This window comes from Pseudarthrobacter sp. NPDC055928 (assembly GCF_042270935.1).
Taxonomy (GTDB): Bacteria; Actinomycetota; Actinomycetes; order Actinomycetales; family Micrococcaceae; genus Arthrobacter.
In genome coordinates, this window is the sequence record NZ_JBHJZH010000006.1 from 32,046 (window position 1) to 89,344 (window position 57,299).

Annotated in this window: 54 protein-coding genes and 1 pseudogene; 25 read left to right on the forward strand and 30 right to left on the reverse strand. The window is 61.0% G+C overall.

Annotated elements, in window-relative coordinates; genetic code table 11:
- Window positions 1–234 precede the first annotated feature (234 nt).
- From ACFC25_RS09680 to ACFC25_RS09705, 6 genes are all read right to left on the reverse strand, one after another.
- Window positions 235–657 carry a RidA family protein gene (locus tag ACFC25_RS09680; protein ID WP_376044938.1) on the reverse strand — a complete coding sequence of 141 codons (423 nt, stop codon included), beginning with the start codon at window positions 655–657 and terminating at the stop codon, window positions 235–237.
- Window positions 657–1,838, reverse strand: coding sequence for an N-methyl-L-tryptophan oxidase (gene solA, locus ACFC25_RS09685; RefSeq protein WP_376044939.1), 1,182 nt, complete (start codon window positions 1,836–1,838; stop codon window positions 657–659). The genes ACFC25_RS09680 and solA overlap by 1 nt, the downstream gene beginning before the upstream one ends.
- Window positions 1,835–3,544, reverse strand: a complete 1,710-nt coding sequence (locus ACFC25_RS09690; RefSeq protein WP_376044940.1) for an ABC transporter permease subunit — start codon at window positions 3,542–3,544, stop codon at window positions 1,835–1,837. Before ACFC25_RS09690 ends, solA begins: the two co-directional genes overlap by 4 nt.
- Before the next feature lie 17 nt (window positions 3,545–3,561).
- Window positions 3,562–4,494, reverse strand: coding sequence for an ABC transporter substrate-binding protein (locus ACFC25_RS09695; protein WP_376044941.1), 933 nt, complete (start codon window positions 4,492–4,494; stop codon window positions 3,562–3,564).
- Window positions 4,495–4,692: 198 nt separating this feature from the next.
- Entirely contained in the window at window positions 4,693–5,766 is a 1,074-nt protein-coding gene (locus ACFC25_RS09700; protein ID WP_376044942.1) for an ABC transporter ATP-binding protein, read from the reverse strand.
- Window positions 5,767–5,789: 23 nt separating this feature from the next.
- Window positions 5,790–6,980: a M24 family metallopeptidase gene (locus tag ACFC25_RS09705; protein ID WP_376044943.1), complete on the reverse strand. Its 1,191-nt coding sequence runs from the start codon at window positions 6,978–6,980 to the stop codon at window positions 5,790–5,792.
- A gap of 107 nt (window positions 6,981–7,087) precedes the next feature.
- On the opposite strand from ACFC25_RS09705, the gene ACFC25_RS09710 reads away from it, so the two are divergent.
- Together ACFC25_RS09710 and ACFC25_RS09715 are read left to right on the forward strand one after the other, a co-directional pair.
- Window positions 7,088–7,732, forward strand: a complete 645-nt coding sequence (locus ACFC25_RS09710) for a helix-turn-helix domain-containing protein (protein ID WP_376044944.1) — start codon at window positions 7,088–7,090, stop codon at window positions 7,730–7,732.
- Window positions 7,733–8,380: 648 nt separating this feature from the next.
- Window positions 8,381–9,043 (forward strand): helix-turn-helix domain-containing protein, encoded by a 663-nt coding sequence (locus ACFC25_RS09715; RefSeq protein WP_376044945.1) that lies wholly within the window; start codon window positions 8,381–8,383, stop codon window positions 9,041–9,043.
- Window positions 9,044–9,057: 14 nt separating this feature from the next.
- On the opposite strand, the gene ACFC25_RS09720 is transcribed toward ACFC25_RS09715, so the two are convergent.
- Entirely contained in the window at window positions 9,058–9,627 is a 570-nt protein-coding gene (locus ACFC25_RS09720) for a zinc-binding dehydrogenase (protein ID WP_376045116.1), read from the reverse strand.
- 126 nt (window positions 9,628–9,753) lie between these two features.
- Window positions 9,754–10,074: pseudogene (locus ACFC25_RS09725) on the reverse strand (alcohol dehydrogenase catalytic domain-containing protein); the annotation flags it as partial.
- Between the two features lie 286 nt (window positions 10,075–10,360).
- On the opposite strand from ACFC25_RS09725, the gene ACFC25_RS09730 reads away from it, so the two are divergent.
- From ACFC25_RS09730 to ACFC25_RS09740, 3 genes are all read left to right on the forward strand, one after another.
- Window positions 10,361–11,089, forward strand: a complete 729-nt coding sequence (locus ACFC25_RS09730; protein ID WP_376044946.1) for an SDR family oxidoreductase — start codon at window positions 10,361–10,363, stop codon at window positions 11,087–11,089.
- 397 nt (window positions 11,090–11,486) lie between these two features.
- The gene (locus ACFC25_RS09735) at window positions 11,487–12,422 is read left to right on the forward strand and encodes an N-acetylglucosamine kinase (RefSeq protein ID WP_376044947.1); all 936 of its coding nucleotides are present in this window, start codon (window positions 11,487–11,489) and stop codon (window positions 12,420–12,422) included.
- Between the two features lie 169 nt (window positions 12,423–12,591).
- Window positions 12,592–13,500 carry a glutaminase gene (locus ACFC25_RS09740; protein WP_376044948.1) on the forward strand — a complete coding sequence of 303 codons (909 nt, stop codon included), beginning with the start codon at window positions 12,592–12,594 and terminating at the stop codon, window positions 13,498–13,500.
- A 347-nt stretch (window positions 13,501–13,847) separates the two neighbouring features.
- Here ACFC25_RS09740 and ACFC25_RS09745 read toward each other — a convergent pair whose 3' ends face one another.
- On the reverse strand, window positions 13,848–14,477 hold the full coding sequence (locus ACFC25_RS09745) for a recombinase family protein (protein ID WP_376044949.1): 630 nt from the start codon (window positions 14,475–14,477) through the stop codon (window positions 13,848–13,850).
- 304 nt (window positions 14,478–14,781) lie between these two features.
- On the opposite strand from ACFC25_RS09745, the gene ACFC25_RS09750 reads away from it, so the two are divergent.
- The 3 genes from ACFC25_RS09750 to ACFC25_RS09760 all read left to right on the forward strand — a co-directional run bounded on the left by ACFC25_RS09750 (window position 14,782) and on the right by ACFC25_RS09760 (window position 16,058).
- The gene (locus ACFC25_RS09750) at window positions 14,782–14,964 is read left to right on the forward strand and encodes a hypothetical protein (protein ID WP_376044950.1); all 183 of its coding nucleotides are present in this window, start codon (window positions 14,782–14,784) and stop codon (window positions 14,962–14,964) included.
- 189 nt (window positions 14,965–15,153) lie between these two features.
- Window positions 15,154–15,714 carry a hypothetical protein gene (locus ACFC25_RS09755; RefSeq protein WP_376044951.1) on the forward strand — a complete coding sequence of 187 codons (561 nt, stop codon included), beginning with the start codon at window positions 15,154–15,156 and terminating at the stop codon, window positions 15,712–15,714.
- Window positions 15,715–15,908: 194 nt separating this feature from the next.
- Window positions 15,909–16,058: a hypothetical protein gene (locus ACFC25_RS09760; RefSeq protein WP_376044952.1), complete on the forward strand. Its 150-nt coding sequence runs from the start codon at window positions 15,909–15,911 to the stop codon at window positions 16,056–16,058.
- 488 nt (window positions 16,059–16,546) lie between these two features.
- Here the strand turns inward: ACFC25_RS09760 and ACFC25_RS09765 are convergent, their stop codons facing one another.
- The 6 genes from ACFC25_RS09765 to ACFC25_RS09790 all read right to left on the reverse strand — a co-directional run bounded on the left by ACFC25_RS09765 (window position 16,547) and on the right by ACFC25_RS09790 (window position 22,628).
- Complete coding sequence (locus tag ACFC25_RS09765; protein WP_376044953.1) at window positions 16,547–16,987, reverse strand: hypothetical protein; 441 nt, start codon at window positions 16,985–16,987, stop codon at window positions 16,547–16,549.
- Entirely contained in the window at window positions 16,978–17,616 is a 639-nt protein-coding gene (locus ACFC25_RS09770; RefSeq protein WP_376044954.1) for an AAA family ATPase, read from the reverse strand. The genes ACFC25_RS09765 and ACFC25_RS09770 overlap by 10 nt, the downstream gene beginning before the upstream one ends.
- Window positions 17,617–17,985: 369 nt before the next feature.
- Complete coding sequence (locus tag ACFC25_RS09775) at window positions 17,986–19,908, reverse strand: MarR family transcriptional regulator (protein WP_376044955.1); 1,923 nt, start codon at window positions 19,906–19,908, stop codon at window positions 17,986–17,988.
- Window positions 19,909–20,031: 123 nt separating this feature from the next.
- Window positions 20,032–20,265, reverse strand: a complete 234-nt coding sequence (locus ACFC25_RS09780) for a hypothetical protein (protein WP_376044956.1) — start codon at window positions 20,263–20,265, stop codon at window positions 20,032–20,034.
- A gap of 500 nt (window positions 20,266–20,765) precedes the next feature.
- Window positions 20,766–21,533: an enoyl-ACP reductase FabI gene (gene fabI, locus ACFC25_RS09785; RefSeq protein WP_376044957.1), complete on the reverse strand. Its 768-nt coding sequence runs from the start codon at window positions 21,531–21,533 to the stop codon at window positions 20,766–20,768.
- The gene (locus ACFC25_RS09790) at window positions 21,534–22,628 is read right to left on the reverse strand and encodes a hypothetical protein (RefSeq protein WP_376044958.1); all 1,095 of its coding nucleotides are present in this window, start codon (window positions 22,626–22,628) and stop codon (window positions 21,534–21,536) included.
- A gap of 421 nt (window positions 22,629–23,049) precedes the next feature.
- Between ACFC25_RS09790 and ACFC25_RS09795 the strand changes: the two genes are divergently transcribed.
- Window positions 23,050–23,766, forward strand: a complete 717-nt coding sequence (locus ACFC25_RS09795; protein ID WP_376044959.1) for an SDR family NAD(P)-dependent oxidoreductase — start codon at window positions 23,050–23,052, stop codon at window positions 23,764–23,766.
- Here the strand turns inward: ACFC25_RS09795 and ACFC25_RS09800 are convergent.
- Window positions 23,763–24,158, reverse strand: coding sequence for an ArsR family transcriptional regulator (locus ACFC25_RS09800; RefSeq protein WP_376044960.1), 396 nt, complete (start codon window positions 24,156–24,158; stop codon window positions 23,763–23,765). The two genes, ACFC25_RS09795 and ACFC25_RS09800, sit on opposite strands and share 4 nt — an antisense overlap.
- 199 nt (window positions 24,159–24,357) lie before the next feature.
- Here ACFC25_RS09800 and ACFC25_RS09805 point away from each other — a divergent pair, with 199 nt between their 5' ends.
- From ACFC25_RS09805 to ACFC25_RS09850, 10 genes are read left to right on the forward strand one after another with little or no spacing between them, the layout of a single operon-like run.
- Window positions 24,358–25,431: a M23 family metallopeptidase gene (locus ACFC25_RS09805; RefSeq protein WP_376044961.1), complete on the forward strand. Its 1,074-nt coding sequence runs from the start codon at window positions 24,358–24,360 to the stop codon at window positions 25,429–25,431.
- Window positions 25,431–25,952: a hypothetical protein gene (locus tag ACFC25_RS09810; RefSeq protein WP_376044962.1), complete on the forward strand. Its 522-nt coding sequence runs from the start codon at window positions 25,431–25,433 to the stop codon at window positions 25,950–25,952. The genes ACFC25_RS09805 and ACFC25_RS09810 overlap by 1 nt, the downstream gene beginning before the upstream one ends.
- 54 nt (window positions 25,953–26,006) lie before the next feature.
- Window positions 26,007–27,191, forward strand: coding sequence for a MinD/ParA family protein (locus ACFC25_RS09815; RefSeq protein WP_376044963.1), 1,185 nt, complete (start codon window positions 26,007–26,009; stop codon window positions 27,189–27,191).
- Between the two features lie 14 nt (window positions 27,192–27,205).
- Window positions 27,206–27,541: a hypothetical protein gene (locus ACFC25_RS09820; RefSeq protein ID WP_376044964.1), complete on the forward strand. Its 336-nt coding sequence runs from the start codon at window positions 27,206–27,208 to the stop codon at window positions 27,539–27,541.
- 3 nt (window positions 27,542–27,544) lie between these two features.
- Window positions 27,545–28,327 carry a hypothetical protein gene (locus ACFC25_RS09825; protein WP_376044965.1) on the forward strand — a complete coding sequence of 261 codons (783 nt, stop codon included), beginning with the start codon at window positions 27,545–27,547 and terminating at the stop codon, window positions 28,325–28,327.
- A gap of 34 nt (window positions 28,328–28,361) precedes the next feature.
- Window positions 28,362–30,176: a hypothetical protein gene (locus tag ACFC25_RS09830; protein ID WP_376044966.1), complete on the forward strand. Its 1,815-nt coding sequence runs from the start codon at window positions 28,362–28,364 to the stop codon at window positions 30,174–30,176.
- A gap of 29 nt (window positions 30,177–30,205) precedes the next feature.
- Complete coding sequence (locus ACFC25_RS09835; protein WP_376044967.1) at window positions 30,206–31,768, forward strand: hypothetical protein; 1,563 nt, start codon at window positions 30,206–30,208, stop codon at window positions 31,766–31,768.
- Window positions 31,765–33,384, forward strand: a complete 1,620-nt coding sequence (locus ACFC25_RS09840; protein WP_376044968.1) for an ATP/GTP-binding protein — start codon at window positions 31,765–31,767, stop codon at window positions 33,382–33,384. Before ACFC25_RS09835 ends, ACFC25_RS09840 begins: the two co-directional genes overlap by 4 nt.
- Complete coding sequence (locus tag ACFC25_RS09845) at window positions 33,381–35,111, forward strand: TraM recognition domain-containing protein (RefSeq protein ID WP_376044969.1); 1,731 nt, start codon at window positions 33,381–33,383, stop codon at window positions 35,109–35,111. Before ACFC25_RS09840 ends, ACFC25_RS09845 begins: the two co-directional genes overlap by 4 nt.
- Window positions 35,108–35,494: a DUF4913 domain-containing protein gene (locus ACFC25_RS09850; RefSeq protein WP_376044970.1), complete on the forward strand. Its 387-nt coding sequence runs from the start codon at window positions 35,108–35,110 to the stop codon at window positions 35,492–35,494. Before ACFC25_RS09845 ends, ACFC25_RS09850 begins: the two co-directional genes overlap by 4 nt.
- Window positions 35,495–35,726: 232 nt before the next feature.
- Here ACFC25_RS09850 and ACFC25_RS09855 read toward each other — a convergent pair whose 3' ends face one another.
- The 14 genes from ACFC25_RS09855 to ACFC25_RS09920 all read right to left on the reverse strand — a co-directional run bounded on the left by ACFC25_RS09855 (window position 35,727) and on the right by ACFC25_RS09920 (window position 49,420).
- Entirely contained in the window at window positions 35,727–36,074 is a 348-nt protein-coding gene (locus tag ACFC25_RS09855; RefSeq protein WP_376044971.1) for a carboxymuconolactone decarboxylase family protein, read from the reverse strand.
- 87 nt (window positions 36,075–36,161) lie between these two features.
- Window positions 36,162–37,127, reverse strand: a complete 966-nt coding sequence (locus ACFC25_RS09860; protein ID WP_376044972.1) for a quinone oxidoreductase — start codon at window positions 37,125–37,127, stop codon at window positions 36,162–36,164.
- Window positions 37,128–37,331: 204 nt separating this feature from the next.
- The gene (gene dmpG / locus ACFC25_RS09865) at window positions 37,332–38,357 is read right to left on the reverse strand and encodes a 4-hydroxy-2-oxovalerate aldolase (RefSeq protein WP_376044973.1); all 1,026 of its coding nucleotides are present in this window, start codon (window positions 38,355–38,357) and stop codon (window positions 37,332–37,334) included.
- A gap of 2 nt (window positions 38,358–38,359) precedes the next feature.
- On the reverse strand, window positions 38,360–39,298 hold the full coding sequence (locus ACFC25_RS09870) for an acetaldehyde dehydrogenase (acetylating) (protein ID WP_376044974.1): 939 nt from the start codon (window positions 39,296–39,298) through the stop codon (window positions 38,360–38,362).
- A 41-nt stretch (window positions 39,299–39,339) separates the two neighbouring features.
- Window positions 39,340–40,143: a 2-keto-4-pentenoate hydratase gene (locus ACFC25_RS09875; protein ID WP_376044975.1), complete on the reverse strand. Its 804-nt coding sequence runs from the start codon at window positions 40,141–40,143 to the stop codon at window positions 39,340–39,342.
- Window positions 40,144–40,421: 278 nt separating this feature from the next.
- A complete protein-coding gene (locus ACFC25_RS09880; RefSeq protein WP_376044976.1) occupies window positions 40,422–42,089 on the reverse strand; it encodes an ATP-dependent acyl-CoA ligase in 1,668 nt (555 codons plus the stop codon).
- The gene (locus tag ACFC25_RS09885; RefSeq protein WP_376044977.1) at window positions 42,043–42,348 is read right to left on the reverse strand and encodes a zinc ribbon domain-containing protein; all 306 of its coding nucleotides are present in this window, start codon (window positions 42,346–42,348) and stop codon (window positions 42,043–42,045) included. The genes ACFC25_RS09880 and ACFC25_RS09885 overlap by 47 nt, the downstream gene beginning before the upstream one ends.
- Window positions 42,345–43,487, reverse strand: a complete 1,143-nt coding sequence (locus ACFC25_RS09890; protein WP_376044978.1) for a thiolase family protein — start codon at window positions 43,485–43,487, stop codon at window positions 42,345–42,347. Before ACFC25_RS09890 ends, ACFC25_RS09885 begins: the two co-directional genes overlap by 4 nt.
- 96 nt (window positions 43,488–43,583) lie before the next feature.
- Complete coding sequence (locus tag ACFC25_RS09895; RefSeq protein ID WP_376044979.1) at window positions 43,584–44,933, reverse strand: MFS transporter; 1,350 nt, start codon at window positions 44,931–44,933, stop codon at window positions 43,584–43,586.
- Window positions 44,934–45,001: 68 nt separating this feature from the next.
- On the reverse strand, window positions 45,002–46,051 hold the full coding sequence (locus ACFC25_RS09900) for an amidohydrolase family protein (protein WP_376044980.1): 1,050 nt from the start codon (window positions 46,049–46,051) through the stop codon (window positions 45,002–45,004).
- 42 nt (window positions 46,052–46,093) lie between these two features.
- Window positions 46,094–46,639, reverse strand: coding sequence for a 3-hydroxyanthranilate 3,4-dioxygenase (locus ACFC25_RS09905; RefSeq protein ID WP_376044981.1), 546 nt, complete (start codon window positions 46,637–46,639; stop codon window positions 46,094–46,096).
- Window positions 46,640–46,680: 41 nt separating this feature from the next.
- Entirely contained in the window at window positions 46,681–47,097 is a 417-nt protein-coding gene (locus ACFC25_RS09910) for a RidA family protein (protein ID WP_376044982.1), read from the reverse strand.
- Window positions 47,094–47,885, reverse strand: coding sequence for a 2-keto-4-pentenoate hydratase (locus tag ACFC25_RS09915; protein WP_376044983.1), 792 nt, complete (start codon window positions 47,883–47,885; stop codon window positions 47,094–47,096). The genes ACFC25_RS09910 and ACFC25_RS09915 overlap by 4 nt, the downstream gene beginning before the upstream one ends.
- Before the next feature lie 5 nt (window positions 47,886–47,890).
- Window positions 47,891–49,420, reverse strand: coding sequence for a 2-hydroxymuconic semialdehyde dehydrogenase (locus ACFC25_RS09920; protein WP_376044984.1), 1,530 nt, complete (start codon window positions 49,418–49,420; stop codon window positions 47,891–47,893).
- A gap of 63 nt (window positions 49,421–49,483) precedes the next feature.
- On the opposite strand from ACFC25_RS09920, the gene ACFC25_RS09925 reads away from it, so the two are divergent.
- The 6 genes from ACFC25_RS09925 (at window position 49,484) to ACFC25_RS09950 (ending at window position 56,852) form a co-directional block, all read left to right on the forward strand.
- Window positions 49,484–50,467, forward strand: a complete 984-nt coding sequence (locus ACFC25_RS09925) for a LysR substrate-binding domain-containing protein (protein ID WP_376044985.1) — start codon at window positions 49,484–49,486, stop codon at window positions 50,465–50,467.
- Between the two features lie 114 nt (window positions 50,468–50,581).
- Window positions 50,582–52,228, forward strand: coding sequence for a thiamine pyrophosphate-binding protein (locus ACFC25_RS09930; RefSeq protein WP_376044986.1), 1,647 nt, complete (start codon window positions 50,582–50,584; stop codon window positions 52,226–52,228).
- Window positions 52,229–52,295: 67 nt separating this feature from the next.
- On the forward strand, window positions 52,296–53,105 hold the full coding sequence (locus tag ACFC25_RS09935) for a cyclase family protein (protein ID WP_376044987.1): 810 nt from the start codon (window positions 52,296–52,298) through the stop codon (window positions 53,103–53,105).
- Window positions 53,106–53,840: 735 nt separating this feature from the next.
- Window positions 53,841–54,053 (forward strand): CoA transferase, encoded by a 213-nt coding sequence (locus ACFC25_RS09940; RefSeq protein ID WP_376044988.1) that lies wholly within the window; start codon window positions 53,841–53,843, stop codon window positions 54,051–54,053.
- A gap of 118 nt (window positions 54,054–54,171) precedes the next feature.
- The gene (locus ACFC25_RS09945; protein WP_376044989.1) at window positions 54,172–55,332 is read left to right on the forward strand and encodes an acyl-CoA dehydrogenase family protein; all 1,161 of its coding nucleotides are present in this window, start codon (window positions 54,172–54,174) and stop codon (window positions 55,330–55,332) included.
- Window positions 55,333–55,781: 449 nt separating this feature from the next.
- Window positions 55,782–56,852, forward strand: coding sequence for an IS110 family transposase (locus tag ACFC25_RS09950; RefSeq protein ID WP_376044990.1), 1,071 nt, complete (start codon window positions 55,782–55,784; stop codon window positions 56,850–56,852).
- Window positions 56,853–57,299: the final 447 nt, after the last annotated feature.

Consider the following 57,299-nt stretch of genomic DNA (forward strand, 5'->3'; position numbering starts at 1 on the left):
CGGGGTAGGAGCGCAGGACGGCCCCGCACACCTGGCCGTCGGGGAAGGCGGCGACACACCGTGGGGGATGCTGCCGGGCGGGACACTTACGTCAGACGGTATTCGAGGTGCTTACCATATTCTCGCGGCCGACCGATGCGATCCCGGATAGTGCGGTCAGATCGACTGACCGCCTTCACCGTCCGTCATCATGGCCGTGTGTGGGGTTCTGACCGATCATCCCCGGCCCAGTAGTTAGAGCTGAATCTGGATGTGGTTCTGGGGTGCCGCCCCAGCTCCACGGTAGGCGGTGACCTCGACCTCTACCTTGTACTGCGGGCCTCCGAGTGGGCTGCAGGTGACGGTCCTGGCGGGGTCAATGCCTTTGAAAGCCCGCCCGATCTCCGCCATAACGGCTTCTGCCTCGTCGGGATTCGGGATCGTGATGCGGGAAAAGACCACGTCTTCCATGGACGAGTCCGCCGCTTTGAGTGCTTTCTCAATGGTGCGCAGGGCCTGCTGGGTCTGTTCCACTGCAGTGTCCGCGAAGACCTGGGTCGCGTAGTCGACCCCGGCAGTGTTGGAGACCATGACCCAGTCGCCCACAGCGACGATCCGGGAGTAGCTCTCGGTCTCTTCGTAGGGGCTTCCTGACTTGATTTTGGTGATGTTGACCATTAATTTTCAGCTTTCTGTTGATTGTTGTACGTGTTTTGGGTTGCAAAAAGGAATCGTTCGGGCGAGACGAACTGGTGGCGCAGGGAGGGAGGTTCGCCGAGTGCGGATCCGGCGAGGAAGTCCCCGATGGCGGAGGCGTGCTTAAACGCGTGGCCGCTGCAGCCGCCGGCGATAATCACCTTGCTCCCGGGTTCCCGTGGTCCCAGTACGAATTGGAGGTCCGGGCTGAAGGTGATCATGCATGTGTACGATTCCGCCGGTTCGGGGTCGATGCCGTGGAAGTACTGCCGGACGACATCGCGTGCGCCCGCTACATCTCCGTCGGAGAGTTCGCGGTCGATGGTGTCCGGATCGGTCGGCCTGATGTTGAACTCGTTATCGGGTGCTCCCACCTTGATTGGAAGACCGTCGATACCACCGTGTCCCCAGATAGTCCGTTGGTCATCGATGTGGCGGATGAACACGGGCAGCCGGTCCACGTCGAGGGCAGCTTCGGTGGGACGGAACCACGTCATGATGGTGCGCATGGGCGTAAGGTGGGGCAGATCCAGCAACTTGGATATCCAGGGCCCGGCCGCCACAACGACCGAACGGGCGCGGATGACCCGGTCCTCGGTGCGGATTTCAACACCGTCGGTAGTCTCAGTGATGGCAGTGACCTTCGTGCGGTCCAACACTTGCGCTCCGCGCGCTTTGGCGGCGTTGATCGCCGCCGTGATACTGGCTTCCGGTCGCAGGACGCCAGCGTTCGGGTCCCATAGTCCCACGTACGAAGGGTCCGTGTTCGCGAACACCGGGAATCGCTGTGCCAGCTCCTCCCGGCTCAGCTCTTCAACGCTGGCGCCAGCGTTCGCCGCTGCCTGACGTGTTCCGACAATCAGCTCGCTGTCCTGGGGCCCGATCATTACGCCCCCCGTCAGCGTGAGCAGTTCGGTCCCGGATATCTCCTCAAGTTCGCGCCATAGGTCGAGGGCGTGGAAAGCCATCGATCCCAAATCGGGATGTTCGAAGCAGGCGAGCCGGAACAGTCGGGTGCTTCCATGGGACGATCCGAGGTCGTGGGCGATGCCGAATTGCTCGACGCCAATGACGTTGACTCCTCGGGAAGCGAGGCGCCACAGGGTCATCGATCCCAGGGCTCCGAGCCCCACGACCGCGACGTCCGCATCGTACGTTGTCAATTTTCCTCCGTTGAGGTGGTAGGGAAGGGGATCACTGACCGCCTCTGCCGGCGGTTCAGTAAGGTGTAGAGGCCCACGGTGAGGGCGATCATGACCAGGCCGAACCCAAGAACACCCACTGCGGCTGCGGCGACGTCGGGGCTGGTGCTGAAGCGGATGCCGCTCCACAGCTTTCTGGGCAGAGTAGTGACATCCAGGCCGCTAAGGAAGATCGATGCAACCGATTCATCAAAGGACATGAGAACACCCATGAGCATGGCTACGGCCAGTGCCGGCAGCATCAGCGGAACGACTATCGTCGCGATGGCACGGACTTTGGACGCGCCGAGGCTCAGCGCCGCGTCCTCGAGCTGCACTTCAGTGCTGGTGTATCCCGCGGCGATAACCAGATAGCAGATTGGCAGCGCTAGAACGGTTTGCGCCAGGACGAGACCGAGTTCGGTGTCCACCAGGCCGAGCCGGACAAAGGTGACGTAGGCGCCGAGAGCGAAGACCACGGTGGGAACCGTCATCGGCAGGAGCATCCCTTGGTCTGCGGCTCTCGCCATTAGCTTGGTCTTCGCAGTCGCCAGAACGGTCAACGTCGCGACGGCGACAGCAATCACGGCCGCTATGACTGCGATGCGCAGGCTCGTCAAGGCAGCGTTCACCCAGTCGGGAGCGAGCACGGCCTCGAACCACTGTGTTGAGAAGCCAGGGGTTGGGAAGACCAACACGGTTCCGGAGGTGAAAGCGATTGGAACGAGGATAACCATCGGCGCCAGGCTAAACATAACGATGGCGACGAAATAGACGCCATAGGACGCCTTCCAGACTCGGCGCTCAACGTTTGCGCTTGACTGTCCTCTTCGAACCACCGGAGACAAAGCGCCTTCCTGAGGCTTACCGTGCATCTGCGGCGTTCGCTTGTAGCGACGCCTGAGCAGCCACATGACCAGCCAGATCACACCCACGGCCGCGGCGGCAATGAAAGCCAGCACAAGACTGAGCGCAGCGGCGAACGAGCGGTTCGAACCCGTCTCAATAGTTGCCTGGATCAACTGGGCGAGCATCGTCTGGGACGTGCCACCGAGAATAGCGGGTGCGATGAAGCTTGCCATCGCGAACAGCGTCACGACGATGAGACCCGAGGTCACACCCGGTAGCGTCTGCGGCAACACCACCCGAAACATCGTGCGGAGCTTGGACGAGCCGAGCGCCTCGCTTACCCCCATCACTTCCGGGGGAATGCGGCGCATGACAGCGACGAGGGAGAACGTCATCAGAGGCAGGGAAACGTGGACCAGCGCGATCACGACTGCGAAGTCCGTGAAGAGGAATGAAGTTGGTTTATCTGTGATTCCCAGTGCACGAAGCAGGTTGCTGATCAGACCGTTGCTACCGAGCATGGCCATCCAGCTGAAGGTACGAACAAGGCTGCTGGTGAGGAACGGAACGATCACCGCGACTACGAGTAGCATCCTTTGCCATCCCGAACGGGTGGCAATCATCCACGCCGCCGGATATCCGACGAGGAGGGTAATCACGGCAACTGTGAGCGCAATGCGGACTGTCGTCCAGGTTACATTGGTGTACGCCGGCGATCCGAAGAACTGCTCAAACCCTGAGCCCGTGAAGGCCTCGGGAAGGATCCGCAGGATGGGCCAGACGTACAGCCCGGCAAGAAGAAGAAAAGCGGGTGCTAGGAGCGCGACGGTCCAGACCACCGCGCTCCGTCCCGCCGCTATTGAAGCAGCCATGAATCCCATCGCTTCTTGACGTCGCTGACGTTATCCACCCACCACGCCGCATCGAGCGTTACGCCCTTCTTGGCGTTCTCCGGGAATGTCGGCAGCTTCGCATTCAACTCTTCAGAGAGACTTGTGTATGCATTGGTGTTCGTTGGGCCGTAAGGGATCGCCTTCGCAAGCGCTGCCTGCGGTTCAGCCTGGACAGCGTAGGCAATGAAGTCCTGTGCCGCAGCGGCGTTCTTCGCTCCCTTGGCGACTGTCCAGTACTCCGTGTCGCGGACTGCGCCGTCCCACGAGTATCCCCAGTTGGCGCCAGCCTTAATAGCGTCTTCGGCCCGCCCTGCTGACTGGAATGATAGGGCGACATCGCCCTGCTGCATCAACGACTGCGAGTCGCTCGGACCCTTGAACCCGACAACCTGGTCCTTAATGCGGTCCAGTACCTTGAAAGCGCGGTCAACATCGAGGGGATACAGGTCCTCGGGTGACACACCGTCGCCCATAAGCGCGAACTCAAGTGTTCTCTCAGGCACGTCGGGGAGCGATCGGGGCAGCTTGATGCTCGGGTCGAAGAACTGCTTCGGGGTCATGGTGTCAATCCGGCTCTTGTCCCATACAAGGTTGGTACTGAACTGGATGTAGCCGACGCCGTATTCATTGACGACCTCGGGGGCAATCCCGTCCGTTTTGATACGATCGAAGTCAAGCGGCTCAAGCAAGCCATTCTTCACCGCGTTCGCAAACGGTGCGCCCTCCAAAGAGACCACATCCCACTTGATGTCCCCTGCATCAGCTTGTGCCTTGAGGGGATCGAAGCCCGTGCCTTCCGTGCCTTTGACGGTGACGCCCGATGTCTCGCTGAAGGGGTTGAACAGGGCAGTCTGCTGGGCTTGCTGGAACGATCCTCCGTAAGAGGAGACCACCACGTTTCCGCCTCCGGAGCTGTCGGCTCCACTATCAGAGCCGCACCCTGCCATTACGAAGGACAGTGACAAGACACCTGCGACCACTGCAATGTGGCGCTTAGGTGCTCGAAGTTTCGAAATCACGAGTCCGCACCTTCCTTTCTTTCGTTGCGTTAGTTTGAGTGAGCGCGCTGATGCGCGCCCTACGTCTAGCTGGTTTCAATCTCGTGAAAGACATGTGGCTGCCTGCGCGGGCCAGGAAATGGCCATACGGGCGCCTGGTTTTGCCAGCGGATGCTGATCGTCAGCCACACCACGAATCTTTTGGCCGTCGTCCAAGAGACACGTTGCTATGTAGCGTCCCTCGTTGAAGATGACGTCCACACATTCGCCTTCGAGCCCGGTCTCCTCGCCGTGGTTCTTGTCCTTGGCAGGTGAGATCGTGACGAGGTTCTGTTGGACCGCGACAAGGATTGGCCCTTCACCGCCTCCCCATCCTTTCGATGGGACGGCCGCTGAGCAGATACTCGTGCGCCCGGCCTGCCATTCGGCCTCGACAACTGTGGAGTCGCCTACGAACTCCGCGATGAACCGGTTCGCCGGACGGTAGTACAGCTCAGGCGGGGCACCGACCTGGATGAGTCGCCCATCTTTCATGACGGCGACACGGTCGGCCAGGGCCATGGCTTCTCCCTGGTCGTGGGTCACGTAGACGACTGTCACGCCGAGTTCGGCGTGCAATCGCTTCAGCTCGTGCTTCATTTCCTCACGCATCGAGCGGTCCAGCGCTCCTAGCGGTTCGTCCATCAGGAGAACCCTGGGGCCGAAAACGATGGCCCGGGCGAGAGCGACACGCTGCTTCTGTCCTCCGGAAAGCTCGGAAGGGTAGGAGTTGGCCTTCTCGGACAGGCGCACCAGGCGGAGTGCTTCCGTAACGCGGGCTGACTGTTCACTTCTCGGGACGCGGCGGGCGCGCAAAGGGTAGGCGACGTTTTCCCAGACAGTCATGTGCGGGAAAAGGGCATAGTCCTGGAATACGATGCCGATGTCCCTGCGATTGGGCGCGATGCTGGTCACCGAGTCCTGCCCGATGAGGATTTCACCGGTCGTAGGTGAGAGGAATCCTGCGATCAGCATGAGCAGTGTCGTTTTGCCGGACCCACTGGGACCCAACAGTGCGAAGAACTCCCCGTCCTGGATGTGCAGATCGAGCTTTTCGAGTGCGTGACCACCCCGTACGTACTGATGTGAGACGCCTTCAAAGGCGACGGTTGCAGGCCGACTGATAGTCATGGGCCGTGTCCGATCAATAGTTGTCATAGGTCATGACCGACCGTGGTGTCGGTGAGCACCTCGAACCCACCGTCGGTGACCAGAACAGTATCGCCAAACCGTGCAGAAGTGATGCCCTCGGCGTAGATGCCAGGTTCGACAGCGAAGATCATCCCCGGCTGGAGCACGGTGTTGTCCCCGTGCTTCAATTCCGGAAACTCCAGCTCTGAGCTGCCGAGTCCTCTACCCGTGCGGTGCCGAAGGGCGTCAACGAGGCCGTGCTTTTCGACAACGGCGAACGCTGCTGAGTGGACGTCGCCGGCGGTCTTGCCCGGCGCGATCGCGTCCAAAGCAGCCGCTTGGGCTTCCTCAGCTACGTTGATGATTCGGCGGACGTCCGCAGGAATTTCCTTATCGCCGGCAAGCAGCGGACGGTCGAATCCGACGCTGTGGCCGAAGAGGGGCATGCCGCACAGGCACAGCTGAACGATGTCGCCGTTCTCGATGACGCGGGTCGAGGCGAGTCCGTGCGCATGGGAAGACCGATCGCGGCCCGCTTGGATAAGCGGGGTAGCGAATCCGACCGGGGTGTATTCCCACTCGTCCTTCAGCCAATAGGCCGCGCGGTCCATCCCGGAGGTGCGGTGAATTCTAGAGACCTCCCATTCCGTCATGCCCGGCGTCAGCTCAGCCTTGATGGCGTTGTAGGAGTGCAACGCAATGTCCGCAGCGCGGCGGACGACGCTGATGACCCCTTCGTCCTTGATCAAGCGCGCGCCGACCAGCAGATCGGAGACGTCCTTGACTCGTTCAACTCCAAAGCCCCCGCGCAGCGTGTCGATTGATGCTGCGCTCGACTGGTAGAAGTCGGCTCCGATGACGGCGGTCTTGTCCGGGGAGAGCCGTTCCAGGACCCGGTTAAGAGCCTCCAGGTGTGTACGGGACGGGAACGCCGGATCATTCCACTCGATCCATTCCTCGGTGACGGGAATCCACGACTGGAAACGGATCTCCGCGGTTTCGAGGCGAGGTGAAACGAATTCGGGTTCCCCATTGGCTGGGAGGACCAGCCAGAGCGGCCGGATCCCTGCCAGCCCGTCGACGCCGCCGAGGTAACGTCGCGTGTCCTGGCCGGAGGCGACAAGAATGTCGATGCCATTGGCCCGGAGGGAGGCCTGAATCTCGCTCGCACGACGGCGGTACTGCGCCTCGCTGGGGAATGACTTAGCTACCACTTGAATACTCCTTTTGTTACACCCTGTTTTACGTGTGCTACATACAATGCAACCATATGGCGTGCGTCACGTCAATCAAAAGTTGTACTGGGTGTAACCTTTGATACGTGGATGAGACGCTTGGTAATGGCCATGTGGAGTTGGATGCGGGAGACATCAGGATCGGCGCTCGGTTGCGTGCCGCCCGCAAGGGCAGCGCCCTGTCCCTGGAGCAGCTGGCGCAGGCGACGAATCTGAGCAGGGCATTCCTCAGTCGTGTTGAGAACGACACGGCGCTGCCGCGGCTGCCTACGCTGATCGCCATTTGCAAGGCACTCGCACTCCCTGTCGGATCGCTCTTCACAGCAGCAGAAGAGAGCCTTGTCCGCGCTGGTGAGGGACTCCCGATCGTCCCGATCGCCGGCGGAGAGGTCGTCGAGTGGCTCCTCACGCCCAGCTCAGAGGCCAATGTTCAGCTTCTTCAGGCCAGCTACCCTCCCGGAGCCGGCTCTGGCGGGGAACTGCATGAACTCGATGCCGAAGTCGAGGTCGTCCACATCCAGCACGGTCGGCTCATCATCAGCTTCGCGACAGGCGACGTGGAGTTGAAGGAAGGTGACACTCTCACGTTCCGGGCCAAGGAACCGCACGGTTGGCGCAACCCAGACCCACGCACGACGACAGACGTTCTCTGGGTGATCGCTCCCGCTCCGTGGGGACTTCGCCGTCGAGCGGCTGAAGCAGAGGCAACACAAACCATCCAATTGGCCTAATTGGCCCGCCAGCAACCAGCCGCCCAAGACGTCGACCGAGTGGCCGCTCGCGGGAGATGCGATGCCAACACCTAGAACAGTCATCCGTCCTTGCGATTAGTACCTGACGGGCGAAGCCGAGTGAGAGACCAGGCCGCTGCTTCGCACCGGCTGCCCTAAGCGCTCTTGGAGGTCCGGGCCCGCGGAATCACTCGGAAAAAGCTCACTCACGGACGACGCTAAAGTCCAAGCTTCGGCATGGGCTGTCGCATCCCCAGTCACGCCCCAATAGATTGAGTGCGACTGATACCCATGCCGCGCATTCGACAGTCGGCAGGCGCTCCGCCGGGCGACGGCCATTCTATTTTTCACGTTGATTCTCCTGATTACTTTTCCCGCTCGATCCATTCCCCGGTAATGTGAATCCACGACTAAAGCCGGATCTCCGCGGTTTCGAGGCGAGGGAAAACGAATGCGGGTTCCCCGTTGACGCGCAGAGAGGCTGAATCTCGCTCGCACGACGCCGGTACTACGCATCGCTGTGGGATGACTTACCTGCCAATTGAATACTCCACTTGTTACACACAGTTTAACGTGTGATACATACAATGTAACCACACCCGGCGCGTCAGATCAATCAAAAGTTGTACTGGGTGTAACCTTTGGGACATGGATGAAACGATGGGCTATGGCCATCTGGAACCGGATGAGGTGGAGAACCTCAAGATAGGCGCTCGGTTGCGCGCCGCCCGCAAGGGCAGCGGCCTGACCCTGGAGCAGCTGGCGCAGGCGACGAATCTGAGCAGGGCATTCCTCAGTCGTGTTGAGAACGACACGGCGCTGCCGCGGCTGCCTACGCTGATCGCCATTTGCAAGGCACTCGCACTCCCTGTCGGATCGCTCTTCACAGCAGCAGAAGAGAGCCTTGTCCGCGCTGATGATGTACTCCCCCTTGTTCCGGTCGCCGGCGGAGAGGTCGTCGAATGGCTGCTCACGCCGAGCTCAGAGGCCATTGTTCAGCTCATCCGGGCCAGCTACCCTCCAGGCGGCGGTTCAGGCGGGGAACTGCATGAGATCGATGCCGAAGTCGAGGTCGCCCACGTTCAGCGCGGACGACTCGTCGTCAGCTTCGCCACAGGAGAGGTGGAGTTGAAGGAAGGTGACACTCTCACGTTCCGGGCCAGGGAACCGCACGGTTGGCGCAACCCAGACCCACGCACGACGACAGACGTTCTCTGGGTGATCGCTCCCGCTCCGTGGGGACTTCGCCGTCGAGCGGCCGAAGCAGAGGCAACACAAAGTGAACTGGCCGCGATCCAGGGGGCCCACTAGGCCCGAAAGGAAAATCAACTACTGGGCAACACCACTGCCTTGATGCAACTGCGGGAACCCAGGGTCTCGAGCGCGAGCCCGTACTCCCCCAGTCCAAACCGATGGGTGACCAGCCGGCTGATATCCTCCGGTAAATTCTCCAGATACGAAACAGCGCGGCCAATGTTGAGCGCTTGCGCGTAGGAACCCATAATCGTCAGTTCACGCTTGAAAACCTCGTACGGACTTACCACGAGCCGGTCAGCCGCCCCCGCCACTCCATAGACAAGAATCATGCCGCCAAGCGAAGCCAGCTCCACGGCTGACTCCAGCATCGACACCACGCCGGTGGCGTCAATGACCACGTCGAAGCCCCTTGGTGAGATGCGTCCGAGTGCTTCCTGGATAGCTCTAGGCTTTCGGTCTACCGCCACGATGCGATCTGCTCCCAGTCCTTTCGCTATTCCGAGCTTGAACGGGCTTGAGCCGGCAACCGTTACCTCGGAAGCGCCGTTCCGGCGTGCCATGACGGCCAGCAGCTGCCCTGCGGTCCCAGTACCGAGAACAAGCACGCGGGCCCCCGCCGGGATCGCTAACCTATCCATTGCGTGAATGACGCAAGCGAGCGGTTCGGCCAGAACCGCTCGATCCAGGTCAAGATCGCCTATGAAGTAGCACTTGGTGGCGGACACGACGAGTCGCTCAGCTGCCCCGCCAGGCAGTGATACGCCCAGGGCGCGTATGTCGGTGCAATGCAGGAAGCGTCCGGCTTTGCATGCAGCGCAGGTGCCGCAGTACACGCCATCTTCCACCACAACGCGATCTCCCACCGAGAAGCCGGATCCTTCCGTCACCTCGATGACCTCCCCCACAATTTCATGGCCAGGTGTTCGGGGATACCGTGCACCGAAATGCCCTTGAAGCAGATGGAGATCAGTCCCGCAGACCCCGACGCGTAACACTGCCAGCCTTACTTCGCCCGGCTCGAGACCACGGTCAGGGAGTTCAGTCAGGGAGTACGTTAGGGGCTTTGTGTAGAGCACAGCGCGCATGGGGGCCTTTCGTTGTGACCGGCTGGGGAGCGAGTGATGGCGACGGCGATCGGTCAAGCTTCATTCGTTGCAACAGGCGCTTCTGACCCGACCAAGCGCTTCCCATCCGCTCACTTGTATGCAACTCTTGTTAACCTGAGTGTGACAGTAGTGAGTTTGGCTCCCGTAGTCAATCAACGGATGCACTCAGTTCTTGCGTAAATGCCAGCTCTCATCACGGATCTGTTGAAGCCGAACGGAGCCGAGGAAGACGCGTCGTAGTGAACAACAAAAGGAAGAAGGAACAGTGCCAGTTCTTGATGGCAAGGTAGTAATAATCACTGGTGCCAGTTCGGGCATCGGGCGTAGCACCGCACGACTGCTGGCCGAAAACGGCTCACAAACCGTCCTGGTCGCCCGATCGGCCGAACGTCTGGAAAAAGTCCGGGCAGAACTCGGCCAAGACGCCCTCGTTATTCCGGTGGATGTCTCCGAGACGGACGCCGGCGAACGGATCGTCGCCGCCACTCTAGAGCGGTACGGACGGATCGACACGGTCATCGCGAACGCGGGAGTCTTCCTTGAGGGAGAAGTCGCCGTCACCGATGTTGACGAAATTCGACGAACCATCGACGTCAACGTGTTCGCACCATTGGGCCTCGTCCGCGCAGCCCTGCCTCACATGCTCGAACGAGGCAGCGGAGACATCATCATCACGAGTTCGATCTCTGGACACCACGCAATACATTCCGAGCCCGTCTATTCAGCCTCAAAGCATGCCGTTCGCGCCTTTGCGCACGCTCTGCGCCAGCAGATCAAGGGCAGCGGCGTCCGTGTCGGTGAGGTAGCACCGGGAATGGTACTCACCGAGCTCTGGGGCTTTGAGGAGGGCGATCCACGCGCAAAGGAACGACTCGAAGCTTCCAGGGGAATCCTCCCCGAGGACGTAGCGGAATCTGTACTGTTCATGATCACCCGTCCGAAGCACGTAACAATCCGCGACCTCGTCATCCTTCCCTCGGCGCAGGACATCTGACAGACGACACACCACCCCCAATTGGTCTAAGAAGCCTGATTGCAGGCATTTGCCAGCAGAGGTCTAACCCCCACGGGGCCCGGTTCCAACCAAGCGGAACCGGGCCCCAACGGGCTAAAGACACGCAATCGATGTGGATGCAGAGCTCTTACGTCACCACTTAACGGAGCTGGCAGCTTCAAACCGGGAAGACCAGAGAGAAAGCAGATGGCAGATCAGCCGTGAAGGAGCGCCTCCCACGCAGGTTCGTCCTTGGCGAGGTCGTACCCGAGGCCCCACAGCACACACCGGTGAACATTGCCCCGAGATCGCTGCATTGAAGCCTTTCACTTGGGACTCTGCCCACCTGTCTAGAGGTCCCGCACGTTCGCTCACCCATCAAAGAAAGCTCAGCTCGATGAACACCACCGTCTCTACTCTTGCTATTGATGCAGGTCAGTCATCAATTCGCGCCAGGTTTCATCACTTGGCCCGCCCAGCATTCCAGCTGGACTTTCCGCCGCTCCTAACCGATCAACCGCTGATGCCGCAATTGGAAAGCGTCATTAGAGAGATCCTCCTTAAGCGACCTGCCGAGAACGTCCGTGTGGCCGCAGCCTTGTCGGGTCTAACGCCCTTCAATGCCGATCCTGACGGTGTCCTGCACGCTTCGCGCGACCTTGGGGTCACCGCCGTGTATCTGGTGCACGACTCAATTTCGGGTTACCTGGGATGCCTCGGCCACCGGCGAGGTTCGGCGGTGGCGGCCGGAACCGGCGTCGTAACCCTGGCTACAGGAACAAGCAGCTACTCACGCGTGGACGGCTGGGGCAACATCATGGGCGACGCAGGCAGCGGCTACTGGATCGGACGAGCCGGCCTCGAGGCCGCCATGCGGGCACATGACCGCAGGGGAATGCACACCGCCATTCTTGACCTTCTTCACGAAGGTTTCCCCAACCTGGAAACCGCGTACATGGATATCCAATCGCACCCCGAACGCATAGCGCTTGTTGCCTCCTATGCCCGGAAAATCATTGAATTATCGGAACACGACAGAGTCTCCGCCCGCATCATTGAACGCGCCACAGATGAACTCGCTTTGTCCGTCGGGGCCAGTCTTCGAAACACCCGGTGGGACGCAGGCAGCTGTCCCTCAATCAGCTGGGTCGGAAGCATCCTATCCAACCCCTTGATGTCCCGACCGCTGCGCCGAAAGCTCGAACTGGCGTGGCCCAACGCCGAAATCCTCCCCCCTCAAGGCGGACCGCTGGACGGAGCGGCCATAATCCCCGACCTTCCTCTGGATCACCCACTGCATCCGCTGCTTCACGTCGCCACTAAACCTACTTAGACCATGCACACCTCTGAGACTCAATGCCTTGAACCTAGGACCACTATCGGGACCGCTGAAGAAACGTAGCTCCCCTACTGGCCATTCGATGGCCCTCCCATGCCTCATCCCCGAATCAGTCGACCGCCTCGGGCGATCGGTTCCCGGGCGGATTTGAAAGATCAATATTGTGAACATTCAGGGTCTCTTGGACGACCTCGTCTCCGAGAACAAGGCGGCCCCACCGGAGGGTGCCGTCGCAGACTACATCCCGGGGCTGGAAACCGTAGACCCGGACCAGTTTGGCATCGCCGTGGTCATGAATTCAGGTGAGACTTACAACGCCGGCCACTCCTCGACCAGTTTCTCGATCCAAAGCATCTCCAAGGTATTCACACTGGCGCTGACCATGGCCCTGGACGGCGACGAACTATGGACCCGGGTCTCCAGGGAACCCTCCGGAACTCCGTTCAATTCGCTTGTCCAGCTCGAGCAGGAACACGGCATCCCCCGAAACCCTTTCATCAACTCAGGCGCCCTGGTAGTGACCGACCGCCTATTGACCATCACCGGAGATAGCCAGGAGTGCCTTCAAACGTTCCTCCGTCGGCAGAGCTCCAACCCTTTGATCCAGGTAGACGAGGTGATCGCCGCGTCAGAACGGGCCACCGGCCACCGCAACGCATCACTGGCGTACTTCCTGACCAGTTACAAGAACATGGTCAACGCAGTTCCGCGAGTATTGGACGCCTATTTCCGGCAGTGCGCCGTTGCCATGAGCTGTGAGGACCTGGCAAGGGCAGGCAGTTTTCTTTCGCGTGGCGGGCAGGGAACGGACGGATCGGTACTCACTGCCGATCAGGTCCGCCGCCTCAATGCCGTGATGCTGACCTGTGGAACGTATGACGCCGCAGGTGACTTCGCATACCGTGTCGGGCTCCCCTGCAAAAGCGGCGTCGGGGGTGGAATACTCGCCGTTGTACCCGGGACATGCACGATAGCGGTGTGGGGGCCACGGCTGGGAAAATCCGGGAACTCATCAGCCGGGGTAACGGCCTTGGCCAAACTGACTGCGCGTACCGGGTGGTCGATCTTTTGAACCCGGACACCACGCCCTGGAGTCCCGACACAATCTTCCACGACCCACTGGCACAGGAAACAGGCCAGGCACCGCAAGACCATCATCAACGAGAGCCAACCACCCAACAAGAACCCAACTACACACCCCAAAAACCCATCAAACGTCAAAACCGCAACCGACGTCACACGGCACGCCTGAATGCCATAGAAGCAGTCAGCCGCGACCTTGCCATCCTCGAAGCCCAACGGGCACGCAACAGACCCTGATCGGCCAGAACCGGGGCCTAGCGCACGCCCCCAACTGCGACGGATGCGGACTTTCCGTAATCTGGGTGTCCCAGAATCTATTCCAAGATCAAAGGCTCGCTACGCGGCGGCAGTTGCGACGTCTGGGACGTCATTCCGGCTAAGGGCCCGAGTCAGTGATGAAACGCTGACGCTGAGTATCTGGGCCGTCTCTTTCAAAGTTTTTCCCTGGCTGCGCAACTGCCGTGCGGCCTCCGTCTTGGACGGAGTCATCGTTCTAGGACGACCTCCGAGCCGCCCGCGAGCTTTCGCCGCCGCTAAGCCGGCCTTCGTCCGTTCAGACAACCGAGACCGTTCGTACTCCGCAAGGGAAGCGAACATGTCAAAGATCAGCTTGCCGTGTGCGCTCGTGGTATCCAGCCACGGTTCAGCGAGAGAACGGAACCCTATCCCCCGCTGTCCCAGCACCGTCACAATCTCGGCAAGGTCTGCAGTACTGCGGCCCAGCCTGGTCAGATCAGCAACTGTCAGAACATTGCCTGGCTGCAGGTAGTCCAAGCATTCCTTCCAACGCGCCCTCGCCTGGGTGGCACCAGAGGCGTACTCCTGAAACACGCGCACGGCACCTGCAGCGACGAGTGCATCCACCTGGGAATCCAAAGACTGCCCCCGGGTACTTACCCGCGCGTAACCAATTACGTTGCCAGACACGTCAAAAAGCCTCCACCTTAGGTTTTGACCAGCTCTCATTTCGGAAACCAGTTTTGACCAACGATATGAGCGCTTTTCAACATTTTTCGGAGGCGTGCCGGAGACGGGTCAGAAACGGTCGTTCGTGACCATATGAACGTCCCGGCCATCCGACTGCTTGAACGTCCGGACTTTCGGTAACTGAGTAAGCTTCCGGGTCGACGGACGACATCGTCATCGAACACAGGCCACGGCCCGCACTTTCCGAGAAATGGATCAAGGAGAAGAATGGAGCAACGACCATGAGCGAGAGCCTGGATTATCTGACCAGCCGCGAGGTCGAGGCGATAAATCTGGAGGAAATATGAGCGACTTGAGGCACCTGCCGGTTGGCACCCGTGTCCGGGTGGGCTTCGCGCTGATCTACGAAAAGGTGCCTGGCGGCATGTGGCGCAGCCGCAGGCGCAAGGCCTTGCATAACTGGATCACTGACGAGCAGTTGGTTGAAGTGCTCGTCGGGAAGGGCAAGGGGGCCGGGAAGACCTGACCCCCTACGAGCGACTCCGACATGGCCGAAACACAGGTGCAAAGCCAAGCCTTATGGTCCTTAAATTTGCCCCTCCCGCTGAAAGGGTCGTTCTTGGCCATGGCCAGGACGCGTTCGGCGGGCTAGGAGCAACGAGTTTCATAGACCCGGATGCCGTGGCGCAGTAGCCTTTCGTTCATGGCTGGCCAAATGAACAAACGCACTGCGGGAGCCTTACTGATTGCCGCGGGCACAGTCTGGATCATCAAAGCCATGGTCATTATTACGACGGGTCAGCAGCCGGACCTGCTCTTTCAAGCGGGCTTGATAATCTGCGCGCTAGCTCTATGCTTGCTTCTTTCCGGGATCCCAAGATCCCGGAAGCCTGTTGTAATAGTGGGGGCAATTGCTGCCGGCGCTAGCTTCGCCGCCACCGTTGCCGCGGGGGTGATGGAAATTGTCCCTGGCGCCCCGATTTCACGTGGTGATGAATTCGTCTTCCCGTACTCGGCTCTGGTGCTGCTTGGCGGAGTCGGAGTATTCATCGGAATGCTTGCCCTTGGATTGGCCTACTGCAACCCAGGCAGGCCATTTAGAAGGACCATGATCCCGTTGTTCGCGGCCCTAGTGCCTGTACCGGCGGCTGTAACCGGGTTCATCCACGCAGAGCTTCCGATTCTTCTGATCGGACTTTCTTGGGCCACTGCCGGAGCGGCAGTTGCCGTTCGAGGAACCGAGAGCCTAGCCAGCACGGAGAGCGGTTTAGGCTGATCCGCTGGAAGACAAAGAATCACAACTGAACACGCTCATGCCCGGCTGACGCGACGGCAGGACCCGCGGCCGCCCGCCCCGATCCCCCAACATCCGCCGCTGCTGAACGACGGCAAGTCCCTGAGCTGCACCCTCGCGTCCGGTCAGCGAACCTCAAGAGCCGGTCACTGACAACTGGACCCCGCGTAAGTAGCGTGGGGCCATGGGGACTCATCTACGACGACCCCAAGCTGCCGGCGCTGACCCTCACGCGCATCGCCGCCGAGGAATCCGAAGGCCCCACAGAACTGACAGGACGCATGCACGCCTTCCCAGACGACCTGGTCCAGCGTAACGGAGCCTGACTGCTTGGCGTTGTTGGCTGGCGGCGCTGAAAGAGGCCGGTACCGCACTAGTACCACACCCACACTAGACCAGTACTAAATCGGGTCCCTTGTCTCGACGCCGGTTCACATCAGGACCCGGCACCACATTGAAAGCGAGCAACTTCCATGGGGCCCACCAAACCAAACACCACTTCGGTGCGCCACCGTTACTGACACCACACTGATACCGAACAATGCCAGTGCAACACCAACACCACATCGGTACCACACTAATACCAGTGGAATGTCAGTGCTGCATCAGCACCGCACTAGTACGACACCAGCACCACACTAATATCGGTACCACACCAGTACTGACACCACACTGATACCGAACAATGCCAGTGCGACACCACATCAGTACCGCACTGGTACTACTACCACTTGGTCCCCAAAGCCCCCGGTAGGGAGTGGCAGCAAGAACCACCCCGGGGCGCAGAGAGTCGGCAACGGGGGAGTGGACTCTCCTAATCAGACGAACCAGACCCGTATTTCTCTTCGAGAATCGGCCAGACCAACCGTTCGAGGACCTTCTGCTGGCTGATTTCCTCGATGAGGGCAGCGTTCCTCAGTAGATCCAGTTGTGAAGCGCTGGCCCGGAAGTTGATTCCGCCAACTTTGGGTTCGCGGTTGCGGACCTTCCACTCGGCCATGGCCGGAGCTAGGGCAGCCTTGACCTTCGCTGCAGAATTGCGCGCAGGTTCCTTCTGGGCAGCTTTGACTACCGGTGAAGCTGTGGGCGCCGGCTCAGGCGAAAGCTCAGTCTCCATAGCAGCAGGGGACTCGATCGCATCAGAAAGGTCGTTCAGCGGCGGAACCGCCGTGAGGGGCTTCTCAGCCATGGCCGCGAAGGCTTCGATGGCTTTCTCCGTCTGAACGTCCGTCCGGCTTCGTTTCGTTACTGCCATGCCAGGACCTCCGCCGTGAGCAGCTGGATTTCTGCCTTCGCTTTAGAGTCTTTCATTTCGACCACACCTAGGCCCTCGGACAGGCTGGACTGGTAGGCCTTACGTTCGTGAAGTCGCGTCGTGGCGACCCGAAGCTCAGGATAATCGGAGAGGTATGAATGGGCATCGTTCACCGAATCGGAGAAGACGTTCGTTGGTACCCGGTTCAGCACGGCCAATGCCTTCAGTTCCGGGTTGAAGTCCTTCGCCTGGTTGATGGTTACAACCAGCCCCTGAGTGGCATCCAAGTCCGGCTGAGTCGGCTGAATGGGCACCAGGATCATGTCGGCCGCGGTCATAGCGGTGCGCATTTCGGAACTGTCCTTACCGGGCGCATCCACGATGACAACGTCGTACTTCTTGTCCAAGTCCATGACGACCGCGCGCAGGTTGCCTGTCTGCTGGACAGTCGTGATGGGGGAGTGGCCCCCATCCACGCGGTCTTTGGCCCAATTGCTTGAAGTGAAAACAGTCGGGTCGGCCTCGACAATAATGACGTCTTTCCCGAGCGCGGTGAACTCAACTGCAATATTCGTGGCGACGGTGGATTTCCCCACACCGCCTTTCTGATGGGCTACGAGAATGATCATGGCAGGTACCGTCCTAGTATGGTGTCGGTGTGGTACCACTCTGGAGCCGTAAGGCCGCCAAACTGGTATGGACATGTAAGCAGTTGCCGTTGCCCGAACCGGGGGAGTGGCCCTTGCCGAGAGACGAAAAGTGCCATTACCGCGGGGAAACACCGGCAGTGAAGGTACCCAGAAATGAGACCGTCCCTGATAGGCCGGTCCCCGCAATCCAGCGGGCGCCTCCGCTGCTTTAGCTTCGAAGGTCGTGCGATTACGCGAGCCTTCTACTTTCACCATGATTCCGGAAAGGAGCACGGGAAACACGAAGGCGCGCCGGTCACTTGTACAACGTCTGGGCGCCACACCGCAGCGAGGGAGTGAAAATATGGATTATCCGGGCCGTGAAAACGCCATATCGGAGAGCGACCAGTCATCAGGTGGGCCCTCGAACATTTCCCAGGGATAGTCTTCACCGGGGGAGAGTAGCTCCGCGACGGTATTGACGTTCTTGGACAACCACTCCTTCCAGAGTATCCGCTCGATTCGATACCTTTCCAGCTGGGCAGCCACGACTTCGAGCACACCGAAGTGCTCCGCTAGTTCTCTCAACGAAGTACTGTGCACAACGGACCACGCGCGGTCCTTTCTCCTTGTGATCAGCTTCCAGGCGGCCAAAACCTCCAGAGCCTCTGTTACCGCAGTGCGGGAAAGCTTTGTGGCATAGACCAACTCCATTGTCGGCAGGGGAGTGGCCGCCTGTTCCAAGGCCTCGTAAACGAAGGCCGCCGGCAAGCCCAATTCCCTGAATACCGGCCGTAGGGCATGAATCTTCCCTTTCCGCCAAGACAAATCTTCCGCTGCTGCCTTCACATCTTCGGGAATGGTCAGCATGTACAGATCCCCCTTGGTTCCACGACCCTGCTCCACCAGGGTCACCAGCGGGTCATTCTCAGATCTAAGGGCTCTAAGGTGTGACCCGACCGTTGTGTGATCAAGGCCGGTGGCCACAGCCAGGGACCGATCTCCAAACTCAACGAACCGAGACGCTGTCATATGGGCCGCCTCCCCCAGGGCCCTTAGAACCATTCGCCTGGCCAATCCTGTGCGGGACTCTTTGTAGCTGTGCTCTTTCAAGCGAAGGGCGTTGCGCCAAGTTCGGATATAGCGGTGCTCGGTTTCAGGGTTCGAGGAGATCAGATTCCCCTTAGCCCCCAGGGGCTGTGTATTTGGCTGGCTTGTGGGGGATATACGTACGCTGTTATTTCCTTCCTTAGATCCTTGGTTTTTGCGCAAATACGCGATGGCACTGTCCCAGTCGCGTTTTAGAGACGGAAGCCGGTGCCTGGCTGCGTACCTGGCGTAGAACGAGGCCAGCCCTGGCCATACGCCCTGCAGGATTCGCCGTTCGACGTCGGCCAATTTCATGCCGGCGGCTGCCGCCCCGGTGATGATCGCTTGCCGCGCGTCAGAATCTGTGGCGTAGCGGCTGGCGTCGTAGAGACCCGTCAGGGCCATCTGCTGCATCGCACGGGACATGCGGCGTGAAAGGTGGGGTGACGGGGGTGCCTCTGCGGTATCCGGGGCGAAGGACTCTTCGAGGCGGACGGCCCGGACTGCGGCAATCTCACGAGCCAGGTCGGCATTCATGGCGGCCCAGATCGTCGGACTATTTGGCCGGCGGGCTACGTCGTATGCCGTGGACAGGCTCATGGCGAGCTCCTGGTGGCCGCCTCGTTTGTGCGGGGAACCGGGGGTGCGCATGCAGCCGTGAAGAAGGTTCTGGTGCGGGGTTTTGTCCAAGCTGCGGTGTCGGTTGCCCAGGGCTTCGACCAGATCACGCGCTTCGGAGAAGGTGACGCGCTGTTCGAGAGGGACGTAAACGTGACGGCCACCGTTGGGGGAATAGTCCTCAATCCAGCGGGCCCCGCAGGAGTGCAACCAGGTCTGGAGCGCCCGGACATCTGCCTCAACCCAGTCGACACCGGCGACTGAAGAGTCGAAGTCAAGGAAGATCGCGGTGCATGTGCCATCTTTGCCGAAGATTCGAACGGCAGCAGGAAGCGTCGGAAGAGCCTCCGTCAGAGACCGCTCGTGCTTGAGCGGGTAAGTCTTACCGGCGTCGCGGGAGAGCCGGACACGGGGCTGTCCAGCAAGGAGTGGGGTCAGTGCAGCCCACACTTGTGCGGGTTCGTTTTCCGGTTGCGACACGCCAGAACTCAACGATTCTGGCAGCGCATAGGCGCGCTGATGTACGATGGCTTTGTTCCTGTCAGAGGGAATGACAAAGGGCCAGTCCTGGCAGACTGGTTTCATAGCAATAAGAAGGAAGGCCTGTGAGGGTCAACCGTTCGACTTACGATCTGAGCGCCGGGAAGCAATCCAGAATGTAAGTCTCAATCTTCGTTGAAGGCCCGCCTAGTGCGGGCCTTCTTCTATTTATGAGGCCATACGGATAGGTAATTCCTCCTGGTGATGGAAGTGGTCCCGCATCGCTAAGTCTTCTTGGAGTGACCTCGCCAGAGCGGACGAGACGTAGTCGGAAACGCTCATGCCCTTTGCAGCGGCAACTTGCGCCACGTCTTCCGCCGTCTTTTCCTGCACGCGGAAGCCAATGTATTTGCGAAGTCCCTTGCTGGGTCGCCCGCGTCCACGATTGATTACTGCACTCATTGTTTCGTCCTTTGAATCTCGTCCAGCCGATCTGGGAAGCTGGCCTGGTTCATCGTTAGTGCTTCCACCGGTAAGCCCGTAATTTTGTTTACTGGATTTCCGGTTGATTCGAAGTTAGCACCAGAGCCGGAGGCATCCGGGTATTTGTTTACAGCTAACACTGGCGTGTCGCATTCGCCAGACTTACCGGGACATGCCGATCGACGCAGTACCCACTGCATCAAGGTCCTCCTCACTTGGCTTTGCCGAATCTAGCCAGCACTGGCGGGGACCAAGTTCAGTCGGCGGGCTGTCACCCCGACCTTGACCCCTGGACACGGTAACGACTTGGCATGGTCAGCGGGCAGGGCCCATGATTTCGGCGAACACTAGTCCAGAGGCACCAGACCCTGCCCGAGATATTGGGAGGCTTTTCAGCTAACGCTAACGCGCGCGTGCATTTGGTTGGCCAGCGCGTTCTTTGTCGTTCGTTGAGCGTGCCTGGAACATTGCGGAACTTGTCACATTCCCATGACGTGATAGCCACCATCGACGTGGATAATCTCGCCGGTTGTTGCGGGAAACCAGTCAGACAGCAGCGCAACCACAGCCTTGGCCACAGGCTTCAGATCAGTTCTATCCCAGCCCAGGGGTGCGCGGTTCTCCCAAACTCCTTCTGTACTCTCTATGCCGTCGATGGCTGCCACCGTGAAGTTGTCCAAGGGGCCGCACGCCACGAGGTTGGTTCGGATCTGCCGTGAGCCGAGGTGGTAGGCGAGATACCTGTTGGTGGATTCGTAGGTAGCCTTGGCAACGCCCGCCCAGCCGTAAATGGGCCATACCGGCGTGCCATCTAGGGTGACGCCCACAATGCTTGCCCCATCGCTAAGGACGGGGAGACAAGCCTTAGTGACCGCTTGGAGGGACACACCGGATACTTGAAGACTTGTCGCTAGGTCGTCCCATTCTGCGGTCATGAACCCAGAGCCAACAGCCTCGGGCTTACTGGCCGATATGCAGTGAATGACGCCGTCCAGTTTGTCTGCATGTTCCAGAATCTTGCTTTGGAGCGAGTCAAGATCGTCTTGGCTCGTAGCGTCCAGTTCGAGGACGGGACCGGGCGAGGGGAGCCGCTGAACGATTTTTTCAGTGATTTTCAAGCGGCGTCCGAATCCTGTGAAGATCAGGGATGCGCCCTCGCGTTGAGCAAGTTCCGCAACGGCGTATGCGATGCTGCGCTCCGTGAAGATGCCGGTAACGAGGATCGTCTTTCCATCCAGGATTCGCATTTATTCTCCTTTGCCGGCTGGTACGAGGCTCATCATGAGGTAGCGGCTATGGCCCGCTGTGGAACCGATCGGCGCTACCGCAACGGCAAACTCCTGCCATAGTTCGGCCGTGGTTCGGAGCCTCACACTTGTGGAGGATTCCGGTCCGACACGTCCGGCAGCAGCCTCTGCGAGATGATGCTCGATGCCGAACTTGTCGTCAGGGTGCGCAAGTGCCGCCAGGTTCCCCTCAAAATCCGGCTGAAGTCCAAAGTCAGCCCATCTGTTGGATGTTCGGAACGTCGCTTCCTGTTGCATGTCGATGGCAGCAAAGGCCCGATCGGCCGCCAGCGCGAACAGGGCTTCAGTTACCAGACCAGCCGAGACGGGAGAGAGCCCCGGTGTGATTACTTTCGTGGGCGAGTCCACTTCACGGCTGAAACCGCGCAGCATGATCGCCTCGGGATAATCGGGATCGTCGTAGGCTCTGGCCGACATGGCAATCTGCTTCTTACCCGGGTTAGGGCTTCCGTAGCCGTAGACGATCTCGTAGGAGAGCAGGTGCCTGCTGCGGTTGTTGACGGAGATGCCGCTGTCAATGACCAACTTGATCGTGTCCCTGTCCTTTGTGGAGATGAGTTTGGCCAACCATTCACCAGCTGGGCCGCGCTTGCTTTCGACAGTGGCAGGGTCTATCCCGTAGATATCAAAAAGGTTGGCGTCCCAAAGCGAGGAATCTTCGCCCACGTTTTTTCCGGTCTGCTTGTGGACCCGCCACTGCCATGTCCCCAGGAGAGGCGCCTGGGGGACGGGATGGCCGGGGTGGTCGAAGATTCCGTAGGCACCCACAATTTGCTTACCGTCCGGGGATACGACGGGTTTGGCGACCACAGAAAATTCAGAAGCACCATAGCGGACGATGCCATCGAATGCCTGCCCGGACGAGAGTGCCGTCCGCAGTTTGTCGAGCAGAACGGTTCTGGTCCGTTCGTCCAGCCAATTCCTGGGGCTGATGCCCGGATGATTGTCGGCGCCGACAGCCAGGAGAGACACTCCGTCCTGTGTTGTATCCAGGACGACCCAGCGCCCCTTTGCATCGATCTCTTGCTTAGACACTGAAGGCCTTTCGTTCGTGCTGGCATGGGGTTTCTTTTGCTGACGGCGTTAACGGCTCACCAAAGAGCGAGCTGAGAGGAACGCCCAAGTGGATCCGCCCGTCAATGGATCTCAAAATTCCAGCCGCTTCGAGCTTGGAAATTTCATGAGTAACGACGGAGAGACAGATTTCTAGCCCCTCAGCGATTTCCTCTGGACGCTGCGGAACTCGAAGGAGGTTCAACGCGCGGAGAATCCGGAGAGCAGGAGTAGAAGCGGCGGCGCAGACGGCACTAAGTGCATCAGGGTGCATGACTTTAAGCCCTAACAAATCGAGGGTTGGAAGCCAGCACACCACTGTCCAGCAGCACACTTGAGGTATGGGAAATAAAGGCCCAAGATCTCTTCGGGCCACTTTGGACCCTACCTGTAGAGTGCAAAGGTGGGCAAGTTTATCGTTGAGTCGCCAGTCGCATTTGTAGTCGGAGCATCCCGGGGGATTGGCAAGGCAACTGCCAGTCGATTTCTGGAAGAAGGCTACGTTGTAGCCGGCACACACCGGGGAAGCGGTGTCGGAGACGGTGTCCACGGAATCGAATGCGACGTTACCGATGCCGCATCTATGAAGGCAGCGTTCAAGGAAATAGCGGCCACCTTCGGCAGACTCGACACAGTCGTCTATAACGCCGGGGTGGCTCGTCAAGATCTTCTCATCCGAATGAGGAATGAAGACCTGCGGTCAGTTATGGAAACGAATCTGTTCGGCGCCTTCACCAGTGTCCAAGAATCCTTGAAATACATGGGCCGAGCTCGAAGTGGATCCATAGTGCTTATCTCCTCTGAGTCATCTCGGACCGGAATCCCTGGCTCCGCCCACTACACAGCGTCTAAGGCTGCCCTCGACGGCCTGGTGCGTTCTGCGATGTGGGAGGCTGGCCCTCGTGGCATCCGAATCAATGTGGTTGCCCCTGGCCCCACCCAGACCGACATGCTGGCCAAGATCGAAGACGCTGATTTAGAGCGGCTGATAGACAGTTCGCCGCTACGGCGGATAGCCGAGCCTGACGAGATTGCAGACGCGATCTTCAAGATCAGCACTCTGACGTACCTGACGGGCGCTCTCATCCCGGTCACAGGCGGCGAAGGCTTGGGCTACTAGCCTTCCAGAGGACGTTGCCCAGGCGCCGACTTCAAAAGGTCAATCCCAAGGAAGTCGTAGAGCGCCTTTGCCATCAGGTTGTACTTGTCCTTGTTGACTTGCCACCGGGTTGACCTGCCTACGCGCTCACCGCGCGGCGGATCCCCGATCAGGATGCCGAGGTCTTCAAGCTGATCGAGGTTTCTGCCCACAAGGCTGGTGTCCAGGGACAACTCCTTGATAAGGGTCGCCCGCAAAGTCGGCCCCTGGGTGTAGAGATATCCAACGATGGCCAATCGCGCCGGCGTGCTGATAACCCTCTGAGCCAGAAGGAGATCCTCTGACCAGTTCTCCTCTGGAAGGGCATATTTAGGCACGTTCCCCATTTTGCCCCCAAACAGCGTCATTTTCATATTTGGTCCGCATTCATCAGCTCTGACATTCCTCTTATAAGCGTGTTTAATAAGCTCGTTAGTTCATTTAATGCACTCATCGTGTTACATTTTAGGCAATGATGAAGGCATTAAGCGAGTTCTCCCGCCCTGCTGAGCGTGGTTATCGCCGAGGGCGGGCTGACTCCTGGGACAGGAAACCTCTGAGGAGTGAGAACTTGTGACCGTCCGTCGTGTGCTGGCTGGGACATCGGTCTCGGTGCTTCTGACCTTTGGTCTTGTCACTGTCGTCCTTGACGACAGTGACACGGCCCATGCAGCTTCGGCGTGTAGCGCTCCTGCCGGTGTCGGCGCTGGACCCGCCCTTGTCGGGGGAGTGTCCGGCTTTGATGCTGAACAGTTGAAGAACGCACAGGCGATCATGAACGCGGCCAAGGACTTCGGTTTGCCTGTCGCTGCCCAACTGATTGGGATTCAGGCTGCGGTTAGTGAGTCCAATTTGCGTGCCATCGACTACGGTGACGGCGCTGGACCTGATTCACGCGGCCTGTTCCAGCAGCGTGCCAACGGTGCCTGGGGCTCCTACGAGGACCGGATGGACGCCACCATCTCGGCGACCAACTTCTTCAAGGCGCTCCAGCGCGTGGAGGGCTGGGAAGCCCTGGAACCAACTATTGCGATCCATCGCGTGCAGCGGAATGCTGATCCGAACCATTACACCCGGTTCCGCGCCCAAGCCACGGAGGTCTTCAAAGCCTTGGGTGGGGAGGCTGGCACAGCTATTGATCCTTCGGGCATTTGCCCGGCAGGGGGCAATGAAATTATCGGGGACCTCGCTGGCGAATGGGTAAAACCGATGACCGATGCCATCAATACCAGCGGTTACGGGCCCCGCCCGGCGCCGTCGGGCACGGCCGGGGGAGTGCTGGCTAACTTCCACTACGGCATCGACTTTGCACACCCCGGAGGCCCCGGGACGATCGTGGCTATCACGGACATGAAAATCATCAAGGTCCGCAACCTGGATGGTCTCTTCGGCACCGGCGTTACCGGCCAGACAACCGATGGGAAGCTCACCATCGGCATGTACCACATGGAGGCCGGCTCGGTCCGGGTCAAGGAGGGCGACACTGTCGCCGCCGGAACTCCGCTCGGAACCGAGGGCGCGACAGGCAACGTCACGGGCAGGCACCTGCATATGGAGTTCTTCGCCGGGACGCTACCCAATCCCATGGTTCCGGTCAATCCCACCATCGACCCGACACCGATCCTGAAAGAGAAAGGCATTCTCTGATGCGCAGGAAACCCGCCATCACGGCAGCGCTGGCAGCAGCACTCTGCCTGAGTGCCTGCGCTACAGGCCCCGGCAACGAACCGGCAGACCAGTCCACACCCACCGCCAGCATCGCGCAGGACAGCCCCGGCAGCGACGAGGGCCACGACCACGGCGTGGAAGAACACTACGGTGTCCCGGACGTGACCTGGGATCCCGCAGCCGAGACTGCAGTCAAAGACACAGCCAGCACGGTGATGGGCCTGTTCGCCCGCCCCGACGTCCCCGAAGCGGCCTGGTACTCCCAGCTCGCCCCCTACCTGGCACCGGAGTACGCAGAAGATGCGAAGTACATCGACCCGGCCCGGGTGCCGATCCTGAGCGTCACTGACGGCCCGGCAATCACCAGGGAGGCCGGTAACCCGATGACCGCCACCGCGACGTTCTCAACCGATGCAGGTAATTGGCAAATCCTCCTGCACCGTGCCGGGCAGCAGCAGCCCTGGCTGGTGACAGCTATTACCCCTCACGACCCGGCCTGAGGCCGCACCTCCCAAACACGATCGATCCCGAAACGAGCGAGAGGAACAAATCTGATGAGCACGAACTGGCAGGGGAGCGAACGGAAAACCCGCGCACCCATCAGCCTTACTGAGCCGCCGCCCGCCGAACCAGCAACAGCAACCTCGGCGGTCATGCACGCCGTACCGGGCATCCAGACGCCAGCTGAGCCACAGCCCCGGCAGCCAGGGACGGACCAGAGTGATGCTCCGCTGGTCAGTGGCCGCCGGAGCGCAGCAGTCCTGCGCAAGGAGAACGTAAACGACCAGCTGCCGCCTGTTACCGGCTGGCAGGCGTTCCTCCGCGCGGTGAGCTTTGGCCTGATCAGTCCGAAGGTCGGCCCAACCGAGCTCGCCCGCCGGGCGGACCTGTCCGCGATCCAGCGCGTGTACTCACGACCGATGCAGATCATGGTCGCCCAACCTCTTGGGGGCGTTGGAAAAACGATGTGCAGCGTTGGTTTGGGCTCGACGTTCGGGATTCATTCCGGCCAGCAGACGCTGGTGTGGGATAACAACGAGATGATGGGCACCGCCGGGGTCCGGACCAACGCGAACGATTCCACCCGGACTGTCTGGGACCTGCTCAACGTCCTGGAATCCTTCGAGACGGTCACAGCCCGCAAGGGCGAGCTCTCCTATTACACGCGCCACCAGGGGAACAACCAGTTCTCCGTCCTGGTCGCGGACGAGGACGCAGACCGGATGAAGTCCATCGGCGCCGACGAGTTCAACCGCATCCACACAGTCGTCAGCCGCTTCTACGACACCATCATTGTGGACACCGGTAACAACACCCGCTCCGCGAACTGGCTGGCCTCCATCGAAGTCACTGACCAGCTCGTGATCCCCACGACGCTAAAGCGCAACGCCGTTGTATCGGCGCTGCGGATGATCGAACAGCTTGAATCCATGTCCGAGCGGACCGGCAACCCGCACTACAAAGACCTGGTGACCAACGCGGTCGTCCTGGTTACACACGGTGGGGGAGCGCGGGTCTCCTCCGCCGAGCAGGCAGAGCTTCGGGAGAACCTCGCTTCCGCGGTACGGGTCCTGATCGATATCCCCTACGACGGGGCACTGGATACCGGCTCGATCATCGACTGGCAGCTCGTTGGAGACCCTGCCCGCCGCGCTTTCGAGCGTGCATCGGCCGAAATCGCCGCGGGGCTCCTGTCCACCGACCATAAGCGCACCTCGATGACCAAGACCACCAACTGATAGGACCAACAGCCATGTTCAACACCCTCCGCAACGAAATCATCATCCGCACCGCGATCGAGAACCCATTGGACGGAGTGACGCCCAAGCTCGACGTCTTCGGCGTGAAGTTTGAAGGAGCCACCCAACTGATCCTTGCGGGCATCTGGGCCCTCGCCCTTGTGCTCGTCGCTGCCAAGTTCCTCTGGAACATCGCCAAATGGGGCCTTGCCAAGGACCGTGGTCACTCGGACGACATCTCGGAAGGCGCCGCGGGAGCCAAGAAGAGCGGCATCGCCTTCGGCGCCCTGGCTGGTGCCAGTGTCATCCTCGGCGGCATCCTCTTCTTGGCAAGCACTGCGGGGGCCTGACCCATGCGGAAGCACTGGAAAGCATTCACAGCGGTCGGGGTAGTAGTCCTGGTGATCGCCGTTGCCGCTGTCCTCATCAACCGCCCGGCACCCGCCGCCCCTTCACAGGATCCCAGTCCACTCCAAGCCACTGGAAAGTTTGGGTTCCCAGTATCCGACGTCAAGATCGGTGACGGCGGCACGAAGAAGGCAAGCGACGACAAGACCCCCACCGGCTACAGCGGCACCTGCGAATCCGCCGCCCAGGCCGCCGCCAACTACACCCGCCTGATCAAGGATGTGCACCTCACGACCTGGGCGCAGCAAAAGAAAACCCTCACGGAGGTATCCCAGCCCGGCCGATGGGTCGAAAAGGTCACCTTCGAGGGGAATCTCTTAACTGATGCTAAGGATCTTCCCGCGAGTGCGTTCGATGGTGGCTGGTATACCCGCACTGATGTGGCTGCTGGTGGCATGTACAGGGTCGCGAGCTGTGAGGAAAAGAAGCGGGCCGTCGTTCAGGTCTTCACTGGCGGAATAGGCGCCAGTGCAAGCGAGGAGCCCAGTAGCTTTTTTCAGACGGTCACGTTCGAGCTGGTCTGGGGCGGTGACTGGAAGATCTCCGACGCCGGCACCGTCCCGGTCGGTCAGGATTTCGGTGGCCGCGTAAAGGATGGTGGCCCGATGAGCGTAGGGACGAACATGGATGCGGAGTCGGCTCCGGTCCTTCGGGATGACCTCGTCAACGCCTTCTTCAAGAACAAGAGCAGAGAGGGATGGGTCGAGTATGCAAACGCTAAGCGCTAGCAGGACGATCCGCCTTATCGCAGTTCTGCTTGCTATGTTCATTGCCGCGGGCGTGGGGTTCGCCGGCCCTGCCCAGGCGGCAGATGATGTGAGCACGGCGGAGAAGCTGAACGCGGATCAGCTCAAGCGTCTCGCCGGGTTACCGGAGGCCCAACGCAGCCAGATCCGCGATCGGCTCAATCAGGAACTGGCCAAGACAGCCTGTGGTGACCTCGCCTTTTTCACAGCTATGGGCGGCAATGGCTGTGAAGCGGCCGCAGCCAAGGCGTTCGGGTCGTTCCTGACCACCCCGGAGAAGGCATTGGACTACGACGGCAGCGACACCGCTGCGTTCTGCTCAAGCCTGTCCACTGTGGGCGCACCGACGACGGCGACCGCTTGGTGCGTGCAAGGTGCGGTGTGGAAGAAGTTTGCTCCGGTGGCTGGTGCTGTGCTTCGTGCTGCATTGTCCGTGACTCCCGGCGGTCAGGCTGTGTTGGGCACGGTGGATACGGTGGCGTTCATCGCGAACGCGAAGGATGGGTTTGATAGGTTCGCGAACACCGTCAAGGACGAAGGCGTAAAAGCGACCAACGAGGTCCTGAAGAACCTGTTGAAGGTCTCGTCGTTTGAGATTGATGATGCGTTCCGCAGCATCTGGGCGGCTTTTTCCGCGATCGGGATCATGATCATGGGTCTGATGTATTTCAAGCTGTGGAAGGACGTCTCGAACGAGGAAATCGACCTGGACTCCGCGCGGCAGTCCTTGCTCTGGTTCGGGCCGCTGTCGATAATCCTGGTGCTTTTCGGCCCCGCCGTGGGGTACGTGGTGAACGGGTGGATGAGCCAGCTGACCGAGTCCGTGACCTTCTGGACCTCCAGCCGTGTGACCGATTTCGGAGTGGCCATCTCCCGGTTCGCCTCGTACGAGTCCAGCGGCGCCTTCGGCCCGTTGGCTGCTGTCCTGTTGTTCGGTCTGTTGTTCATTGCGGCCTGGGCGATGCTTGGCTTGTTGGCGCTGCAGCCACTGGCCCTGTACCTGCTGGGTCTCGGCATCGCCCTGATGATCGGCTATATGATCCACCCGAAGTACCGGGAGCGTGTGGGCAAAGTGGGATCCCTATGGATCGGTATTGCCCTGTCCAAGCCGCTGCTCTTGCTGATCATGGGCGCCGTTTTCAGCTACATCGCCTCCCGCCCGGCTTTTACCGGTGAGGGCGTTGACGATGGCATGGTGAACGCCACCTCGGTGTTCCTGGCCGCTGCCGCTATGACGGTCATGGCTTTCGCGTTGCCCTTGCTGTTCAAGTACGTCCCGATCCTGCCCGCATCTTCCACCAGCCTGGGTGAGGGCCGGCGGTCCGTGGCGGGGGCCGCCATGGTCGCCGGCGCCGGGGCAGCGATCTCCTCTGCCATCAGACGACGCCGGGCCGCTCAGGTTCAGTCCGACAGTCCTGGCAGCCCCGGCAAGGGTTACAGCGGCGCTGATTCCGGTGAGGGTCCGTCGGGGATGGGCACATCCGGCCCCGGACAAGGAACGCCGGGGTCTGGGACTCCGGGGCGGCGAAGCACGCCCTCGAGAGTTCCAAATGATCGGGGGTCCCGCAGCGGACAGGCGCCGGTGCCGCAGGAGTCTCGGACTATCGGGGAGTTGCAGAAAGCCGAGCATGCCGGGAGTGGGGGAGCCCGGGCCGCCCAGGCCGTACGGACCGGTGCCGTGTCGATGGGCCGCGGGTCTAAGAAGGTCGCCGCCGGCGGCGCGACGGCCTTCCTGTTGGCGGGCCGGGAAGCGGCACGTCAGGCCGCGTTGCGGGGGCAGCGGTCGGCGAGGTCGATGGCGCCGGACACCGACCACATCAGTGGCCGGTAAGAGACGTAGAGGCAGGGGAGTAGGTAGTCATGGGGAGAATGGTTGTCGTCGGCGGCGAGGTTCAGAGCCGTGGTCTGTTCGGGGGAAACCGGACGGTTCCGGAGTGGATCGGCCTGTCCGCGGCCGTCGGTCTGGCCCTGCTGGTCGTTCTGGCGGGCGGCAGCAACATCGTCAGCCTAATCGTTGCCGCAACGGTGGTCCTGGTTGGTTTCATCCTGACTACTCCCAACAAGTTTTCCGGGCACCGTTCCCTGGGCGCCCTCCTCGTGGAGGCCCGGCACAAAAAGCTCCGGCACCGGAACGGGTCTCTGGTCTATGTGCCGGTTAAGAACCGTCCGCACACCCGGGTGGTCAAGGCCGGGAAGAAGGACGCGGCACGCGCCGACGCGCACGGCATGATCGAGGTTCCCCTCCGGCACAAGCACAATGCGCCGTTGATGGTGGGCACGGTCCGCCACTTCACCGTGGACACCCCGGAAGGGCCGCTGGTCATCTTCCGCCACCAGGGCAAGGTCACGAAGCCCTACTACACGGCCACCATGGAAATCATGGGCTCGTCCTCCGCGATCCGTGAGGAATACCGGAAGGAATCCGGGCACGTGGCCCGCGGCCAGTACCTCGCCCGGCTGGCCCGTCGACAATCGCTCGTGACCCACGTGCAGTCCCTGGCACGTGCCGTGCCGATGGACTCGGCCGACCACCTGCTCTGGGTGAAAAGGCGGGTGGCCAAAGATGTCCCCGGGATCCTGCTGGAGTCCTACGGGGCGCTTTGTGAAACGGTGCGCTCACGCTCCGAACAGCACCGGACCTACGAAACGTTCCGGATCCCGAACTCCGCGGCCCTGTTCCGCCGCGCCGATGCCCTCGGCGGAGGCGACGAAGGCATCGGTCAGGCGATCTACCAGGAAATCCGCTCAGCGATGTCCCAGGCGACGATGATGGGATCAATCCTCGACTTCCGGCCCCTGGGCCCCCAAGCAATGGCTGCGCTGCTCCGGCACCTTCAGGACCCGGACTTCGACATCGACGACTATGACGGCGCTGACCTGATGGACTGCTGGCAGCACCTGGACGGCGCATCCTCGCCGCTGTCGCTGGTCGTGAACGGGCACTGGCATATCCGCACCGGCTACGTGCCGGCCTCAGCCTTCAGTCCCCAGGCCATCCCGGTTGAGGCCCTCGAAGCGGTGATCAGCGGGATCCAGCCGGCCGTGGTGCATTCGGTGTCCATGGTCATGGAGCTCCAGGACGCCCGCAGCGCCCGGGCCAAAGCCCGCAGCCACGCGGCGATGGACCGGGCCAAAGAGAAGCAAGTCGCCAAGTCAGGCGTCGTCACCGACGGGTCCGAAGAAGTGCTGCTCGGCGCTTCCCACCAACGCCTCATGGACCTGAAGCCCGGGTCCGGGCACCACGGTGCAGCCTACGCCCTGTACATCTCGTTCGCCGTCGAGAACGAAGACGAGATCCTCTCCACCACCGACATCCTCGAAGCCGCGGCATCCGATGCCGGCATCGAGTTCATTGACTGGATGGACCACCGCAACGACCTCGCCCTGATCACCACCATGCCGTTCACCAGGGGAATCCGATGACCACCACCAACAACCTCAAAAGGCTCCGCCTGCCCAAGGCCTGGGGCGGCAAACCCGGGCGGACAACCAGCACAGAAGCCGGGCCTGGACGACTGACCCTGGACGCCACCGCCACCACCATAGCCGAGGCCCAAAGCCGCACGGTCCGCCTTTCAAAGTCCGCTGCGAAAAAGGCGGAAAAGGAGGAGGCACGACGGCGGGACCTGGCCGAGGCGAAGGCGAACACTGCCAACCGCTGGCACCACGAACGGAAGTGGAAGTTCGCGTCCCGGCTCGGGTTCTACGACCCGGCCGCCCCGGGCGTCGAGTCCTCCACACGGCAGATGGAATTCTCACACATGGCCATCGCCTCCCCGCCCACCTCACACCGCGGCCTGGTGTTCGGAGTCGATGCAGGCTCGGGGTGGATGATCGTCCACGACCCCTTCACCGCCTACGGCGACACCATCGAATCCCCGAACGTCTGCTACATCGGCGACCTCGGACAGGGCAAGTCCTCGGCCATGAAAACCTGGGGCGTACTGCGCCAGCTGATCTTGGGACGCCGCGTGGTCGTGATCGACAAGAAGTTCCAGAAAGACATCGGCGCCGGCGAATACGCCCCGCTGGCTAAGCGTTTGGACGTCGCACCCGTGCAGTTCCGCATCGGCGGGGGAGGATCCCGGATCAACATCCTGGACCCGCGCATCGCCGCCCGAGTCAACGAAAAGCCCGGCGAGGGTGACCTGTCGACACCCGCCGGGCAGTCCATGCTGCTGCGCGCCGTGATGGAAGAAGCCCTTCGCCGGCCCATGAGCCCCAAGGAAGGCAAAGCCGTCCGCATGGCCCACCGCCAAGCACTCACACAAGCGGCAGCGGCAGGGGAAGTCGCGCACATCGGGCACGTCCTTCACGCCCTCTACACACCGGACACCGCGGCGGCCCAAGCCGCCGGCCTTACCGCGGAGGAACTGCGAAGCTGGGGCCAGGACCCTGCCTTTGAACTCGAACGCATGATCGAGGACGACCTCGCCGGCCTGATCGACGGGCCCACCAGCGACGACATCCAGCTCAACGCCGGACTGACCGTCTTCGACGTCTCCCTGCTACCGGAGGACGGCCCGGCGCTGCCGATCGTCATGACGATCATCAACACCTGGCTGGCCAACACCCTCTACCGCCAACACACCCCCGTCCCCACCGTCCTGCTGATCGAGGAAGCCTGGCACACCGTCCAGGGATCGGTGGCCACCGTGACCCGGCGCAACACCAAGCTCTCCCGCGCCCTGTCCCTCTCGTGCCAGTTCGCGTTCCACCACATCTCCGACATCCCCGAGGACAGCCCTGCGATCTCCATGCTCAAGGAATGCGGCACGGTCCTGCTGTACAAACAGCAAAAAAGCGCCGACGCACTCGCCTGCGAAGAGATGTTCAACCTCCCCCCGGGATCCGCCGACGTGCTCGCACAACTGATGAAAGGAACCTGCCTGCTCAAAATCGGCAGCCACGACCCCTTCGAAGCCATCCACGTCCGCAGCCCCCTCGAGGTCGAACTGACCAACACCGACGGCGCCATGAAATCAACCTCGACCATCGCCTTCACCGAAGACACACCAGCCACGGAGGTCCCGGCATGAGCAAACCCACATCCACGGACACACTACTGAAACTCACCCTCGCCGGGGCCGTCGCCGGCCTGCTGGCCCTGGCCTGGGTCTCAGCAGTCCTGGGTGAACTCCTCACCCCCACCGGCATGCCCTGGACCAGCCCCGCACAGCTGCTCGCCCGACTCAACGAAGGCAGCTTCGTCTGGCCGGCGGCCGCGACCTGGATCCTCATCACCCTCGCGGTTGCCGCGTTCCTGGGGGCCGCCTTCCTGTCCGCCCGGAGCGGCGGCCGCGGCAGCGCCTCCCAGCGCACCCTCGCCGGCCGGCTGGCCAACGGACACCAGCTCGCGTCCCTCACCGAAAAGCACCGCGCACGCGAAACCAGCCAGCTGCATCCGGCCGCCGACAACCTCCCGCCCGGGCAGAAGCTCGGGCACGCGCTGGCCGGGAAATGGCAGATGCTCTACAGCGGCTACCGGCAAACCGGGCTAAGCATCATCCCTCCCGGCGGGGGCAAAACCTCCGCCTGCGTCATCCCTCGAATGGCGGATGCCCCCGGCGCGGCCCTGATGACCTCCAACAAAATCGACGGCGTACCCGAAGTCATCGCAGCCCGACACAACCTGGGCCGGATCTGGATCTTCGACCCCAACGGCATCTACCTGGCCCAGAGCCGCCCCGACTTCATTTTCAACCCGCTCTCCCTGGTCCACGACACCGTCACGGCCATGGAATTGGCCGCGGTCATCATCACCGCAGCGAAAAAGAACAATCCCCGGGACGGGGACGGCAAGGACGATGCCCACTTCGGCCCCGCCGGCGAAACCTGCCTCGCCTGGGCGTTACTGGCTGCAGCCATCGAGAAAAAGCCGATCTCAGCAGTGCACGAATGGATGGCCAGGGGCGAACTCGTCCAGATCAAGGAAATCCTGGAAGACGCAGGCTTCGACGCAGCTGCCGCGGACATGTTCGGATTCAGTAAATGGCCTGACCGCACCAAGGGCTCCCTGATCGCCACCACACAACGGATGTGCCGGGACCTCTCCCACAACACCTTCCGGGACTGGACCACGCCCACCGCCGGCATCGACGAGTTCGACCCCACGAAATTCCTGGACAGCAAGGACACCCTGATCCTGCTCTCCGAACGCCGCCCCGGCGGAACCGGGGCAGTGATCACCGCCATCGTAAAATCCATCACCACAGCCGCCCGGAACCAGGCCCCCGGCACTGCCCGGCTGCGGGTCCCGCTCATCGCCGAACTGGACGAAGTGGCAAACATCGTCCCCTGGCCCTCACTGCCCGAGGACTTCAGCTACTTCGGATCCCTCGGCCTCTGCTTCACCGTCTACCTACAGGCTTACGCCCAAGGCGTGGGGGAGTGGGGCGAAAACGGGATGCGGACGCTCTGGCAAACCGCCGGCTTCCGGCTCGTCGGGGCAAACGAGGAAACAACCTTCACCCGCGGACTCTCCGAAACCATCGGAACCTGGGAAAAACCGATGGGGAAGGATCGCCCCACCAAAACCCTTCCCAAGGCCGGACCGGAGGACTTCGCGAACCTCCCGGCCTTCACGGCATTCCTTTTCAGCGCCAACGCCCCCGCCACGCTCATCAGCCTGTCCCCATGGTTCAAAGACAAAACCCTTTCCACCACCATCAACAACGGCCTCCCAGCCACCGAGGAACTCGCTCAGAGAACGCCAAAACCCCTCGTCACTGCCCAGGCCCTTGAAGCGGAAGAAGTCACGTCGTGACCGTCGAATCAGCGACCACCGACGAAGAACCGACAGAGGAAGAACTCACTCAGCAGTTCATCATGTGGGTAGAGCTCACGATCCACGACACGGAATCTGTCTCCGACACCAAGAATGAGCGGTACTGGTGCCCCCACTGGTGGGACCACCCCGAAGCCGTCAACCGCCTCAGCGCACTGCACGCCGCTTACATCCAGGCAGTCGCCGACAACACGATGTCCGCTTGGTGGGTCCAGCACTGGGACAGCCACACCCGCGTCCTCTTCTCCCAGCACGGACCATTCGAAAACTGCCAAAGCCGACACACGTTCTACGAACGCTCAGACCAATACAACCCCCGCCTACAAACCATCTCCCCGCCCGCCGACTGGACACTCTCGTAGAGAATCCGTCGAAACAGCGTCAGAGTGAGCCCTTAGACCCTCAACTCAAGGCCGTCAGGAAAATAAGAAACGGTCCTAATCTGACATGAATCCTCACTCCAGCTGACGTCAGGTTGGGGTGTGCCTCACCTGTTCACGCGCGAGACTCCCCTCGCAGGCCACGGCCGCAGGACTCGGACTCGTTCATCCGGGTTAACTCCACAGCCTAAGGCATCTCTTGGGGTGCCGTTGTTTAGTCCTCTGCGGTGAAGAACTTCCAGGCCATCCTGCCGTGTGCCATTGCGGCAGAGGCGCGCATGGTTGCTGTCAACGTGATGGTTTCGGCGATTTCCTCGTGGGTAGCGCCCTGTGTCTTGGCACCTTTGCTATGGGCTTCGATGCACCAGGCGCATTGTGTGGTCAGCGCAATGGCCAAAGCCATCAGCTCCTTGAACTTCAGCGGGACTTCGCCCTCGGGATTGAAGGCGGCCTGATGCATTTCAATGAAGGCCTTATGACCAGCCGGCGCCCCCTGGCGCGTTAGGCGGTCGAATTTTCGGTCCGAGGGGTGGTGGTAATGCTCAACCAATTCCTGTGTCATTTCAACCAGCTTTCTTCCGTTTAAACGTGTGACGGTGTTAGGGTCGGTCACTTGCCTCGCGGTCACGTGGTGGAGTCATCTATTGGGTTATGGGATAAGGAGTCCTTTACCTGCGATGCGACGCCCCTCCAGATCTCGGTGGGCTTCGGCGGCTTCAGATAGCCGATACGTGGCGCCAATAGAGACTTTGAGGTTGTGGTTGGCGGCGGCAGCGAAGATCTCAGCGGACCGCCAACGTCGTTCCTCTGCATTCTGCAGGTAGGAAGCCAGGCTGGGGACGGTCAGGAATGTCGAACCTTCCGCGATCTGACGCTGGAAATCTACGGGTGGCACAGGCCCGGAGGCTGTGCCGAACAATACCAGGGTCCCGCGCACGGCAAGAGCCTTCAGCGAACCGTCAAAAGTGTCCTTGCCGACGCCATCGTAAACGACCTCGACGCCCTTGCCGTCAGTAAAGTCACGCACGCCTGTGGCGAATTCGGCATATCGGACAACCCGGTCGGCACCGAACTGAAATGCGAGGGTTTCCTTTTCGTTGGAGGACACAGTGGTGATTACTCGTGCGCCCTTGGCCTTGAGGAGTTGGATAAGCAGTAGACCTACCCCGCCCCCGCCAGCGTGGAGTAGAACGTTTTGACCTGCCTCGATTTGGAAGGCGGAGTTCGCTAGGTAGTGGGCCGTTAGACCCTGCATTGGAAGGGCGGCTGCTGTTGTATCGTCAATTTCGTCCGGAACGGGGAAAGCTTTGTCCGCGTCTACCAAGGCGTAGTCGGCGTAGCAATGGTGACCTTCAGCGGTGGCTACGCGGTCTCCTTCAGCGAATTCGACAACTCCTCCGCCAACCGCCGCGACCGTCCCTGCGGCTTCCGAGCCTGGAATGTAGGGATACGTAGCCTTGTGCGTGCCCCTACGTTTATAGGTATCCGAGAAGTTCACTCCCGCCGCTGCCACCCGGAGCAGTATTTGCCCGGGACCTGGCGCCGGAGGGTCAGCCGATATGTAGGAGAGGACTTCGGGTCCACCGGCTTGAGTCGCCACAACTGCGTGGGGCATGAATTCCTTCCTTTCCCGTCATTCTTACTCGGTAGACGGAGTTGAAAGTTATGTCCTCGGTGGGGCGGTCCCCGATAGGGTTCCAGGGATGGCAACCTAGCGCTACGGGCGGCGTCTGGAGGGTCTCGGCCGTGCGGTGTCCTTGGAACCTGCTGTCACCATCTCGGCACGGAAGGGCATCAGAGGGCCTTGTCCCCTCTTGTCTCACCTGCTTTCGGCCATCAGGTTTACGGCGACATCCACGATCATGTCCTCCTGGCCCCCGACGTACCCCGCGTTTCCAACTTCCTGCAGTATTTTCCAGGCCGGGACGCCGTAGCGTTCGGCGGCGCGTTCGGCGTGGATGAGGAAGGAGGAGTAGACGCCGGCGTAGCCCTGCATGATGGAGGCACGGTCCATGATGGGCATGCGCGTGATAATGGGTTTGACGATGTCTTCGGCTGCTGCCATGACCCCCTGGACGTCAACGCCCGTCTTGATGCCCAGCCGGTCGAACGCGGCGGCGAGCACTTCGGTGGGTGAGTTTCCGGCTCCCGCCCCGAGGGCCAGCAGGGTTCCGTCGATTTGTTTGGCGCCTGCGCGGGCGGCGTAGACGGAGTTGGCGACGCCGAAGCTTAGGTTCTGGTGGCCGTGGAAGCCTACCTGGGCGTCATCCCCGAGTTCGGTGACGAGGGCGGAGACGCGGTCGGAGACGTCTTCGAGGATCAGGGCTCCGGCTGAATCGACGACGTAGACGCACTGGCAGCCGGCGTCGGCCATGATTCGGGCCTGCTTGGCCAGGTTCTCGGGGGTGGTGCGATGGGAGAGCATCAAGAAGCCGACGGTTTCCATGCCGAGTTGGCGGGCGTGCTGGAAGTGCTGGATGGAGACGTCGGCTTCGGTGCTGTGAGTGGCGATACGGGCGACTGAGGCGCCGGCGTCGTGGGCCTGGTTCAGGTCGTGGATGGTGCCCAGGCCCGGGAGCAAGAGCACGGCGATCCGGGCGTTTTTCGCTTCGTCGACGGCGGCGCGTACGAGGTCCAGTTCCGGGGTGAGGGAGAAACCGTAGTTGAAGGAGGACCCGCCGAGTCCGTCGCCGTGGGTGACCTCGATGACTTCGACTTTGGCGTTGTCGAGGGCACGGACCACGGAGCGAACTTGTTCTTCAGTGAATTTGTGGCTCATGGCGTGGGAGCCGTCCCGCAGGGTGGTGTCCGTCAGCCGGACACTGAGGTCGTTGGTTGCTGTCATGGTTATGCTCCTACGGGTGTTGAAGGGACGGCGGCGTCCATGCGTTCGGCCAGCAGGTCCGCTGTCCGGGTGGCGGCGGCGGTGATGATGTCCAGGTTGCCGGCGTACTCGGGCAGGTAGTCCGCGGCACCCTTGACCTGGACCCAGACTCCCACTCGGCCGTTGCCGTTCCAGTCGTCGCGGGCGGCGTCGAACTGGGGCTCCACCCGCAGCGAGTATCCGGGAACATAGTCCTGGATCCTGGCCACCGCTTCGTTGATCGCGGCACGGATCTTGTCCTGCAGGTCCCCGGGTTCGGCCGCCTGGGCGGGGATCGCGGCGTAGATGGTGTTGCGCATGATCATGGGCGGTTCCACCGGGTTGATGATGATGATGGCCTTGCCCCGCTTTGCCCCGCCCACTTCTTCCAGTGCTTTGGCGGTGGTTTCGGTGAACTCGTCAACGTTGGCACGGGTTCCCGGACCGGCCGACTTTGAGGCGATGGAGGCGACGATCTCGGCGTAGTCCACGGGCACCACCGAGGAAATCGCGGCGACAATCGGCGTAGTGGCCTGCCCGGCGCAGGTGATCATGTTGACGTTCAGGACATCCTCGAGGGCGTCCAGGTTCACCACCGGGCACAGGTAAGGACCGACGGCGGCAGGAGTCAGGTCGATTGCATGTATCCCCGCGGCCTTGTACTTTGGGGCGTTAGCTTCATGGGCCTTGGCCGAGGTGCATTCAAAGACGAAGTCGGGCAGTTCATCCTGGGCCAGGAGCCAGTCAATGCCTTCCGCCGAGGTGGTGACGCCGAGACGGGCCGCGCGGGCGAGCCCGTCTGAGGCCGGATCCACGCCGATCATGTACTTGACTTCGAGGTTGCTGCTGCGGCGCATGATCTTGAACATCAAGTCGGTGCCGATGTTGCCGGAGCCGACGATCGCGGCAGTCTTTTTAGCCATCTGGGTTCCTTTGATTGTTTTCGGCTGCACGTGCCGCCGGACTAGATAAAGTGGATGGTCAGGGACCCGAGGTCCCCGAAATCAGCTGTTGCACTGCTGTCCGCCACGACCGGAAGAGCCTTCGTGAAGGATCCCGGAAGGACGAGCTGGCCGGCTGCCAAGGCGACTCCTTGTTCTCCGAGGACGTTGGCCAGCCAAACCAAAGCTTCGATGGGATCGCCCATTACGGCTTTACCGGTGCCGGTCTCGGCCGGGTGGTTATCGATGCGCAGTACGCATTCGACCTCGCTCAGCCGGTCTAGAGGGACGTCCAGCGGGCTTTGCCCCACGGCGATGGCTCCGCAGGAGGCGTTGTCCGCCACTGTGTCCACTAAACGGATGTCCCAGTCCGCAATCCGGGAGTCGATGATCTCGATCGCGGGGTAGACCGCTCCGATCGCGGCTGCAGCTTGCTGATAGGTTACGCCCGGGCCCTGCAGCGAATTCTTGAGCATGAATCCGAACTCGGGTTCGACCTTCGGGGCGATAAAGCCATCCGTGGGGATCTGTGCACCTTCGTGGTGGACCATGTCTTCGAAGAAAAATCCAAAGTCCGGGGCATCGACGCCGAGCTGGGCCTGCATGGCCAGAGAGGTCAATCCAACCTTCCTGCCGGCAAGTACACGGCCGGTACTGAGGTGCCGGCGCAGCTGGGCTTCCTGGACCTCATAGGCGTCCTGGACGGTCATGGCCGTCACCCGGTCCCGCAGTGGCGCCACGGGTACGCGTGTTGAGCCGGCAGTCATGAGTTCCTCGGCAAAGCCATTCAGGATGGCTTCACGGGAAGGGGTATGAGTGGTCTGCATTTCTTGCTCCCATCTGTGTTCAGATCCTGCCGTCACCTCCCGTACTTGGGCGAAGGTGGGTAACCCGGCAGTTTGTGTGCGGTTGCGTAGGACTGATTGTGGAAAGACGAGCGATGGCATTTTTGGATGAAGAAGGCTTGTGCTTGGTTTAGGAGCAGCGGCCGGTGAAGAAACGCTGAAGAACGAGTAGTCCTGTGAGGTTGTTTCTTTGCCAGTGCTTCCAGGTCGGTACGTTGTCTGGCTTGAATCGCGCCTGACGGTGCCCAGCTCTTGCGTTCTTATGTGAGTACCGGTGTGCTGGGTACGGGTGTTTGTTCGCGGGTTTTGTCCAGTTCCCTGTCCCACTGAGCGGCTTCTTTACCCTCGTCCCTCAGGACTGACTTGCGCACTTTCCCGTTCTCGGTGCGCGGCAGAGTATCGCGGACCAGCATGAAGCGGGGGATGGCGTACTTCGCGAGCCGCGGTTCACAGAATTCTGTGATTTCGCTGAAATCTACCGGGCCTTTGGGAACAATTGCCGCCATAACCTCGTCTTCTCCGAGTTCGGAGTCCACGGCGTACACCGCTACTTCGCTGATGGAGGGGTGCTCAAGCAGGACCTGTTCGACCTCGGCGGAGGAGATGTTCTCGCCCCTGCGCCGGATGACGTCTTTGATCCTGTCGACGAAGCGCAGCCATCCGTCGGGCTCTATCACGACGCGGTCGCCGGTGTGGAACCAGAGGTCCTTCCAGGCCTGGACGGTAGCTTCGGGCATCTGGTAGTAACCGGTTGCGAATGCATGGGGCTGGTCGCTGCGGAGCAATAGTTCGCCGGGTTCGCCCGCCGGGACTTCCAGGCCGCATTCATCTACTACGCGGGCGGTGAAACCGGGCTGGATCTTTCCCATGTAGCCAGGGCGCTGCTCGGACCTGCTTGCAGCCACGATCGAGTTGGTTTCGGTGGAGCCGTAGCCGTCTATCAGCGTCACTCCGAAACGGTCCCGGAAGTCTTCCAGCAATCCAGCGGGGGTTGCAGGGGCCAAAGCAGCGGTAATGCCGTGAGTTCGGTCCCCGGGAGCAGGCGGCTTACTGGCAAGGATGCTGACCATGGCGCCGAGCAGGTAGGTGAACGTTGCTCCCGCTTCCTGGGCGTTTGACCAGAAACGTGAGGCGGAGAAGCGCGGTCCAAGCACATATTCGGCTCCGCTGACGAGGGCCTGGGTGAATGCGTTGAGGGCGTTCGTGTGGAAGAGCGGCAGGCAGGTGTAAAGGACGTCTTCAGCTGTGATTTCAAGCTGCTGGCTTACATTTGTGCCCCACCAGTAGAACTGTCCGTGAGGACATTGGACGCCCTTTGATACGCCGGTCGTGCCGGAGGTGTAGAGGATTGCTGCTGTGTCGCCGGGAGCAACGTGGGCGGGTTCACCTTCCGTAGTTGAGGTGGGAAGCGCAGAAACCGGATAGCCGGTTTCGACAGGTAAGTCAGACTCCTCGACGACCCATATTTGGCGCAGCTCCGGAAGCTGTGGAAGGCGATTTACATGCTCCAACAAGGGGATCTCGGTGATGAGAAGGGAAGACTTGGAGTTGGAGAGAATGTGATGGAGTTGCTCTCCGCGGGCCGCGGTATTGATTGGAACGGCAACAGCCCCAATCCAGGCACAGCCGAGGATGAAGTCAAGCAGTTCGATCCGGTTGGCCGACATCAAAGCAACGTGATCGCCTGCGCGAATTCCGTGCTTGAGCAGGACGTCGCCAGCGCGAGCAACGGCTTGAACCATCTGTTGCCCGTCGCGGCGGACGGACCCGCAGCGCAGGAGGGGTGTGGTGGGCGCTTCCTCAGCCCTTCTGAGCAACATACCGGGCACTGTCATTGCGCCGGGTCCTGGATTGGTACTGGCGATCTCTCTCATGGTTTTCCTAAAGTTCCGTTCCGTGTAGAGGCACAAAGGCAGCCACTGCGGCATCGTCGCCCGGATCGTTGGTCAGCCTGATCCGGTCGCCGGCTTCGGCAGTTCCACCAATGATGCGGGCTATAAGGTAGACGTCACCTGGGCATGTGACTGTGGCTATTTGTAAGCCATTGGAGAGCCGGGTGGTTCTCTCAACTACTCCTGTGTCGGCCTTGTCGTCCGCGAACTCTGTCCCATGGCAGTGGCGGCAGATGAGCCGGGCCGGGAAGTAAGATGCCGAGCAGTTCGTGCAGGTCTGGATGAGCGCGCTCACTGGCCGGCCTCCAGCACTGTCAGGTTTGCGCAGGAGCCGTGACGATACAGCACCATGCCGTAGCCGCTGACGGCGGCAGTCTTTGCCTGCACTTGCCTTTCTCCTGCCTGCCCGCACAATTGCTGCACCGCTTCGACGAGACCGTGCAGGCCACCGGCCGATCCTGCCTGACCAGCGGAGAGCTGGCCCCCCGAGGTGTTGAGCGCCAGGTCCCGGGAATGGATTCGGGTATCAATAAATTCTGCGATGTCTGCACCGTCAGTGACGACACCGATGTCCATCAACTGCGCCACCACCATCGCCGGGTAGTCGTCGTACACACTGATGACGTCGATATCCTCCGGTGAGACGCCTGCCCGCTCCCATGCCAACGGTGCACACTTCCGCAGTCCTGTCTGGAGCCCGTCCCCGACCTGATTGTCGGCGTTGTAGGACGCGGTAACCGCGAGAATCTTGGCCTTCCGCTGCCCATGTGTTCTCTCGTCAGCGACTATGACGACCGCGTCGGCACCCGTGACCGGTGGAACGCAGTCGAATCGGCCCAATGGGTCGGCGACCAGGGGTGCACCAAGATAGTCGTCCAGCGTCAGCGGGGAGCGGTAGACAGCGCCCGGGTTTCCTGCTGCCCACTGGCGCTGGGCCACGGCGATCCGGCCGTAATCCTCACGCACCAGGCCAAACTTTTCCATCTGCCGGCTTGTCAACATGGCAAACAGAGCGTTGGGACCGGCCAGGGGCAACGGCGTGAGGTGGTTCTCTGTCGCGCTGTTGTACCTGGCCACCAGCTTGGCGAAGGCTGTGTGGTCCATCAGGTCTCCCGCTGCGATCACGATCACGGAGGCGTCGCCGGCCGTAATTGCATTGACTGCGTGCTGGAGCATGTTGCCGGCACTGGCACCCCCGTTGGTGTCCTGCATAAGCCAGGACAGCTCAAATCCCATCTTCCAGGCCAGATCGATTGCGTGGTCTGGCTCCAGGGTGAAGCTTGAGACCGCGAAGCCGTCGACGTGGCCCGGAGTGAGCCCTGCATCCTTGAGGGCACGGCCGATTGCGTCAGCGATGGTGCGTGATGGGGTGGTTCCCGCTTGAGGATGTCGCGTATAAGGCGATTCGCCGGCGCCGATGATGGAAACTGCCATGACTAATTTCTTTCCTCTTCTAGTGTCGCTGCCCGCCGTCAGTGGCAGGAACTGCCAGTGCGTTCCTGCCACTACCGGATGTGAACACGAAGCTTTCTAGTGCTGTGCCGCTTTGAGCGCAGAGACGCCAGTCTGCTCGTCCGTTAAGGAGGTACCGTGCCGGCCCATGTTCTTGGAGAAGGCCAGCGCAGTCAAGGTAATCGCGGCCAGTCCGATTGCGTAGAGCGATACGGGCACCGAGCTGTCGTATGTGAGCAGGAGCGCTGTGGCAATGAATGGCGCCAGTCCTCCGGCAAATACTGCGGCAAGCTCATGGCCCAAGGCCATACCGGAGTAGCGGACCTCGGGGCTAAACAGCTCGTGGAAAAATGCCGGCTGCGCCCCAATCATGGCAGCGTGACAGATTCCGTTACCGATGAAGTAGGCCAGGATGATCAGGCCTGATGAGTTTGAATCGATGAGCCAGAAGAATGGGAATGCCATGAGCGCCAATGCTGAAGCCCCGAAAGCGTAAACCTTCCGCCGCCCGATTTTGTCGGACAGGTGTCCAAAAAAGACGATAGTGCAAAAGGCGAACAGCATGGAAAGCATCACACCCAGGAGTAGTGTTCCTCTTTCAACTCCAACGTGCACGCCATATACCAGGGAAAATGACAGCAACAGGTAGGAGCCGCCGTTTTCCGCCACCCTCAGGCCCATTGCGACCAAGATTTCCTTGGGATGAGTCCGAAGTGCCGCCAAAACCGGCACCGATGCCCGTTCGCCGGTCTTTTTCACCTGCTCGAACTCTTTCGTCTCCGGTAAACGGAACCTGATGTACATGCCGACGCCAAAGAGCAGCACGCTCAGGAGGAAGGGCAAACGCCAACCCCATGCCAGGAACTGATCCTCAGGGAGGAGTTGGACCAGATAGAACGCCGCCGAAGCGAGGACAAACCCGAGGGTGACTCCTCCCTGACTGAACGCAGAGAATAGTCCCCGGCGCTGATCGGAGGAGTTCTCACTGATGATCAGAACTCCGCCGCCCCATTCACCACCGGCAGCAATGCCTTGAAAAATCCGCAGGATGACCAGCAGGATAGGAGCCCAGATTCCTACCTGCTGATAGGTGGGGAGCAGCCCCATGAGGAAGGTGGCGATACCCATGATGCTCAGGGTCAGAACCAAGGCTGATTTCCGGCTAACCCGGTCACCGATGTGACCGAAGAGAATACCACCCAAGGGGCGGGCCGCGAATCCGACTGCAAACCCTACAAAGGCACCCAGCGTTCCCACAAGGGGATCAGTGCCGGCCGGGAAGAAAAGTTTCCCGAATACGATGGCCGCGGCCGTTGCATATAGGAAGAAGTCGTACCATTCCAAAGAATTCCCGACGAGGGAAGCTATAACGTAACGCCTGATTCCTGGACTTTTGGCGCTAATAGCGCCAGGTGCTTTCTGTGACATGAGCGTCTCCTGTTGGAAAAGGGTTTTCGGTGAGGATCCACGACAGTGGGGATCGTGCCGATGAGGTATCAGCTGGCAGCCTGTTCTTCCGCCAGCATGGTGACTCCGGAATCAGTTCCGAGAAATTGTTGGGCGTTGCCGCCCAGCATCTGCTGTTGTTGTTCCTTTGTGAGGAATTCCGCTTGCCTGATGAGGTGTCCGGCTGGGCGTTCGCCCAAGGGGTACGGGAAGTCTGAACCAAGCATGATGTGGTCGCTGCCCATTACGTCCACAAGGAGCCGCAATGAGGCGTGGTTGAAAACCGCGGAGTCAACGCTGAACCGGTTCAGATAGTGTGACGGGGGAAACTCGGATGTTGCGATGAGGTCGGGCCGCTGGTGCCAGGCGTTGTCCATGCGGCCGACCCAGTAGGGAAAGGACCCGCCGCCGTGGGCGAAGCACAGGCGCAAATGTGGGGGGAGCCTGTCGAAGCCGCCGCCCAGGATGAGCGAGAGAATCGAAAGGTGTGTTTCCCCGGGCATGCCCACTAGCCAGCGGGCCATCCAGCGCTCCAGTCGTGGCGAGCTGGGCATGTCCCAGGGATGCACAAAGACGGCTGCATTGCGATCCGCGCAGTGCTGAAGGAATGTGATGATGCCTTCGTCATCGAGGTCGCGGTCCCCCACATGGTTCCCGATCTCGACGCCGACGTGTCCGTTTTCCAGGCAGCGGTCGAGTTCCCTGCAGGCTGCGTCTGTGTCCTGTAACGGGACCTGGCAGAACGGGATCAGTCGTTGAGGCGCTGGATCACAGACTTCCAGGGCGAGGTCGTTGAAGATGCGGCTGACCTTTATGGCCTCCGTGGTTTCACGGGCGTAGGAGAAGAACAGTGGAGTGGGTGAGACTACCTGCACGTCAACTCCGTCAGCATCCATTGCAGCCAGCCGCTCTTCGGCGGCCCATGCCGCGGCCCGGAGGGGACGGTACTCGGTGGAGCCAAGCATAAGCATCGCCTCCCGCTCCGAATCGCTGCGCAGCCAGGGCCAGGGGCCGCTGCCACCGGTTTCCCTCTCGAGATCCGGCCAGCCCTTGGGCACGTAGTGGGTATGGATGTCTATAGTTGCTTGAACGGTGTCCACGTGTTCTTTTCCTCGTGTCTTGTCGAGCCCGGAGGGTGAGGGTCAGCCCCGGCCGGGGTGAACGGAGCCGCAGTTGCTGCAGGTGCGGGCGGCCGCGTCGCTGGCGTAGAACTGCTCGAATACCGGCGGCAGGTCAGCGACGATGTCCCGGACCTGCAGTTCGACCTCGTGAACGAGGTGTGAGCATTCGAGGCAGTACCACTGGAATTTCTCGGTGGTGCCTTCCTCGCGGATCCGTTCGATGACGATGCCGATTGAGCCGGCTTCCGGTCGCTGGGGCGAGTGGGGGATGTTCCCGGAGAGCAGCCACATTTCGCCCTCGCGGATATCGACGCGCTTTACGCCTTCATCGGTAACGATGTTGACGTGCATGTTGCCTTTGACCTGGTAGAACCATTCTTCATAGGGGTCAACGTGGAAGTCGGTGCGCTGGTTCGGGCCGCCCACGACCTGCACGATGAAGTCGTCTACCTGGGTCCACATGGCCTTGTTGTTTACCGGGGGCTTCAGTGAGGCCTCGTTCTCGGCCAGCCATTGCTGGAAGTTGAAGACGGGCAGGACATTTGTCTTGTTCTTGCTTTCGGTCATTGCCTTGCTCCTTGTTATTCCGGTGGTGGTGATGGTGGTGGTCAGTGTTGCCGCTTGTGTGCCACGGCTTGAATCTCAATTAGGAGGTGCGGGTGGGGCAGCTGGTGGACTGCGACGGTAGTACGCGCGGGACCGTTTTCGTCGAAGTACCGTCCGTACACTTCGTTGTAGCCGCCGAAGTCGTTCATGCTCACCAGGAATGTGTTGACCTGGATGAGATCGTCCAGGGAGGCGCCGACGTTGCGCAGGATTTCGCCGATGTTCTCGATGACCGCCTCAGTCTGAGCGCGGATATCGAGGCTTGTTGTGCCCAGTTCGTCCGCTTCTACGCCGGCGAAGGTGTTGTCCGGGCGCCTGCTGCTGGTTCCGGACACGTAGATGAAGTCACCCGCGACCTTGACGTGAGGAAAGCGGCCCCGGGGCTTTGCCAAGTGCTCAATGAGCCTGGCGCCGGTCATGCTGCAGCTCCGGCGGTCTCCAGTTCGACAGTGCCGACGCCGGCGACAATAGCCGTGATTGTCCGTCCCGGAGCCAGAGCGACCGCGGCGGTCGCCGCGCCCGCCAGAAGCACAGCGCCGGCAGGCAGCCCGGACCCGTAGCGCGAGTTCATGCGTGCGAACGCTTTGAGTGCATTCATGGGATCGCCGAGGATCGCTGAAGTGTTTCCCGTTTCAGTGATTGTTCCGTCGACAAGCAGGGTTACGGCGCGGCCGGCAAGGTCGTCTGTGAATTCGGTCCATTCCCCCAGGACATAGCGGCTTGCCGACGTATTGTCCGCGACGACGTCGGCAAGGCTGAAGGAGAAGTCCCGATAGCGCGAATCAATGATCTCAAGTGCGGGAGCGACAGCGTCAACGCTGGCAATGATCTGCTCCTCCGATGCCCCGGGCGGTATAGCCTGCCCGAAGCGGAAGGCGACCTCGGGTTCAATGCGCGGGTGAACTAGCCCGTCAAGCGTGAGGGCGGAGCCTCCGTCCACGTGCATGTCCGCGGTCAGGAATCCGACGATTACTTCATGCACGCCCATTTGCACCATTTTTGCCTCGCTCGTGAAGCCGAGTTTGGCACCGGCAATGCTCTCTCCCCGGGCTAAGCGAAGCGCGAGCAGTTCGGACTGTACCTGGTAGGCCTGCTCAAGAGAGAGCATGTCACCGAATTGGGCGATGGCGTTGCCCTCACGCTCAGCTTGGTCGAGCTGGCGGGCAATTGCCGTGGCGTCGTGGGTGGCTGACTGTGTAGTGGTCATTAGGATCAGGCCTCGCTGAGGTTCACGCACACGTTTGTGGGCTCGGTGTAGAAATGCAGGGAGTGGGTGCCGCCTTCGCGGCCGATGCCGGACAGCCCGGCGCCGCCGAACGGGGAGCGAAGGTCACGCAGGAACCATGTGTTGACCCACGTAATGCCCGTATTGATGAGTCCGGCCACGCGGTGACCGCGGTCCAGATCGCTGGTCCAAACGGAGGCGGCGAGTCCGTACTTTGTATCGTTGGCCAGGCGTATTGCTTCTTCCTCGTCGTCAAAGGGGATAAGGCCGGCGACGGGACCGAAAATCTCTTCGCGCATGACGGGCGCGTCGTGGCTTAGTCCGGTCCACAACGTCGGTTCGATCCAGGCACCGCCGCTGAGCTCCTGACCAAGGTTCGGGATGCCGCCGCCTACGATTGCGTCCCCGCCCTGCTGCTGTGCCCTTTCGAGGTATGAAAGCACTTTTTGCCGATGGTTCAGTGAAATAAGCGGACCCGTCGTGGTGCGGGCGTCCCGGGGCCTGCCCAAGGTCAAGCCCTTGGCTCGTTCGGCGAGCCCCTGGACCACTTCGTCGAAAATGGGGCGCTGGATGTACACACGTTCGGTGCAAAGACACACCTGGCCGGTGTTGGTGAAGATAGACCGGGTGAGTCCGTCTATGGCGCGTTCGATATCGGTGTCGGCGAAGACGAGTGCCGCGTTCTTGCCGCCGAGTTCAAAGGAAACGGGGCGCACGTTGGCTGCAGCGGCATGCATGATGGCCGAACCGGTCGATGATTCGCCTGTGAAAGTGATCCCATCGATGCCCTCATGCGTAGTGAGAAATTCTCCGGCCGAGTTCGGCCCAAAGCCGTGAACCAGGTTGAACACGCCATCGGGCACGCCCGCCTCGGCCATGATCTCCGCAAGCACCGTGGCCGAAGACGGTGTTTCCTCCGATGGCTTCACAATGACGACGTTCCCGCACGCGATCGCCGGGGCAACCTTCCATGTCAGCAACAGCAGCGGCAGATTCCAGGGAACCACTACCGCAACGACACCCAGCGGCCGGCGAAGCGCGTAATTAAGAGCACGCCGTCCATCGGGCAGTTCGGTCAGGAAGGAGTCGAGGCCCTCGGCAGAAATAATGTCGGCAAACGCCCGAAAATTGGCGGCCGCACGGGCGACGTCAAGGTCCCGGGCCAGCGCCTCCGGCTTGCCGGTGTCCGCGATTTCCGCCGCCAGCAAGTCATCAAAACGTGCCTCGATACGGTCGGCGATGCGGCGCAGCAGCGCGGCCCGCTCATTGACAGTTGAGCGGCCCCAGCGGCCCTGCAGGGCATCGCGGCCCGCCTTCACTGCCATGTCGATAGTGCCGCGGTCGGCTTCGGCGACGTAGGAGACCACGCTGCCGTCCACCGGGCTGATTTTTTCAAACGTGGCAGCGGTCGCGTCAATGAAGGCTCCGCCGACGAAGTTACGCAGGGTAGGAATCGCCATATTGGACACTTCTCCCGGGTTGTCGATGTGGGTTACATCACCCAGTCTGCTCGCCATATCCATGTCCGTCGAATGCTTATTCCCGAACCGCCCATGTCTAAACGGGCATATCATCTTGGCATGGACATCAGATCGCTCCTGAACGGGCCACTCAAAATTCGCCACCTCGTCCTGGTGCTGACAATTGCGGAACAGGGCAGCATCGTCAGTGCTGCGCGACATCTCTACATAACCCAGCCAGTGGTCAGTCGGGGGTTGCGCGAGGTCGAAGAGGCTCTGGGAGCCCCGCTTTTTGAAAGGGGGGCGCGGGGTGTTCGCCTCACACCCTATGCCGAAGTTTTCGTCGACCATGCCCGAGCTGTCGTGGGACACCTTAAGCAGGCGACACAGCACATAGCCGAGCTTGCTGACGCAACTGCGGGATCGGTTACGGTCGGCACTTACGTAGCGGGCGGGAACCTGCTGGTACCGAAAGCAATTGCACTGCTCAAACAGCAACGCCCGCATGTGAGTATCCATGTCCACGAGGCAACCCCCGACCGGTTAATCAACGGACTCGTCACCGGCGAAATTGATGTGGTTGTAGGACGCCTCACGGCCCAGCACGGCGAGCCGGAGCTGCAGCAGGCCGCTCTCTACCACGAGCCCATGGAGGTAGTTGCGCGGGTTGGACACCCTGTTCTTGACCTCGGCCCCACGACTCTGGCCGACCTGCGGAATTACCCCTGGGTCATGCCCATCGCGCAGACCGCGCTGCGCGGAGAGCTGGAGCGTGCTTTCGCGCGTGACGGCCTCGAACTGCCCGAACAGCAGGTGGACTGCTCCTCGACGTTGACTCTTCGTGCCATCGTGGCGGAAACCGACTTCCTTGCTCTTCAACCGCACACCATCGGCGCCGCCGACCCGCTGCTGCGCATTGTGGATGCACGGATCAAGGGCATCGGACAGACCGTTGGCGTGACGACCTTGCCGGACAGACTGCCGAGCCCCGCCGTCGCACTGATGCTGCAATGCATCGAGAAGGTGGCCACCGACATCCGCAAAACACTTCCTGCCGCTATCCGCAAACAAACCCGCCCCGTGGGCAGCCCAGGTATGCCCTAATGGGAACCCAGGGGACCCAAATAGGCATTAGCCATATCTGTCCCCGGCAAGGAAGCATGTTTATCAAAACCTTGCGGCAAACCGCCCCTACCCATAATTCGAGGTAAGTTTCAGATGCGTGTATTCGAGAAAGTGGCCGAAACGCTTATTGTCCTCGGCGTTCGGCAGGTCTTCGGCGTCGTTGGCAGCGGCAACTATGACATTACGAAAGCCCTTGTCGAGCGCGGGGCGACCTACGTCGCTGCCCGCCACGAGGGTGGTGCAGCGTCCATGGCTGATGCTTTCGCGCGGGTTGGTGACTCCGTTCCTGCCATCTCCCTGCACCAGGGATGCGGCCTTACAAACGCGATAACAGGCATAGCAGAGGCCGCAAAGTCGGGTTCTCCCATGCTGATTCTGACAGCGGAGGTTGCCGCTTCGGCGATTCACTCCAACTTCCGCATCGAGCAGGACCGCCTGGTCGAATCGGTAGGGGCTGCCAGCTTCCGCATCACCCGCGAAACCGCAGCCCGCGATGTTGCCCTTGCTTATCGGACCGCCGTCACGAGGCGCATCCCTGTGCTGGTCAATCTGCCCCTTGACGTCCAGAGCGCTGAGACCACTGAAGAGTTTTTGCCATCCCTGCCCGGTTTGGCCGCCCTGAGCCCATCGGTGGCACCCGCCACCGGAGACGTTACCCGCTTGGCGGACCTTATCGAGCGGTCCGAACGCCCGGTTGTCATTGCCGGCCGGGGTGGCCGCGCTGCCGGTCCCGAATTGCGGGAACTTGCCCGGGCGTCAGGCGCGCTGTTGGCAACCTCCGCCGTCGCCCGGGGACTGTTCAACGATGACCCTTTTTACCTGGATATCTCCGGCGGCTTCAGTACGCCGTTGGCGGCGCGCAGCATCCAGGGCGCTGACCTGATCATCTCGTTCGGTTCGGCGCTGAATATGTGGACGATGCGTCACGGCACACTCATCGGTCCCGAAGCTACCGTGGTACAGGTAGATGTAGATCCGCTGGCACCTGGTAAGCACCGTCCTATCAACTTCGGCGTACTCGGTGACTCCGCTGCTACGGCGGCCGCAGTGACGGAGGAGTTGAAAAAGCGTGGTTTGTCGCGGGTTGGCTACCGCACGGAAGAAATGGCGGAGGCTATCAAGTGTGAGGGCCGCTGGCAGGACGTTCCGTACGAGGATCTCGGTGACGGTGAGCGCATAGACCCCCGCACGCTGACCATCGCCCTGGACCGCCTGCTCGATAAGGAACGCGTGGTCGCTGTCGATTCGGGTAACTTTCTCGGCTACCCGAGCGCTTTCCTCGATATCCCCGACGAAAACGGACTCGTCTTCAGCCAAGCTTTCCAGTGTGTCGGCCTCGGCCTAGCTAGTGCTATTGGCGCCGCGTACGCTCAACCGGACCGCCTTCCGGTTCTTGGTACCGGCGACGGCGGTGCACTGATGGCGTCGGCCGAGATGGAGTCGGTCGTTCGTCTGGGCATTCCGATGGTAGTCATCGTCTACAACGACTCCGCCTATGGGGCCGAGGTCCACCATTTCGGCGAAAGCGACCACGCAATGGGGCTCATTACGTTCCCCGACACTGACTTCGCGGCCATCGCCCGGGGGTACGGCTTCACTGCCGCCACCGTCAGGACACCCGAAGACCTCGATCCCGTCCGTCACTGGCTCGATGGACCTCGTGACACCCCCCTGCTGATCGACGCGAAGACCGTCAGCTTTGCCTCATGGTGGCTCGAGGAAGCGTTCAAAGGCCACTAGGAAGGCCAACGAACCCCAGCAACACACTCATCCGGCATGCATCAAAGAACGAGAGGCAAGAACGACCATGACCGAGACAGCACCGACCGCAGGAGCCGGTACCCTTGAGAGCCTGCTCGAAGGCCTGGCGAAAGGACACATCCAGGTCATCGACCTCACCACGCCACTGACGCCGGAGACTCCCGCTCTGCGCTTGCCCGAACCGCTGACCAACGTGATAGATCTCAGCCTCGAACAGGTTGCCGCCTACGATGAACGCGGTCCCATGTGGGCTCACAACAACATCCATATCGGAGAGCATTTCGGCACACACGTCGATGCTCCGATTCACTGGATCAGCGGTCGGGCAGGCCGGGACGTATCCCAACTGCCCGTAGAGAGACTGGTCGGGCCCGCCGTCGTGATCGATGTGAGCTCCGAAGTCGCCGCAGACCCGGACTTTCTGCTCGAGATCCACCATGTTAAGGCGTGGGAGGACGCCCACGGCAAGCTGCCCAGGGGTGCATGGCTGCTTTACCGCACAGGATGGGATCAATATGGGCACGACGAAGCTCTGTTCCTCAACGCAGATGGAACCGGGCCACACACCCCTGGCGTCTCATCGGACTGCGCGCGCTGGCTCGCTGAAGAGACGGAAATCGCAGGGTTCGGTGTTGAGACCGTCGGCATTGATGCCGGGGCAGGATTCGGTCTCGAACCACCTTTCCCAATGCATCACTTCCTCCTTGGCAACGACAAGTACGGCGTAACGTCGCTAAAAAACGTTCGCCGACTGCCAGCCACCGGCGCTTTCATCGTCGTCACGCCATTGCCAATTGTCGGCGGCACAGCTAGCCCAGCACGCGTGCTGGCCTTCGTCGAGGCAGCCCAGGCATAAACCCAGACAACTACAGGAACCGCCCCTTCAGCGCCTCCAGAGGACGGGTTGAATACGTACGTGCCAGCCTCTGGAAGATGATGCGGTAAGAACGAGTTGCTGGCAGCCCGTCAGTCGCTTTGGACCTGTGACAACACTGACGCGGTGGCTCACATCGCGTGGTGCAGAGCTCACGCTATCCAGAAACAGGAGACCATCTTGGCGAGCGAAACAAGCCCACTCCCGATGCCACTACTACGTTCGGCTCTGGCTCAGAACAGAATCCCTCGACACCGACCCCTGCTGCCTACGCCTTCACAACTCTCCTCAGTCACATGGCAGGAACAAGACAGGAACCCGAACCGGGCGATAGGGCTTCAGAACCCGGCTCAGGGCTAGGCCGTTAGGCTCCGTATGAAACTAAGACGAACGGTCAAGTACCGGATGAAAAAGTGGAATCTACTGGCCGGCGCCCCCGTGGAAATAACGAGGTGGGGCACCCTCGTCCGGGCCGGCATTGTTGAAGACGTAATGCAGGACTCTAGTCTGCTTTGGGTAGCAGCAGATGGAGTACAAGGACGTGAGCTATTTTCGGCAGCTGACAACTACGAGGTTTGGATCGAACCGCACCTGCTGGATGGGAACATGCGGTACCGGATGACCGACGAACAATTACACCGGCAGTTTCACAAACGGGACTAGCTCGATTCCAAGCGATCTCTGCCAATTTGCAAACGCCGATAGCCGTCGGTTTGTGTGCGTGGAGCACGCATCAGCCCCTATAAAAACTTCCCTACTGGAGGTGGCACCATAGCCATCGCCGTCGGCGACGACCGGCAGTTTGTTGCATTGGACAAGGTCCTGTGCCTCCACGGGCGGGGGAAAGATCCCAGGTTCAGCACCAACGAACGCCGCGTCGAAAACCGCACGGACCTGAGCACTGTCCTCAAAGGGGGCATTGGTCACTGACACGCCGCCCTAGGCCAACAAAAACTGCTGGCCGCAGGGGTTCCCTCCGCTAATGTCAACAGCGTCGGTGAGGCACCACCTTCGCGCACACTCCGACCGCAACCACGAAAGGCCCCTAATGCCTGACATCAGCGACCTCATCGACTTCGATTCCCTGCTGACCGCGGAGGAGCGTGCGCTGCGCTCTACCATCCGGGCCTTCGTGGACAGCGAAATCAAGCCAAACATCGCGGGCTGGTACGAGAGGGCCATCTTCCCGGTCGAGATCGTCCCGGAGCTCGCCAAGCTGGGCGTGCTCGGCATGCATCTGAAGGGCTACGGCTGTGCCGGGCGCTCCGCCGTCGACTACGGCTTGGCGGGCGCAGAGCTCGAAGCCGGCGATTCCGGTCTGCGCACCTTCGTCTCGGTTCAGGGCTCACTGGCCATGAGCGCCATCCACAAGCACGGCTCCGAGGAACAGAAGCAAGAGTGGCTGCCCGCAATGGCCAAAGGTGAAGCAATAGGCTGCTTCGGACTCACCGAACCCACGGCAGGGTCGGATCCGGGCAGCATGACAACTTTCGCCCGCCGCGATGGCAATGACTGGCTGCTTAACGGCGCCAAACGCTGGATCGGTCTAGCGTCCGTCGCCAAGGTCGCCGTCATCTGGGCGCAAACAGACGAGGGAGTGCGCGGCTTCGTCGTGCCCACGTCCACCCGGGGGTTTACAGCCACCCCCATCGAGCAGAAGCTGTCCATGCGCGCCTCCATCCAGTGCGACATTGGCCTCACCAACGTGCGCTTGCCCGACAGTGCGGCCCTGCCGAACGTCAAGGGTCTCAAGGGTCCCTTCTCGTGCCTCAACGAAGCACGCTATGGAATTATCTGGGGCGCTATGGGCGCGGCGCGTGACGCGTTCGAGGCGGCCCTGGAGTACTCCAAGGAACGCATGCAGTTCGACAAACCGCTTGCCCGATACCAGTTAACCCAACAGAAGCTGGTGGACATGGCGCTGGAAATCAACAAAGGCTTCCTGCTCGCCCTGCACCTGGGCCGCAAAAAGGACGCCGGAACACTGCAGACGGACCAGATATCGGTCGGGAAACTTAACAACTGCCGAGAAGCGATAAAGATCGCCCGCGAGGCTCGCACCATAATCGGCGGCAACGGCATTACGCTGGACTACTCCCCGCTGCGCCACGCAAACAATCTGGAATCCGTGCGCACTTACGAAGGCACCGATGAGGTCCACACCCTGATCCTGGGCAACAAACTCACCGGCGTCCCTGCCTTCCGCTGAGGGAACGGACCCTCGGCCCTGCGAACTCCCAGTCCGTTTCCATCACTACCGGCTCAAGGGCATCCCGGGGACCGTTTCTTAGAAAGACAGTGTAGGTAACTCCTTCGCAGCCCACCCCCGCCGCCTGTTTTGAAACGCCTGTGAGGATTGGAGTGGCTGGTCTGGGATTGGCTGGCAGAGTAAGTGCAGGCCGTTCCACCTGGCGGTCGTGACTCATTAAACGCTTGGCCCCGGCTCTTTCTTGAGTGTCCTTTTATCGACATGTCCGTCTGCTGGGTGGGCGGCCGGCACCTGCCCGGCCCACCTCGGTGACGCAATCAGAAGATTGTCCGCTCCTCGCGGGGCGTGGCTCGTCACAGTACTGTTCCGAAGTGACCTCTACCCGGACTGGTACCGGCCCGTAACGGCCCTGACCATGTCCGCGAAATGAGGAAGTTGCCAGAACCGCTATGACTATCGTTGCCTATTCCCACCCGTTTGTCGTGGGCGTTGACACCCATGCCCGGAAGCACGTCTTCGCCATCATCGCCGTGCCAAGCGGAGAACAGATCGACACCCGGGAATTCCCTGTGACTGGTGCCGGAATCAGTCGCTCTATTGCCTGGGTCGCCCGTCGCACCGAAGCCGATCTAGCAACTCTGTGGGTGATCGAGGGCGCCGCTTCTTATGGTGCCGTGCTGGCCGGGGCTGTCGCTGCTGCCGGTTACCAGGTCGCCGAGGCCACTCGCATGGATGCCATGCCCCGTCGTGGGGTTGGAAAATCGGATCCGTTGGACGCGCACCGGATCGCTTCTGCGGTCCTTGCCTTGGAAGAAGATAAGTTGCGCCGGCCACGGTTGAACGAAGGGGTCCGCGCAGCCTTGCGGGTCCTGGTCTGTGCACGTCAGTCGATGACAACCGACCGGACCAGGACAGTCAATGCGTTGACCGCACTGCTCCGGACCAATGATTTGGGTTTGGACGCGCGGAGCTCATTGACCGGGAGCCAGATACTAGAGGTGTCCAGGTGGGGGGCCCGTGAAGAACCGCTTGCGGTATCGGTAGCCCGCTTCGAAGCAGTTAGGCGCGCTAAGCGCATCGGCGACCTGGATGCTGAAATCAAAGCAAACGGCTCCCGGATCACCGAATTGGTTGAGGTCAGCGAAGCCGCGCCACTGCTGCAGGAATCCGGCTTTGGCCCAGTCACGGCAACCATCTGTCTCACCGATTGGTCTTATCAGGGCCGGGTACGTTCCGGGGCAGCTTTCGCCTCCTTGGCCGGAGTCAACCCCATTCCCGCCTCATCCGGAAATACCGTCCGTCACAGGCTCAACCGCGGCGGCGACAGGACCCTCAATAAAGCGCTGCACATGATTGCTCTAACAAGAATGGCATTCGATCCGGAAACCATCGCATACGCAGCCAAACGAAAGGCAGAAGGTCTAACCAAAAAGGAGATCCGTCGGTGCGTGAAACGCTACCTCGCCCGACGGATCTACCGCACGCTCAACGCCAACTGCCTCAAGCCATTGCTACGTTGACAACCATAGAAGAGTCGATAACGGATATTCGGTCAAGTAGCTATCGGGTAATGCCAGGAAGCAGGAGCCATGTGCGGGTTCCTGCACGCCTTGCCCGTTAGGGCTTCTCGGCGGTCGCCTCGCCCTAGAGCAGCGTTGGAAAGGGGCGCGGGGAAGCGCGGGCAACTTGCGGGCGCCGGTCTGGCGTCAGAGTAGCGCGAAATTCGGCATTATTGACGGTGACTCATGATGTTCTCAGATCCCAACCTGACAGTTGGAGGGCAGGAACCGGGCTGCGGTAGCCCGAGAACTATCAAAATGGTCCGAAGAATCGGGTCTGAAGGAAAGCCACCTAGGGGAGGGGCGGGCCCTGTCACCTCCTGCATTCGTCAGGTATCTGAGAACCAGACCCGAGCTCCACCCGCGAACAAGTCTTCCCACATCAGACGCCCCGACGTCAGGTTGGGG

Bases quoted from the DNA above. Each gene is read 5' to 3' on its own strand.
- ACFC25_RS09935 (WP_376044987.1), top strand. From the start codon at position 52,296: ATGACCGAGACAGCACCGACCGCAGGAGCCGGTACCCTTGAGAGCCTG.
- ACFC25_RS09715 (WP_376044945.1), top strand. From the start codon at position 8,381: ATGGATGAAACGATGGGCTATGGCCATCTGGAACCGGATGAGGTGGAG.
- ACFC25_RS09830 (WP_376044966.1), top strand. From the start codon at position 28,362: ATGTTCATTGCCGCGGGCGTGGGGTTCGCCGGCCCTGCCCAGGCGGCA.
- ACFC25_RS09920 (WP_376044984.1), bottom strand. From the start codon at position 49,420: ATGGCGAGCAGACTGGGTGATGTAACCCACATCGACAACCCGGGAGAA.
- ACFC25_RS09905 (WP_376044981.1), bottom strand. From the start codon at position 46,639: ATGACCGAAAGCAAGAACAAGACAAATGTCCTGCCCGTCTTCAACTTC.
- ACFC25_RS09800 (WP_376044960.1), bottom strand. From the start codon at position 24,158: ATGAAAATGACGCTGTTTGGGGGCAAAATGGGGAACGTGCCTAAATAT.
- ACFC25_RS09880 (WP_376044976.1), bottom strand. From the start codon at position 42,089: ATGCCGCAGTGGCTGCCTTTGTGCCTCTACACGGAACGGAACTTTAGG.
- ACFC25_RS09720 (WP_376045116.1), bottom strand. From the start codon at position 9,627: ATGGATAGGTTAGCGATCCCGGCGGGGGCCCGCGTGCTTGTTCTCGGT.
- ACFC25_RS09930 (WP_376044986.1), top strand. From the start codon at position 50,582: ATGCGTGTATTCGAGAAAGTGGCCGAAACGCTTATTGTCCTCGGCGTT.
- ACFC25_RS09840 (WP_376044968.1), top strand. From the start codon at position 31,765: ATGACCACCACCAACAACCTCAAAAGGCTCCGCCTGCCCAAGGCCTGG.
- ACFC25_RS09925 (WP_376044985.1), top strand. From the start codon at position 49,484: ATGGACATCAGATCGCTCCTGAACGGGCCACTCAAAATTCGCCACCTC.
- ACFC25_RS09875 (WP_376044975.1), bottom strand. From the start codon at position 40,143: ATGCAGACCACTCATACCCCTTCCCGTGAAGCCATCCTGAATGGCTTT.
- ACFC25_RS09845 (WP_376044969.1), top strand. From the start codon at position 33,381: ATGAGCAAACCCACATCCACGGACACACTACTGAAACTCACCCTCGCC.
- ACFC25_RS09855 (WP_376044971.1), bottom strand. From the start codon at position 36,074: ATGACACAGGAATTGGTTGAGCATTACCACCACCCCTCGGACCGAAAA.
- ACFC25_RS09765 (WP_376044953.1), bottom strand. From the start codon at position 16,987: ATGGCAGTAACGAAACGAAGCCGGACGGACGTTCAGACGGAGAAAGCC.
- ACFC25_RS09860 (WP_376044972.1), bottom strand. From the start codon at position 37,127: ATGCCCCACGCAGTTGTGGCGACTCAAGCCGGTGGACCCGAAGTCCTC.
- fabI (WP_376044957.1), bottom strand. From the start codon at position 21,533: ATGCGAATCCTGGATGGAAAGACGATCCTCGTTACCGGCATCTTCACG.
- ACFC25_RS09950 (WP_376044990.1), top strand. From the start codon at position 55,782: ATGACTATCGTTGCCTATTCCCACCCGTTTGTCGTGGGCGTTGACACC.
- ACFC25_RS09820 (WP_376044964.1), top strand. From the start codon at position 27,206: ATGTTCAACACCCTCCGCAACGAAATCATCATCCGCACCGCGATCGAG.
- ACFC25_RS09895 (WP_376044979.1), bottom strand. From the start codon at position 44,933: ATGTCACAGAAAGCACCTGGCGCTATTAGCGCCAAAAGTCCAGGAATC.
- ACFC25_RS09825 (WP_376044965.1), top strand. From the start codon at position 27,545: ATGCGGAAGCACTGGAAAGCATTCACAGCGGTCGGGGTAGTAGTCCTG.
- ACFC25_RS09810 (WP_376044962.1), top strand. From the start codon at position 25,431: ATGCGCAGGAAACCCGCCATCACGGCAGCGCTGGCAGCAGCACTCTGC.
- ACFC25_RS09870 (WP_376044974.1), bottom strand. From the start codon at position 39,298: ATGGCTAAAAAGACTGCCGCGATCGTCGGCTCCGGCAACATCGGCACC.
- ACFC25_RS09815 (WP_376044963.1), top strand. From the start codon at position 26,007: ATGAGCACGAACTGGCAGGGGAGCGAACGGAAAACCCGCGCACCCATC.
- ACFC25_RS09835 (WP_376044967.1), top strand. From the start codon at position 30,206: ATGGGGAGAATGGTTGTCGTCGGCGGCGAGGTTCAGAGCCGTGGTCTG.
- ACFC25_RS09680 (WP_376044938.1), bottom strand. From the start codon at position 657: ATGGTCAACATCACCAAAATCAAGTCAGGAAGCCCCTACGAAGAGACC.
- ACFC25_RS09775 (WP_376044955.1), bottom strand. From the start codon at position 19,908: ATGAAACCAGTCTGCCAGGACTGGCCCTTTGTCATTCCCTCTGACAGG.
- ACFC25_RS09915 (WP_376044983.1), bottom strand. From the start codon at position 47,885: ATGACCACTACACAGTCAGCCACCCACGACGCCACGGCAATTGCCCGC.
- ACFC25_RS09755 (WP_376044951.1), top strand. From the start codon at position 15,154: ATGAACAAACGCACTGCGGGAGCCTTACTGATTGCCGCGGGCACAGTC.
- ACFC25_RS09890 (WP_376044978.1), bottom strand. From the start codon at position 43,487: ATGGCAGTTTCCATCATCGGCGCCGGCGAATCGCCTTATACGCGACAT.
- ACFC25_RS09750 (WP_376044950.1), top strand. From the start codon at position 14,782: ATGAGCGACTTGAGGCACCTGCCGGTTGGCACCCGTGTCCGGGTGGGC.
- ACFC25_RS09770 (WP_376044954.1), bottom strand. From the start codon at position 17,616: ATGATCATTCTCGTAGCCCATCAGAAAGGCGGTGTGGGGAAATCCACC.
- ACFC25_RS09735 (WP_376044947.1), top strand. From the start codon at position 11,487: ATGAACACCACCGTCTCTACTCTTGCTATTGATGCAGGTCAGTCATCA.
- ACFC25_RS09780 (WP_376044956.1), bottom strand. From the start codon at position 20,265: ATGAGTGCAGTAATCAATCGTGGACGCGGGCGACCCAGCAAGGGACTT.
- dmpG (WP_376044973.1), bottom strand. From the start codon at position 38,357: ATGACAGCAACCAACGACCTCAGTGTCCGGCTGACGGACACCACCCTG.
- ACFC25_RS09945 (WP_376044989.1), top strand. From the start codon at position 54,172: ATGCCTGACATCAGCGACCTCATCGACTTCGATTCCCTGCTGACCGCG.
- ACFC25_RS09910 (WP_376044982.1), bottom strand. From the start codon at position 47,097: ATGACCGGCGCCAGGCTCATTGAGCACTTGGCAAAGCCCCGGGGCCGC.
- ACFC25_RS09700 (WP_376044942.1), bottom strand. From the start codon at position 5,766: ATGACTATCAGTCGGCCTGCAACCGTCGCCTTTGAAGGCGTCTCACAT.
- ACFC25_RS09745 (WP_376044949.1), bottom strand. From the start codon at position 14,477: ATGAGAGCTGGTCAAAACCTAAGGTGGAGGCTTTTTGACGTGTCTGGC.